Raw genomic sequence first — 57,671 nt, forward strand, 5'->3', positions numbered from 1 at the left:
CCTTGAACTCAATCGTCATGGTGTACTGCAGATCATTCCCCCGTTGCGGAGCATTTGGATCACGTCGTCCACCGCCACCGCCGCCAAAGAACATGTCGAAGATGTCGCCAAATCCGCCGCCGCCAAAATCACCGCCACCACCGAATCCACCCTGATTCGGATCGACATGACCATATTGATCATATTGTGCACGCTTCTGACTATCACTCACTACGTCATAAGCTTCTTTGACTTCTTTAAATTTAGCTTCCGCATCAGCAGCCTTGTTTACGTCAGGGTGATACTGACGGGCAAGCTTACGGTAAGCCTTTTTAATCTCATCGTCGTTAGCTGTTTTACTAACGCCAAGCACCTCATAATAATCACGCTTTTCAGCCACTCTTCCACCCCCATATCATTCACCATATCGCACATCGTGACAAAAGGAAAGCCAAAGCGCGGGAGCCCCGGCTATGACTTTCCCTCTAATTCGAACGTCACCGATGTTTAATTCGCGTAGAACTACGAATTAGTTTTGTTTTTTCTCTTCATCCACAACTTCGTAATCAGCGTCTACGACGTTATCACGTTTAGCGGAACCTTGTTGCTCTTCAGCACCTTGCGCTTCTTGCTCTTGCGCCTGAGCTTGCTCATACAGTTTCACGGACAGTTGTTGAACGATCTCTGTCAGTTCTTCTGTAGCCGCTTTGATATCTTCCAGGTTGTCGGAAGCCAGAACACCTTGCAGTTTTTCTTTAGCAGCATTCGCTTTTTCAACTTCGCCAGCATCTGCTTTTTCGCCAAGATCTTTGATCGTTTTGTCAACAGAGTAGATCAGTTGATCTGCACTGTTTTTCGCTTCAACGAGTTCTCTGCGTTTTTTATCTTCTTCAGCGTGCAACTCAGCATCTTTCATCATTTGCTCAACTTCTTCATCGCTCAAACCGCTGGAAGAAGTGATTGTGATTTTTTGAGTTTTGTTCGTACCTTTATCTGTTGCAGATACGTTAACGATACCGTTGGCATCAATATCGAAGCTAACTTCGATCTGTGGAACGCCACGTGGAGCTGGTGGAATATCACCCAACATGAATCGTCCAAGTGATTTGTTACCCGCCGCCATCTCACGTTCACCTTGCAGAACATGAATCTCAACACTTGGTTGATTGTCTGCATACGTGGAGAATACTTGAGATTTGCTTGTAGGGATCGTTGTGTTACGCTCAATCATTTTAGTGAACACGCCGCCTGCTGTTTCGATACCCAGGGACAATGGAGTTACGTCGAGCAATACAACGTCTTTCACGTCACCTGTCAGTACGCCCGCTTGTACAGCGGCACCCAAGGCTACAACCTCATCCGGGTTAACGCCTTTGTGAGGCTCTTTACCAGTGAGTTTTTTGATCGCTTCTTGTACTGCAGGAATACGTGTGGAACCACCAACCAATACGATCTTGTCGATATCGTTAGCTGTCATACCTGCATCGCTCAATGCACGACGAGTTGGTTCAAGCGTACGCTCAACCAGACCTGCAGAGATTTCTTCGAATTTCGCACGGCTCAGGTTCAACTCCAAATGCTGAGGAACGCCATCAGCTACCGTGATGAACGGCAAGGAGATCGTTGTAGTCAATACGCCGGAAAGTTCTTTTTTCGCTTTTTCCGCTGCATCTTTCAAACGTTGAACCGCCGCTTTATCTTTACTCAAGTCAATGCCTTGATCTTTTTTGAATTCACTTACGAGATAATCAATGATCGCTTGGTCAAAGTCATCGCCACCCAGTTGGTTGTCCCCGCTAGTTGCTTTAACTTCGAAGAAGCCGTCACCCAGTTCAAGAATGGATACGTCGAACGTACCACCACCCAGGTCATATACGAGAATCGTTTGGTCTTCGGATTTCTCCATACCGTATGCCAAAGCTGCTGCTGTAGGCTCGTTGACGATACGCAGAACTTCCAAACCTGCAATTTTACCCGCATCTTTAGTCGCTTGACGCTGACTGTCGTTGAAGTAAGCTGGTACAGTGATAACGGCTTGAGTTACCGTTTGACCCAGATAAGCTTCAGCATCGGATTTCAATTTTTGCAGGATGATTGCAGAGATCTCTTGTGCAGAGTAGTCTTTGCCATCGATTGTTTCCTTGTGGGAAGTACCCATGTGACGTTTGATCGACATGATCGTACGATCCGGATTGGTAATCGCTTGACGTTTTGCTGTTTCACCGACAACGCGCTCTCCATCTTTTTTGAAACCAACTACGGATGGAGTTGTGCGTGCGCCCTCCGGATTTGGAATTACGACAGCCTCGCCGCCTTCCATTACTGCTACGCATGAGTTTGTTGTTCCTAAGTCAATACCAATTACTTTGCTCATCCGAAAATTTCCTCCTCAACAATTTAAAATGAATGGGTCTGATCTGACCCTTATTTAGATGTTCATGTTGCTAATCGTGCTCTATGTGTACAAACCTTTATATTAAACTTCGCCCACATTGTTCAACCAAGGAGCCGACTTATACCTTCCCATGAGGAAATTATGAGCTGACTTTAACCATAGCTGGACGAAGCACTTTATCTTTCAGCATGTAGCCTTTTTGGACTTCCTCAACAACGATACCTTCTTCATACTCGTCGCTCTCCACTTGCATAATCGCTTGGTGGAATTCAGGATTGAACGGTTGTCCTACCGATTCCATAGCCGTCAGACCTTCGTTATTCATCACCGTTTCCAATTGACGGAAAATCATTTGCATGCCCTTGGAGAAAGATTCGACCTCTGCTCCTTCCGGTACAGTAGCCATGGCGCGCTCGAAGTTATCAATAACCGGTACCAGTTCGGTGACCAGCTTCATCGAAGCATATTTAGCCAATTCTTCTTTTTCCTTCTGCGTACGACGACGGAAGTTGTCAAAATCAGCCTGTGCACGGACATAGCGCTGCTGTTGCTCCTCTGCTTCTGCCTTCAGACGTGCAAGCTCATCCTGCTCCTGATCAGCGATCTCTTCAGCTTGTGCTTCTGCAGCGCCAGCTTCATTAATAGGCTCCTGTTCAGCTGCTGTTACCTCTTGTTCTTCTGTAAATGATTGCTCCTCTTTCAAGATGTTCACCTCCTTATACGAATGAAATGGTTCATTCCCGAATCTTATTTGAAACGATGCGTCAGCATCGCCGTCAAGTCACGGGATAGTGTATTTAGAATATGAATGACACGTGCATAATCCATTCGCGTGGGTCCCAGAATACCAATCGAACCCAAAGCCTCACCGTCCAATGAATAGGAGGCTGTAATCAGGCTGCAGTTGGCAAAGGCTTCATGATCATTCTCAGTGCCGATTCGCACTTGAATACCAGATCCACCCGGCACGGGCATCATCAATTTCATGAGTGTTGGTGTCTCTTCCAGCAGGTCAAGAATATCTTTTACCTTTTCGATATCTTTAAATTCAGGTTGAGTCAACATATTGGTGGCACCACTGAGGAACAGACGATTATCATGTTCATTGTCAAAGGCACTGTTCAGCACCTGCATAACTTCCTCGTAACGTGTAATATGCCGCTCCATCTCTTGCCCAAGTTCGGTATAAAGACGGGATTTTAATTTGTAGATGGGTACGCCCACAAGCTTGGTATTTAACAAACGAACCACATTTTCCATCTCGGCAACCGAGATTTCTGGTGGAATCTGGACGGTCTTGTTCTCCACCTGACCTGTATTGGTCACAATGATAGCCACAGCTTCACTCTCGTTCAGCGGAAGCAATTGGAAGTGACGCAGGGACGTATGGAATACTTCAGGCCCAAGCAGGATTGAAGTATAATTGGTCATATGTGACAAAATATTGGATGCATGCTGAATAACTTGTTCCATGACGTTCAGCTTTTCAGCGAAGAACGACTTCAGATCATCCAACTCCTGAGGCTCCACCTGATTCCAGGGAACCAAATGATCGACATAATATCGATAGCCTTTATGGGATGGAATGCGTCCAGCCGATGTATGCGGCTGTTCCAGAAAGCCCATATCTTCAAGATCCGCCATTTCATTACGGATCGTCGCCGGACTGTATCCAACATCTCCCCTTTTGGAAATGCTCCGGGACCCTACGGGCTCAGCTGAACGGATATAGTCATCCACTATAGCGTTCAGAATCATTCGTTGACGCTCTGTTAACATGGTGAGTATTCCCTCCTTCTGACTGTACTGTCCCATGTCGTTAGCACTCCGGTTAGATGAGTGCTAAGCGGTAATACAAAAATACCAAACTGACGTGAACATTGTCAAGTGAGTTTGATGAGTGGGCTCATCTATTTATAGTATAGACCAATGTCGACGAGTCCTAACATACTTTATTGAATATACTTTGAAGTCAAAAAAGACTGCATGTAGGGCAGAGGCTGACTCGGCTCGATCCATGCAGTCCATTCAATTGTTAAGCTGAAACGTTAAGCTCTTTCAATACCGCGATCTCGTCACAACAATCCTGCTTGCTGCAATGAACACAGTCCGTCCATACTTTCTCGGGGAAAATTTCTTTTTCCACCACGGCAAAGCCGTTTTTGAGGAAGAAGGATACTTCATATGTCAACGCCATCACCTTAGGAATCTGTTGTTTCTCCGCCTCTTCTACCAATCGATCCAACAATCGAGAGCCAATACCAAGCCCTTTGTGCCCTTCCGAGATACCGAGTGATCTGACTTCTACCAAATCATTCCCCAGACGACAAAGCGATCCGCAACCCACCACTTCACCATCAACTTCGGCTACAACAAAGTGCTCCAGCTGCCGGTGCAGTATTTCCCGTGATCGCGGAAGCATGATCCCACGCTCTGCATAGCCCTTAATCATTTCATACAGTGGTTCAACATCTTCCGGCACGGCTTTTCTGCATATTACCGACATCCTGCTCTCCTCCTATTACCAAGCTTTCCAGAGGAAAGCTGACTTCGTAGTTGTTAAATTAACACGCTCTGTAAAATCAATATGAATAAATATACAACAGAGCGTATAGAATTTCAAGCTACGAATTCAGCGATATGGACCCGATAAACTCCGCAAAAACGTCATTTCCGAACAGGATACCCTGCTCGCTCAGTCGGAAGCCGTCTGCCGTACGCTCAAGCAACCCTGCGTTCAACATTTTACCCAAAGGTTTCGCAAACACTTCTTCCATGGACTCTCCAAACTGTTCGCTAAACCGTGAGGCTGAAGCCCCCTCCAGCATTCTCAGTCCAACCATCAGATAATCTTCCATAGCCTCCGGGCGAGCAATCTCAAAATGATCCAGACGAGGCAATCCTGCTCGTGAAGCTTCAACATAAGGATTTATACCTTTAATATTCATATGACGTTCGCGGCCTATATATCCATGTGCACCTGCACCCAGACCGTAGTAGTCCTCATTGCGCCAGTACGTAATATTGTGACGACTCTCGAAGCCTGGCTTGGCAAAATTACTGATCTCGTATTGTCCATAGCCTGCTTCTTTCATACGTCTCATTAATAGAAGATACATCTCAAGCTCATCATCTTCATGAGGAAGAGGGAGTTGGTTCTTCTGATACAGTGTATGGAAAAGGGTATTCTCTTCCACTTTCAGGCTGTAGATGGAGTAATGCGGCAGATCCAGTTCCAGCGCTTTGTCGATACTCTCATTCAACATCCCTACAGTTTGGTTCGGCAATCCGAACATCAGGTCAATGGACAGATTAGTCAGTCCCGCTTTTCGAGCGTTCTCCAGACTCCGATATACATCATCCGTATTATGAATACGGCCAATGCCTGTCAGCAGATCATTCTGAAAAGCCTGAACGCCAAAGCTGACACGGTTTACGCCGCCTTCTTTCATTGCAGCGAGCTTCTCCGCATCGGTTGTCCCCGGGTTCGCTTCCATCGAAAATTCAATATCGTCGGCCCAATTGGGGAAATACGTCTTCACTGAACGAAGGAATACGGCCATTTCATCCGGTTTCAGAGCTGTTGGCGTACCACCACCTACAAATATGGTCTTGATCTCACCCGGTGGATTTGCCTTAACTGTATGTTCCATCTCCCGTTCCAGCGCTTCGAGATATTGCATCACGGGCTGATCTTTCAGAACGTAGGAGTTAAAGTCGCAATAAAAACACTTATTCGTGCAAAAGGGAATGTGTAGATACACCGCTTGGGGCGCACCTGTCTTCCGGCTGTGTGCTGCCAATGTCATGGCAAGTCCCCCTCTATTTGAAAAAAGGAAAGCCATCCGGCTTCCCTTTCAGCTTCGTTATTTAATATTCTGTGTTGTACCTGAGAAAAAATATCGTTTATCCTTTCATACACAAATTATTGATGTACCGAAAGGATTCACGTGACGTTTGCAAGCAAACGTCTTAATCATCAATTTTCAGTACCGCCATAAATGCCTCTTGCGGCACCTCAACGTTACCAACCTGCTTCATCCGCTTCTTACCTTCCTTCTGCTTCTCAAGCAGTTTCCGTTTCCGCGAGATGTCACCACCATAACACTTGGCAAGTACGTTTTTACGCATGGCTTTTACCGTTTCACGGGCAACGACCTTGGTACCTACAGATGCTTGAATCGGCACCTCGAACATTTGCCGTGGAATCAGCTCGCGCAGCTTCTCACAGACAATGCGTCCGCGGTTATAGGCACGGTCACGGTGAACGATAAAGGACAGGGCATCAACCTGCTCGCCATTGAGTACAATATCCATTTTCGCCAGATTGGACTGACGGTAACCGGACAGCTCATAATCCAGAGATGCATATCCTTTGGTACCGGATTTCAACTGGTCGAAGAAGTCATATACAATCTCGGACAACGGAATCTCATAGGTAATGGTAACCCGGGTCGTGTCCAGATATTCCATATTCACATATTCACCGCGTTTATTCTGACACAGTTCCATAATGGTACCTACATAATCATTCGGTACGATAATATCTGCCTTAACGTATGGTTCCTCGACGTAATCAATCCGTCCCACCTCAGGATAGTTGGATGGGTTATCGATTTTCATCACTTCACCATTCGTTAAAGTGACGTGGTAGATTACACTTGGTGCCGTTGTAATCAACGGAATGTTGAACTCCCGCTCGATCCGCTCCTGAATAACGTCCATGTGAAGCAGTCCAAGGAATCCACAACGGAATCCAAAACCGAGTGCACTGGATGTTTCCGGTTCAAAGCTCAGAGACGCATCGTTCAACTGCAATTTCTCCAATGCTTCACGCAGATCAACATAGTCGGAGGTTTCGATCGGATAGAGACCACAATACACCATTGGGTTAATTTTACGATAACCCGGCAAAGGCTCTGGTGTTGGATTTTTGGCATCAGTTACGGTATCCCCGACTTGTGTATCGCCAACATGTCGAATACCTGCAACGATAAATCCAACATCACCCACGTTCAGCTCGTCCACGATGGTCATGCGAGGTTTGAACGCACCAACTTCAATGACTTCAAATGATTTACCTGTTGCCATCATTTTGATTTTGGAACCGGATTTGATTTTGCCGTCGACAACACGTACATATACGATTACACCTTTGTACGGGTCATAGTGCGAGTCAAAAATCAGCGCTTTCAAAGGTTGGTCAGGATCACCGGTTGGTGCAGGAACACTTTGCACCACTTGCTCCAAAATTTCTTTGATTCCGATGCCTGATTTGGCCGAAGCCAAAACCGCATTACTTGTGTCCAAACCAATAACATCTTCCACTTCCTGCTTCACCCGTTCAGGATCAGCACTTGGAAGGTCAATTTTGTTGATAACTGGTAGAATTTCAAGGTTGTTATCCAGTGCCAGATACACATTGGCAAGTGTTTGGGCTTCAATTCCCTGAGCCGCATCCACAACCAACAGAGCACCTTCACATGCAGCAAGACTGCGTGATACTTCATATGTGAAGTCTACGTGTCCTGGTGTATCAATCAGATTCAATAAATACTCTTCACCGTCATCCGCTTTGTAAGTCAAAGCTACTGCTTGTAGCTTGATTGTTATTCCACGTTCGCGTTCAAGGTCCATCTTATCCAGAACCTGTTCCTGCATTTCACGCGAAGTGAGCGCACCTGTGTGCTCCAAGATCCGGTCCGCAAGTGTTGATTTGCCGTGATCTATATGTGCAATGATAGAAAAGTTACGAATTTTACGTTGTCTTGCCCGAATGTCAGTCATTCCTTACCCCCAGAAACAGCCTAGTGTCAATCACTTCATTATAACAGTTGAAGCACAGTGCATCAATCCCGTGATGTCTCAACTTTACAATAAAGTGTGATCATACACTCCTAGAGGTTATATTGTACCTTTAATCCATGGTATTTTATTCAGCAACGCCGCTAAAAAGAGAGACCACCCACTTGATTCCACTATGTGAGAGATTTTGCAATAGTCCTGCCGTTTTGTCTGCCAACACATCGACCGGAGCCTTACTCTGATCTGCCCCAAGCACTTGGCTTGGCGACTGAACAGGTACAAATGGGGGTTCTTTGATTTCCTTTTGCATAGGTGCAGCTGGAACAGATTCGGTAACCGGGGAAGTTGGCTCAGTTGTTACCACGGTTGACGTGCCTCCTGATGGATTGCCAATCTGAAAGTTGCCGCCAGCCAGCTGCATTCCAAACAGAACACCCAGCAACATTAATACAGCCATGGATAACAGTCTTTTACCGAATCTGGACATATGCTTAGCCTCCTGTCACTCTCTACTATTTTCATCTTCTTACATATATAGTCCTACCCACCCTGCGACGAGGTTTCCGCACTTGCTTTGTCCACCTTCTGATCTTCCCAATACACTTGGGCAATCATGTCTGCGAGGATCTTTGATGTCCGTTGTAACTCAGCTCCTGTATTGTCAATGCCGCCTATCTCGATCAAAATACTGTTGGGTGAAAGGGTTTGGTTATACTCTCCATTGTTGGCGCCTCCGCCATCCTTACCCCACACACCACGGGATACTCCCGGGTACTTGGCTTCCAGCTTCTTATGAATTTTCGCTGCAAAGGCTTCATTCTGCCGCCAATTTGGATTTTCATGTCCAATAATGAAATACACTTTGGCGTAGCCCAAGTCATTAATTGTCGTTGTTGTTTTGCCATGACGCTGTGAATCGCGGTGAATGTCTATGAGATACGTCAGATCATCATTTTGAGCAAGTGCCGCTTTTACCGTTTGACGAGAATATTTATAGGAATAGTTCCAGTTATAATCCTTTACTTTAGTCGGGTAATCATCCTTGGCGTGCTCTACGCCGATTCCCAGCTTCTCCAGACTGTCTGAGAGATAGGTGCCCACTTGAAACACATTGCCGGTTGATTTGCCTGATGATGGATTATCACTTTTCGTACCTAGCAATGGATTGTATCCTTCCCGTGGATGGGAATGATAGATAAGAATTGATTTTTTGCCTGTTGTCGGGGAGCCTGAATTATCTTTCTCTCCATTCTTCGCTGGGGGATCTGCCTTGCCTTCTCCATCCCCAGGCTCGCTCGAATCAGGCGGATCCGTATTGTCCTGACCTGGTGGAACATGCAGTTCACTACCGGGTTTCCCTCCACCTGCGGAAGCTGTATCCGTAAGACCAGGACCGGGCTGATAATCTTCTGGAGCCTCTGCTTTTTCGTTACCAGATCCAGGACGGAGCAGAACAGGTTGGTTGGAACCCATGCCCGGCATTTCTCTAGCAATCAGGCTCTTGGGATCTTGAGGATTTACATTCGTTAGTAATTGGAAAACAAATGAAGTGAGATTCTCACCGGATATGGCAGAGGTCTGTTCTTTCTGGGTGAGATGGGGCATCTCCATACCGAGCATATCGACGAAAAAGCGGCTTGATACAGCACTCGCAAATCCTTTCATCGAAGAAACGGGTGAATTATTCAAGCGTTTCTCTGCCATGCCCCCAAGACCAAGTACGATAAAAAACAAGGCAGATATGATCATAAGCAACAACAACGTACGGCCCATGGCCAGCACGTGCAGACATCTTTTTTTCCACTTTCCAATATTCCAGGCCAATATCTTGTTCATTCTGCTGTCTCCTTCCCTGCTGGACAACTCTTATACTTCAACTCTATGAGCCCGCCCAATCTGATAGAACAGGAAAATGAAAGATTCCAGAAACAAAAAAAGAAAGTCCGATAGATTCGGACCTTCTTCTCAGTTTTAAGTTTTAATGTGTATAAGCAGCTACGTTATCCGGATTCACTGCATCATGGAGTGCGGCGTTAAGTCCTGTAGCGATAACGTTGGCAATTCCTTCAATAAACTCATCGATTTCCTTCGGAGTAACAATGAGGTCATGACCCAGTGGCTCCAGTACCTCTTTGACCAGACTCAAGCGATCTTGCTCACCAATGTCGTCCAACATGCCCATGATCTGTTTTGTCTGATCGGTTTCCTGGCGGAAGTGCGAGCGCATCATCTCAATCACATTGTTCACAATGGTGGACGCATAACATACGGTAGGCACTCCGATGGCGATGCATGGCACGCCTAATATCTCACGAGTCAGGCCACGCCGTTTGTTTCCAATACCGGAACCAGGATGGATACCAATATCGGCTACTTGAATGGTGGTATTTACACGTTCCAGAGAACGGGAGGCCAGGGCATCAATTGCTATAATAGCATCTGGCTTGGTCCGGTCTACAATCCCCTGTACGATGTCACTGGATTCAATGCCCGTTGTCCCTAACACACCAGGAGCAATTGCGCTGACCTCCCGATATCCTGGCGCAACCTGATCGGGCACCAATTCGAAATACTGACGGGTTACCATCAGATTTTCCACAACAAGTGGACCGAGTGAATCCGGGGTGACATTCAAGTTGCCCAGACCAACAATCAAGACCTTGGATGTTTTGTTGATTCCGGCCTTGATCATAAAATCTTCCATCTCGCGTGTGAACTCGGCAGCAACACGTTCCTGTAAATCCGTATCCCCATTCCGTAGTGAGGGGACTTCCAACGTGACATAATGACCTTTCACCCGACCAATGGCTGTGGCTGCTTCATCATTAAGTACATCAATACGTGTAATTGTAATGCCCTCTTTTTTTTCCACATCTTCCCGCAATCCGGGAATCGTCTGTTTCTGTCCACCTTGCGCCATTTCCTTGGAGTCGATGGCCAAATCGGTACGAACTGTATAGTTTTGCAAATCCAGTGTCATTCTGTCCCTGCCTCCCTTACCGCATTTGAGCATATTGTGTGGGAAAAAGAGTTTCTTTATGCAGCATGTCAAACATCGTAGGAATATCTGTTGCATTTTACATGCTAGCGTGATAGAATATTTTAAGTTGTGAAACGTTTGTATTCATGCAAATGCCTTACAGGAGGTGAATGTAATGCCAAACATCAAATCCGCTGTTAAACGCGTAAAAACGAGCGACAAGCGCCGCGCACTCAACGCTTCCCAGAAGTCTGCACTCCGTACAGCTGTTAAAGCTGCTGATGCTGCTCTGGTAAGTAACGAAGTTGATACTGCAAAAGCTGCGATTCAAGCTGCTTCCAAAAAGCTGGACAAGGCTGTAACTAAAGGTCTGGTTCATAAAAATGCTGCAGCACGCAAAAAGTCTCGCTTGGCGAAAAAACTGAACGCTCTTTCCGCACAAGCGTAAGAAGCGTTACTTATACGATCCAATGGAAAAATCCTGAACAGCATAGGCTTTCAGGATTTTTTAGTATCTGATTCGATAAGTATAAGACACAGACAAAGCGACCTTTATTCCGATGATCTAACCATCATGGAGCAAAGGTCGCTTTGTTTGTTATTTACACTAGTAATCTATTACGGTACCTATTTTTTACGCACCAAGTCTTAATAAGAACAGCTCCAGACCAAGTACTTTATCCACCGCTCCTGTTTTCATCTGGTAATCCAGTTCGCTGAGGTGACTCAAGATCATTCTCAGACGATCCGCCTGAAACTTGCGAGCTTGTTCTCCCGCAATCTTAACGGCATATGGATGCAGGCCAAGCTGACTGGCGATCTGCTGTTGGGAGTAGCTTTGTTGGCCCAACTCTTTAACTTGAATCATAATCCGAAACTGCCGAGCGATCAAAGCCGCAATTTTAATCGGTTCTTCCCGCTGCTTCAGCAACTCATAGAACAGAGCCAATGCCTTCTCCAGTCGCAAATTAGCCAGTTCTTCCACCAGTGAAAATACATTCTGCTCTGTACTGCGGGCAACCAGCGATTCAATATCAGCACGCTTAATAGTCCCACCATTACCCGCAAACAAACATAACTTGTCTACTTCAGCAGACAGGGTCTGAAGACCTGTTCCTGCATAGTTGATTAATGTTTCCGCCGCTCCTGTCTCCAAGGAAACATCCCGCTGCTTCGCCAGTTTCACGATCCAATTCAACAGCTCATCTCCACTTAGTGGAGCAAAAGCAAGAACGACTGCCTGTTTCTTGACAGCCTTCACCAGTTTCTTGCGCTCATCCAGCTTATCCCCTTGGGCCAGGAAAACAATCGTACTGTAATCTGCCGGATTTTCCATATATGTAAGCAGACGATCAACCTGATGTTCAATCTTGGATTCTTTACCTGCAGTGAACAGGCTCGCGTCCCTTACAATAATTAATTTGCGTGGAACGAGAAAAGGTACGGTCTCTGCTTCTTCAATAACGACCTCCACAGCCGTCTCAGACAAATCATATGGAATAATCGCAAAATCACGATGTTCTTCTTCAATAACCTGTTCTTTTAACATATCCGTAAATTGCTGTATCTGGTACTTCTCCGTTCCGTACAGCACATAGATCGGTGCCGTTTCTCCATTACGTATTGCCTTTGTTGCACTTTTTACATCCATTCACGGCGCCTCCTTATCCCTCTTATCCTACCAGAAAAAGCGCAAGACAACAAAGGGACCTTACATCCAGTTGCGGATGAAGGTCCCCTGTCCTACATCTATATAAACGCAGACACCAGCCATTCTAGAAAAAGCCAGCGCGCGGTCATACGACGTCAGTTGTTTGAACTGAGATAGGACTTTTTGTTACTTCCATTATATGCTTGTCATACTGAAAATGTTCTTTCGTTTGAGGAGTGAACTTCCCAATCTTAATTATTTCGCAGAAGCTCCACCTGAAACGGCAGGTACATTAAACGAATTCTTCGCCGTTGTTCCGTCCTTGTCCGTTTCGTAATTAAATAGGGTACCATCCTTAGACCAACTCGCTGACTTCAGTGTGCCCTCTATACTGCGTTGTTCAACCAAATTTAGAACATCCGGTTCGCCCACAGGTTTCGAGTATATGCTGATTTGATCACCAATAAGCATAACTACATAAGAGCCGTCAGGTGATTTCCATTCTTTTGGTGCTGCCGTTGTACTCATCTCCTGATCCGGTCCTGCTGCGAATCCTTGGCTTCCTCCAGAGGCGTCTGTACCTGCAGCGGATGTAGCGGAATCAGGAGCAGAATTACCTTCTACTGGAGCATCTTCATTTACATTCGGTACGATTGTCTGAGAAGTGAAGGAATCTCCATTGTCTGTTTCAGTTACTCCATTCTCTTCCCCATCTGCAGGAGTTCTGGGCGCACTTCCTGAATCTGGATTTTTCTGCTCGGAATCTTGATCCTGAACTTGATTCCTTTGATTATCGGTCGTAGGTGTTTTGGACGAATTGTCTTGTGTTCCTTTATTTGAAGAAGGCGTTGATTCAGTAGCCGGTTGTTGAGGAGTCGGATCTGACCGAACCTCAGGCTCCTGCACCTTTTCTCCACCATTCTCTTCGGGAGTTGTTTCTGTTCCCAGGTTATCCCCTTCCGTTGAGGAAGTATTCGAATTATCCACAAATACATCGTTGCTGCTTGGTGTGGAAGAAGCTGCTGGATCATTATTCTCAATATTCTTGCTCAATGGATTCTCATCCACATTGCCACTCTCTTGAGAAGCTCCAGAGCTCAGCATCATGGAATCGGCATTCTCAATCTGTTCAGGCTGATATCCCCAGATGGCAAATCCCAATACAACTGCCGCAGCCGCTGCCCCCATGGACATACGTCCTGCCATCGAGTTGAGCCATTTTTGCTTCGTTTTCCGCTCACTTGAACGTTGTAAATTCTCAAATGTAGCAGGGACAGGATTCATTTCCTGTATGGTGCTGCTTTGTTCCTTCCGCGCTTCGTCAATGGCATCAAGTTGTGGCATAATTGCATCAACCAGACTGAATCTCGGGCTTACTTGCGGTAATTCTTCCAGTTCTCTGGAAAGAGCTCTGAGTAAACTAAAATTCTCGGCACACTCCGGACACTTCGCCACATGCTGTAGCATCTGCGCGGTTTCCGCCTCGCCCAGATCATGATCCAGATAGCGGTGCATCCATTCCACCACCTCTTCGCATTTCATCCTGTCACACCACCTTTCTGATATTCCTGTAGTAGATTCTGTAATTGCTGCCTGGCTCTAAATAAATAAGATTTCACCGTATTCAATGGAAGATCGAGACAATCCGCAATTTCATTGTAGGATAAGTCCTGCAAATATCTTAGAACAATAACGGTCCGATGATGCTCGGGAAGCTTGTTGATCGCATCCTGAATGTCTTGGGCCACATATGTAGACATGACCTCGTACTCCACATCCTGATTATCCTGAAAAACCATGTCATGTTCGTCAATGGAGACGGATGGTTTGGTTCTTCTGAATTTATCAATACAGATGTTCGTGACGATGCGTTGTACCCAAGTTTTAAATTGGGCTTTTTCTTCGTATGAGTTGATTTTGGTGTAAATTCGGATCAATGCTTCCTGAGCAGCATCCAAAGCGTCCTGTTCATTATTTAGAATGTAATATGCGGTCCGATAGACATGTTGTTCAATCTCCCGCAATAGGGTAATTAGAGCGTCGCGATCGCCCGATTGAGCGGCTCTGATGAGTTCCGGCTCTACCACAAAGGATCCCCCTCTCCCTGCAACCTTACAGACGTGATCATCAATAAAATTGTTGCAAAGTTAAGTATTTTTTTAATTTGCCATAACAAAATAACGGCGTATGTATTTGGGCCGCTGAAATCTTCTCTTAGAATAACAGAAATTGCATAACGAGTCACCAAACGTATCCAAAAGGGATTCCATTACTTACACGACTCAATTCAAATGCAATGGCATACATTATAGCTAAGCACTTTTTGGTTCTGAAAATAAAAAAAAGTCGAAATTTGTCCAAATTTAAGCTGATTTTAATGCAATTTTCATGAAAATGGTGTATTGTAAATTTACATTCATAAAACACGAGGTGATGAGCATGCCAGCTCTAGCGAAAATTCAAGCTTTAAAAGAACAAATGCCCAAAGAATACCAAAGTATTTCCCACTTTGTGGAACATGCACTGGAGTCCATTGATACTCTGGTTGAGGAACATCGGAAGTATGTAGCTGCACAGGCATTATACGGCGATAAAATCGTTGGATCGGAAGAACGCTTGTACAGAGAAACCGTACTTGATGTCAGAGCACAGCTGTTGATGACTCTTGAAAAAACGGTAGAAGATCTGTTGCACAAGGGTGACAAACATTGGAACAAACACTTTAAGGATGGCGTGGAGTAGTTCTTATATTTCTTCTACATTTTGAAAAAATGGCCCGTTTTCCGATATTCTCCTTCGTGGAGTGTAACGGAAAGCGGGCTTTTTTGTGCTGTGCTGGGATGCTGTGCTGTAACTTGCTATCAAATGAAGTGAGGAATTAATAGCGCCTGGACGTCTTCTTTCTCAGCCTGCATATGTTAAAATATAGTAAATCTCAAGTCCACTCGTTGTTGAATATAGTTTTTTTTTAAGATGGAGGTCAATATTTGAAATGACAAAAACTCATAGAATCCATAGGCCGCGCGGAAAAATACTTGCAGCTATATTAACTGCAATTGTAATTTCACTTGTAATGGGGTTATATCACTACGTTCCCTTGGATGAAAGAATAGAGAATGCCCACTATTATTCATTCGGATATACATTTGCGGTTGGATTATTGATTAACCTCGCTATTTTACTTTTCTTAATTATGCCACTTTCCATATTGGTGGATGGATTACTTTTATACAGAAGAAAAGATAATACGTATATGAGATTGCTTGTTGCTATTGCGGCGTATGGTCTATTAGGCTTCATAGGTGGAATTATCTACTCGATATTTACACTTAACTTCATTACTTTTTCTGGTCAGACTATCCACATTATTGTAATCTCTCTTGTTTTTTTTGCCTTACAGTTGGTATTAAATCGGAGCTTTTTTCACTTATCTTCACACCGATAGTACGACTTAATGCATAAGGTTTCCATTTAGTAAACTTAGGCTTCCAATAGTGATGTCACTTCAGTATCATCACAAACCAATGGATAACTCAACGAAACATTAAGAACAGTCTAGAAAACTACAGACTGTTCTTAATGTTTCAACTAACGTTTCTTGTTAGCTTAATATATCAGGCTCAAAGTTTCATTTATTATAGAACATTTTCATTTTCTAATTCATCATTCCAATGATTATCGGTATACCCACGGCTGTTGTTCCATTCTGCTAACATTTTTCTTTGTCTCAATTCTAAATCTCTGTAAGGGGCTGCTACAAACTCGATGTCGTGGAACAAATCATTATAAATAGGTAATTCGCTATTTAATTCCTTGAATTTTTTAAATGCACCTATATCCTTATCATTTGCAGCCCAAACCACTTTTTTAATCAAAGACAACACGATCGTACCTGTGCACATAGGACAAGGCTCACAGGTAGTATATAGGGTAAGTTCATTTTTAGGAATAAATTTCTTGCTCTCAAGATGAAGTATCATATTTCCAGCTTTTCTTATAGCGTCCACTTCGGCGTGTGCTGTAGAATCACAGCTTGAAAAAACTCTGTTCCTACCTCGGCTTACAACTAAACCATCTGCATCAATAATAATTGCACCGATAGGAAAAGTACCCTCATCTCTAGCCTTTTCTGCCTCTTCAAAAGCTAAAAGAAGGTTTTCGTAATGCTTGTCCAAATTATACACATCCCATCTCAGTCATTTCCAACAATAATATATTCCAGAAATATACCGCTACTCCTTCTCCCATAAAGCTACTTTTTTCACGGCTACGCTACCCTGCCCGTTATACAGCTCATGTAAATTCCGTCACTCAACTCCAACCACCTTGTACCGGATATCAATCTTTCCATCCTTCACTTTCATCTGTACCTCACCCATCTGATCGGTCCGATAAATCTCTGACCCGGTAGCTTCCAGCCGTTCCATCACTCCTGGGTTGGGATGCCCATATGTATTGTTAACTCCTGAAGATATCACAGCGGTTTTGGCGTTCCAGTATTGGAGCCAGGCTTCGGTTGACGACGTTTTACTCCCATGATGAGCGACCTTTAACACGTCTATGGAGACAGATGCTGGTGGAGCAATATTTGAATTTTCCGGCAACAGGCCTGTAAGTCCCCTTTGTACAACTCCCTTTGTAACTCCAATATCTGCACCTTTCTGTTTAAACTGGGCAGCCAATGAGCCGTCCTGAATCATATAGAGCAGGTCCTGCTCGGCTGCTGCATCCATGTCCCCGGTGAACAGCATGGAAGTGCCAGCCATGTCCAGCAAAAAGACAACTGAATCATGATTCTGGTGTTCCGACACAGGCATATTACCTGGATCATGTACATCCATATGCGCCAGATCTGGAGCTATAAAACGTAAACTTGTCTCTTTATCAGCCTTATAAGTCATACCCTGCTGAATGGCGTACAGAGGAATTTTTCGTTCCATGGCTGTATTCAGTAACTTATCAAAGTTCTCCTTACCGCTGGTCGTTCCATTAAACATGAAATGTTTAACCGGAATCTGTTCCAGCACAGCCTGTAGCCCTCCGGCATGATCCTGATCGGCATGTGTTACAATGACAGCGTCCAGTTGGTGGATGCCTCTCTTTTTCAATAAAGGAACAACCACCTTGGCTCCGACCTCATACGGATCACGTCTTGTTTTCCACGATTGCTCGGTGTTCCCAAAGTTAACTGTTCCCCCGCCATCCACCAAAATGTGTTTGCCTTCCGGGGTTGTGATCAACGTACTGTCCCCTTGTCCAATATCCAAAAACTGCACAATGCCGGTTCCAGCAGGTTTGGGAGTCTGATATGCCCACCACAAGCCAGCAACAAAGCTGAGCACGAGCAAGCCGCACAACCATTGCTGAGCTTTACTCATTCGTTCATGTGCATAATAACCTGCACCTCGTGCGGTAAATGCACTTGTATACTCCGGCCAGGCAATACTGGCTCCTAATATGGTTAACGAAGTTTCTTTTCCATCTATACGTTTCTTACCTTGATCCTGATCCTGTGCCGCGTTAGACATCGAAGAGCGAATGCCCATATTCCCCATGGAAACTATAGGTTGTCGCCTCACAAGAGGTGCTGTATCCTCCTCAATAAACGCCGTTTCCCTCTGTTCACCATTGCCACGATGCAACAAGTAAAGTAAGGCATACAACACGGCATAATATGCGGCTATCCACAACAGGGAAGGTGTTGCCCAGATCAACACAAAACCTGGCAGGCTGTTCATCCACTCTACGCTTACAAATGTCAGCTGATTCAGTTGAATCGCAATCCATGCGAGAGGTCTCGCCAAGGGAACCCATATGAATGACAATAGCATGGCGACCGTCCCCAGAGGTAATATAATGGCGCTAATCAGAGAAACCAGTAGAAAGTTGGCCACAAATGAGAGCAATGAGAATTGGTTGAAATACAAGATGGTTACTGGAAAAGAAATCAGCTGAGCGGTCACCGTAACCGATGCTGTTGCAGCAAGAGATTTCGGCCAACTGCTGAAGAGTCGGCTAATCAACGGCATGTAGATCATCAAACCTGCGGTTACGAGAAAGGATAACTGGAAGCTCACACTTAGCAAAAAGTACGGGTCCCACCACATCATCAGCAAAGCTGCTGCACAAATCATCTGGAGACCGTCTCTGGCGAGACCACGGCGTGCCATATACAAACCAATCATGGACATAATCCCTGCCCGAATGACTGAAGGTGAACCACCGGATAACAGTACATAAGCTGGCACCAGGATCAGAACAATCGTGAGTGCCGTCTCTCTGGTAAGCTTTAACCAGGATAGAATAAGGAGAAGAGAAGCTACATATACAGCGACATGAGTTCCGGAGATCGCCAGGATATGCGTTAGACCCAGTTGTGAAAACTGACCATAAGTTCCTGGATCAATATCATTAGCCATCCCGATGATCAAGCCCTTCATATAGCCTGCATGGGGCTCAGGAAATAACTGCTCTATCGCCGAACCCAACCTATGCCTCGTCCAATCCGTCCACCGTAGTACGTTAAATTGTCCAATGCCCTCAGGAGGCGTAGCTGTGACCGAGCCGACTCCCTTCACTTTGAACAACCAATGGATATGGAGGGTTCGCAAATAACTGCGATAATCAAACCCGCCAAAGTTCCTCGCTTCGCCCGGAAGGGCAAATGAACCATCAAGTGTGATTAAATCACCCCGCTTCCAGCCCCCTGCTACCTGTTGTTCTTCTTCCTCCAACAGTCTGACTTGTACCATCAATTGTTCATCTATTTTGAATGCAGATGATGTTGCCAGACTTGTATCTGCTGATGAATCCGATAAGCGCATTATTGAAGACATCTGTATCTTAAAGTCAGCCCGATCTCCATCAATACGTACATCCGACACAAGCTCACCCTGAATTTCGGCTACCGAACCGTCAAGCTCTTTAGTAGCGATATGAGTAGTCTCGGACAGGCTACTGTGATTGCGTGCGTCATTCCATTCCCAATGTGTAGCACCTCCAATAAGGGCAACGAGTAAAAAGAAAATGGACCATCCACGTACATCTATGAAACGAAGCAGAAGTGGCAGACACGCCAGCGCTCCAATCATTCCCCAGATTAACGTCCAACCGGTTAACACACATGCCATCCCGCTACCGCATAACCAGCACATCGTAAAAGTCAGCAAAGGTCTGCCTTTCATTCGTCTCCCTCCTTCACGTCACGCGTTGAACGCAGAAAAACCCCCGAAAAGCCAATTCAGGCTTGCCGGAGGTTCTCCCTCGCATATTCGACCATATTCACATTAATTGCTCACAGTCATCATCGTTTCCCGCGGGGGCTGGTAATTCTCCAGCCTGCGGAACGTTATGCCCTTCTGTTCCATCATATTCGTAACCTTACGCGTATCTTTAGGATAAGAGCGATGAAACACGATTTCTGTAATACCACTATTCGCAAGCATATTGGCACATGTCCAGCAAGGTTCGTCGGTCACATACACAGACGAGCCTTCGCGGTCGATTCGATCTGTGAATAAAAGCAAATTTTGCTCAGCATGGATTGTGCGAATGCAGCGTTGCTTTTTCACCATTTCTTCCTGACCATCGGTCACAACCAACTCATATTCTTCCGATATCATGCAACCCGCTTCAGAACAGTCCGGAACACCAGTGGGTGCACCATTATAGGCTGTTCCCAGCAGTTTCTTTCCCTGAACTAGCACGGCACCTACATGACGACGCGAACAGCGGGAACGGGTGGAAACCATATACGCGATGTCCATAAAATACGTATCCCAGTCCTTGCGTACCTCTACTGTACTCATGCTGCTTTCCTCCCGCTCAACACATTTTTTATTCTAATATTACCGGATCTGCACATATGGTGCCATCTTCTCCAGCATCTTCATGCCGATTCCTTTGACCTTTGTCAGATCACTAACTTTTGTGAAAGGACCATGTGCATTCCGATAGTCCACAATGGCCTGAGCTTTCTTCTCTCCGATTCCGGGGAGCTCTGTAAGCTTGGAGAGAGGTGCACTATTCACATCAATCTTGCCATTATCGCTTGCTTCCTCACGAACGATAGATGAATTACTACTTGATGCCGTCTCGGAGGTAACCGAAGGATTGGATTTCATATCTTGCACTACCGGTTCAGTCGAAGCAGCAGTAACCAATGAAATATCGTTCGTCTGAGTTGGAGTTTGGACTACTGGATCAACTTCAACTGCACCAATCAAGCTTTCTTTAGACTCTCCTACCTTTGCATCATTCTCAGTCTCCATCCCATTTGCATCCGTTCCTGAAGATGTCCCTGGTTTGCCCTGAACCGAAGTAGCCGACTGTACAGCAGGAAGTTCCTGCTCTAACGTCGGCTTCTCGGTGCCGAGCTGCAAGGGTTCCCAGCCACTAGGTAGTTGTTCACTTTTGCCCGACCATAATATGAGTATACTTCCAACCACCGCAGCAGCAATAGTCATTCCTTTGTTCCATCTCATTTCTTCCACACCTCTCCCTGAATTCAAAATCATTCATTTCGAACACGGGCGGTGCTTCCGAACCGTTGAACATCCCTGATGAAACAAGTTATGCATTTTTCATGTCATGTGAAACAGGTCCTCACGCATAGAATAGAGGGAATGAACTGCGCCAGTACCGTAAAGCATGAAAGGAGGCCTGAACAATGAAGGTTGGATTTATCGGAACCGGCAGCATGGGCAGCCTGCTGATCTATGCCCTAATTCAATCCGGTGCACTTGAGCCCCGGCAGATCGCGGCCAGCAATCGAACCCCATCCAAAGTACGACAGTTATCCCTCCGTTACCCCGGTCTGCATGAATCCCAGAGCAATCGGGAAACGGTGATCCGAAGTAATATCATCTTCCTGTGCGTGAAGCCGCTTGAATTCAAACATGTCATTGACGACATCCTGCCTGTCGTGAATCCCAATCATATCATTGTCTCGATCACCAGTCCCGTGCAGCTGCGCCATCTGGAATCTTCACTTCCTTGCAAAGTCTCCAAGGTTATTCCCAGCGTCACACACCAGGTTGGCAGCGGCGCGTCCCTGTGTATACACGGCGAACGAATGACTAATGAAGACCGCGCTGTGTTGGAAAGTCTGCTTAGTCATATAGGCAGGCCGTACCAAGTGGACGAAGCCTGTACACGAATCACATCCGACTTCTCCAGTTGCGGACCTGCATTCATATCGTTCTTTTTGGAACAATGGATCGAAAGTGCCGTGAAGCTGACAGGCATCAAAAGAGCAGATGCCTGCGCTCTGGCTGGCGAAATGCTTCTGGGAACAGGCAAGCTGCTTACCGAAGGAGGATACACGCCGCAAGAGCTTCAAGCTCGTGTCGCTGTACCTGGCGGTATTACCGCTCAGGCACTTGCACTGCTGAAGGTTAGTCTCGACGGTGTTTTCGACAGCCTGATCCGCACGACACATGACAAATATGATGAAGATTTGTTAAAGCTGGATGAACTATTTCGAGCCGGTGAGATTAACCGGCAACAATATTAACGAGTTTGCCTGGAACGGCAATGACCTTGCGAATGGTCTTGCCTTCCAGCGCCTGCTTAACAGGTGCCAGCTCCATCGTGAAGTCCTGCATACCCTGTGCATCCAAGTCCTTCGCGATCGTGGCACGAGTTACGATTTTACCGTTTACCTGAACAACGATTTCTACTTCCGCATCCACTGTCATGGACTCGTCATATTCCGGCCAAGCCACGTAAGAGATTCCACCTTCATGACCCAAACGACTCCACAGTTCTTCTGCCATATGCGGTGCCAGTGGTGACAGCAGTTGCACAAAGTTCTCCATCGCTTCACGAGGCAGTGTATCGGCTTTGTATGCATCGTTGATGAAGATCATCAGCTGGCTGATAGATGTGTTGAAGCGCAGATGTTCCAGATCTTCCGTCACTTTTTTGATCGTTTTGTGAGCAGTCCGCTTGAACTCATCCGTTCCACCGTCCACCGTAATCTTGTCATTGATGGCTCCTGTATCTTCGTTAATGAAGAGACGCCATACACGTGACAGGAAGCGGTGCATGCCTTCAACCCCGTTTGCATTCCACGGTTTTGTCGCTTCCAATGGTCCCATGAACATTTCGTACAGACGCAATGTATCCGCACCGAATTCATTCACAATTTCATCCGGGTTGATGACATTACCACGAGATTTACTCATTTTCTCATTGTTCGTGCCTAGGATCATACCTTGGTTCACCAGTTTGTGGAACGGCTCTTTGGTATCCACAACACCCAGATCATACAGTACTTTATGCCAGAAACGAGCATACAGCAAGTGAAGCACCGCGTGCTCCGCTCCGCCAATGTACAGATCAACAGGCAGCCACTGCTGCTGTTTCTCCTTGGAGATCAGTTCCTTGTCATTGTGCGGATCGATAAAGCGCAGGTAATACCAGCAGCTACCCGCCCATTGTGGCATGGTGTTGGTCTCACGACGCGCCTTCATTCCCGTTTCCGGATCTACCGTATTCACCCACTCCGTAACATTCGCCAGTGGTGATTCTCCAGTACCCGAAGGTTTGATCTGATCGATATCAGGCAGCAGCAGTGGAAGTTGATCCTCCGGTACGGTCTTCATCGTTCCGTCTTCCAGATGCAGAATCGGAATTGGCTCACCCCAGTAGCGCTGACGGCTGAACAGCCAATCACGCAGACGATAGGTTACTTTCCCTTGTCCTTTACCGTTCTCTTCCAACCAGGCAATCATCTTGGCAACTGCTTCTTCATTGTTCAGTCCGTTCAGGAAATCGGAATTCACATGTGCGCCATCACCGGAATATGCCTCTTGTGTAACGTCTCCACCTTGAATAACCTCAATGATATCCAGACCGAACTGCTTCGCAAATTCCCAGTCACGCGCATCATGCCCTGGAACAGCCATAACCGCACCTGTACCATAACCCGCAAGAACGTAATCAGCAATCCAGATCGGCAATTTTGCACCATTAACGGGATTGATTGCATAAGCACCAGTGAATACACCTGTTTTGTCCTTGGCCAAATCCGTACGTTCCAGATCACTCTTACGAGAAGCCTGCTCCTGATAAGCCTGAATCGCTTCACGTTGGTCATCCGTTGTAATCGCTTCTACCAATTCATGTTCCGGAGCAAGTACTGCAAAGCTCGCACCGAACAATGTGTCCGCACGGGTAGTGAATACCTTAATAACTTCCTCGCGACCTTCAATGGCAAAAACAACTTCTGCACCTGTCGATTTACCGATCCAGTTACGCTGCATATCCTTGATGCTTTCAGACCAATCCAGCTCTTCCAAGTCTTCCAACAGACGCTCTGCATACTCGGTAATTTTCAGTACCCATTGACGCATCGGTTTACGTACAACCGGATGTCCACCGCGTTCACTCTTGCCATCAATAACCTCTTCATTAGCCAGTACCGTTCCAAGTGCTTCGCACCAGTTTACTGCGACTTCGTCCACATAAGCGAGGCCCTTATTGTACAACTGGATAAATATCCATTGTGTCCATTTATAATACTCAGGGTCCGTTGTGCTGATCTCACGATCCCAGTCATAGGAGAAACCGAGTGATTTGATCTGGCGACGGAAGTTGTCAATATTGCGGAATGTAATATGCCGTGGATGTTCACCTGTATCCAATGCATGCTGCTCAGCAGGCAGACCGAAAGCATCCCAACCCATCGGATGTAATACATTGTAACCGCGCATACGTTTGTAACGGGAAACGATATCCGTTGCCGTATATCCTTCCGGGTGACCTACGTGCAGACCTGAACCGGATGGATAAGGGAACATATCCAGTGCATAAAATTTCGGTTTAGCAGGGTCCTCACCCGTTTTAAACGTTTTATTGGCATCCCAGTATTGCTGCCAACTTTTTTCCATGACTTGTGGCTGATAGCCGTGCTTCGGCTGGTTATTCTCACTCATCTATTGTTCCTCCTTCAGGTTACTCGCTTAGCTTTAATTGCAACAAAAAAACCTCAGCATCCCGTAGCGTTTGCAGCGCTAGGGACGAGAGGTTGAATTCCCGTGGTACCACCCTAGTTAGCGGACGAACGTGCTTCGTCATCCACTCCCTTTGGACCTGTAACGGCGGTTAACCGATGCGGATTTCCATTCCTGAATTCCAGCTTATACTTAGCAGGTTAGACAGGATGGTGTAATCACCGCATTTCTCCAAGGCGAGTTCGCAATTTACTGTCAACCGGCTTGCACCAACCGCCGGCTCTCTGTGATGTACAGAAATCACTACTAATCCTTATCATCGAAATATGTATACAATATCGGGAACATTATATAAAAAAGCAAGCCCAAAGTCAATATTACATGTTATAAACACCATCTTGAAGCTCATGGTTCGTACCCTTCATAACGCGGTTGCTGTTCAGGACAACCGAAATCGCTCAATTCCTTCCTCCAGGTTATGAATAGTCCAATTCACATGTTCCTGATTGTCATATTGCCGATAAGCGCACTCAATGCGCAGCACCAGATCAAAGTATAAGTCATACAGACTTCTTCTTTTTAGCTCACTTTCAGTCGTAATCGCACGCCCATAACCTTTCACAAAACCGGGTGTATAGTTAAAATGACTGAAATAATGCTCCATCAGAGGGTCTGCCCACAGTGAACGTTCAAAATCAATAATTGCTGTGATGCGACCTTTGTCTACTAGAATATTTCCATCCCATAGATCCCAGCTGACAAGAAGAGGTTCTTTTACATCGTCCAACACATCCGATTTCTCTTCAATCAAACGTCTCAATTCAGAGTGATCCATCGAAAATGTAATCCCGGCTTCTTCCCCATCGGCAAGAACGTCTTCCATCAGGTTCATAAATGCTTCTTTCCATGTGGAATAACGCTGTTTTTGCTCTGAGAAATATCCGAACTTCTCGCCCTTGATTTCATTTATTCGACGATTGTAACGCCCCAGTTGTTGTTCAACGGCTTCCTGCTCTTCCGCAGAATACTGATCCTTGACCTGATTATAGGGTGTTCCAGACATGTACTCCATGATAAAATACCGCGCTGAAGCCATGGTTAACGAATCATCATAAACCAGAACTTTGGGTACGGGAACATCCTTCAACTCGCCGATGAGACGCAGTGCCTCGACCTCAGCAATCATCAGATCCTGCTCACAGCGCATCAGATTGGTGGAAGCCGAAGGGGCAATTTTGAGTACCACTTGCTGTTGGTCACTCAATGTAATGAGATATGCATGATTGGCCCAGCCATCCACCATTTCCTTGTAGTCCTGTATACTTGCAGATAGATGCTGCTCGATTATGGCATTTATTTGTTCTGACGAGAGTCTTGTTTTATATGTACTTTCCACTTCCACACCTCACCTCGACTATTGGTTTCCATAGAAAACGCTTTCTATCCGACTATTATCGCCTCCTTTACTTTAGCTCGCAATACTTTTTGTCACGCTCTTGGGTCTTTCCAAGCATTTCTTCGCCCGATCACAGAAACATGTCAATCCATCTTTACGAGAAATAAAAAAACTGCCCCCATACAACATAAGGAACAGTTTTTATCTTTTATACTTACTTCACAGCAACGTAGAACAAGCGCTGTGCGCTGTCTCCTGCCTCTTTCCATTCAAAATCCGCATATACCTTCACATCTCTAAAACCTGCCTTGGATAACTCCAGCTTCATCCAGTCCGGGTTATATGCACGTTGGACATGAACTTCTTCAAACCGCTGATACATATCCTTGCTGCCGTCATCCACACGTGAAAAAATACTGAGATGATGCTCAATCTCACAGCGATCCTGGTCCAAATCACAAGTCCAAATATAAGATACGGAGCGCTCATCAAGCACAAAAGGCTGCTCCTCATCATAACGGATAAGCGTATTGGGATGATGCACATCAAACAAAAACGTTCCATCCGGCTTCAGCATCTCATATGTCCGCTGGAATGTTCGAACGACATCTTCTTGTTCAAGCAGATAATTGACGCAATCGCAGAATGATATCACCGAATCCACAGGTTCCGGAACTCGCCAGTCTCGCATATCCTGCTGCACCCAACGTACGCTGCCTTCCCGATACAAGCGATGACCCTGAGGCGTAGCCTCCATCTTGCTGCGCGCAACCGACAGCATATCTGCTGACAGGTCAATGCCTGTAACTTCGAAACCGGAGTTCACGAGCGGGATTGTAATAGAGCCCGTTCCACAGCCAAGTTCAGCGACACTTTTGGGCATTCCATGCTGTTCCCATGCTGTTCTTGCAAACCTTATCCAGTCCGGATAAGGCATATCTTCCATTAATTCATCGTAGACATAGGCAAATTTCCGGTAAGACATGTCAGGCACCGCACTTTCAATTTCATTTTTCAATCCTGATCTATATAAGTTGAACTAAAGAATATTTACACTGGGCACTCCAATGACAGAACAACCTTCCGATCACTGTTATCCCCAGATTTTTTTGATTCCTTTTATAAAGGATTAAATCCGGGGATAGCGTATTCTTCCGAAGCAGCTTTCTTTCAGAAAGCTTTTAGGCGAACGCTACGCTTCTTCAGGTTCTTTCTGTCCTCTCCGTTTCGTGTAATTTTGGTTCAATTTATATAACAAAAGTAAAGACAGGGGTATCCGGTGTTTACCCAGCCTATCCCTGCCTTCTCCGAGTTTCATATTACGAAATATTCAAACAAAAAAATTAATTGTTTTCATTCTGTTCCTTAGTAGCAGATTCGGACAGATACGTCCAGCTTTCCTTTTGGACCACCAATCCGTCCTTCATCAATTTGCCTAATGCACGCTTGAACGCAGACTTACTGATGCCAAAGCGCTGCTTGATGATATCCGGCGGAGTTGCATCCGAGTAAGGCATGCCGCCCATAGGACGCTCTTTCATAAAGGCGAGAAGCTTGTCTGCATCTTCGTTACGTCCAACTTGTTTGAGCTGAGTCATGGCCAGATTCACACGTCCGTCTTCACGTACCAGTGTCACTCGACACTTCACTTTCTCACCAAGACGCAGCATATGACTACGTTCAGATGAATGAATCATGCCAATTGCCCCAAAGCCAAGTACACCGCCCTCTACAAGTACAAAAGTACCCATCTGCAGTGGCTTGTATACCGTCGCTTCAACCCACTCGTTTAACCATGAAGTTGGCGCATGGAAAGCCAATGGTGAAAGTTCACGTTCCCCGGCCAATTTGGCACGCAGACGTCCTTGCTTGTCATGTTCCATGATGACAAAGACTTCATCCCCCACTTGAGGACGCAGTTCTTCCAGTTCAGGCAGTTCACGAATAGGAAGCAGCAATTGCCGTCCAAGTCCCATTTCCAGGAAACAACCCAGTCTTGGGTGAACATCAGCCACAACCAGTCGTGCCATTTCGCCAAGCATGAGATAAGGCTTCTTCATCGTTACTGCCAGACGATCTTCCGTATCAAAGAATACAAAGACCTCAAGTGTCTCACCAATCTTAATATCCCGTGTTAGCTCGGTGTAGTGAAGCAGTACATCTTCCGATCCTGTCGTCAAAAAGAAACCAAACGGAGACACTTCACGTGAAACCGACAAAGAGACGACTGTTCCAGCAATCAAACTCATACCATTTCCACCACTTTGGCATCAGACCATAAACGTTCAATGTTGTAGTATTCACGCTCGTCGCGGTGGAAGATATGAACAACTACATCGCCCATGTCCATCAGTACCCAACGTGCGGAATCCATACCTTCGATACCTTTGATCGTCGCTCCAGCTGCATGAGCCTGTTTGCGAATCTCAGTGGCAATGGCCTGTACCTGTGTATCGGAATTCCCGTGACAAATAACAAAATAATCGGCCACCAGGGAAACATTAATCAGATCCAACGCTACAATATTGGATGCCTTTTTGTCGTCAGCGGCTGCAACCGCCATATTCATAAGTTCTTTCGATGATACTGTCATGAACCAACCTCCATAATCTATATTTGTGTGTTCAAAAAGATCCTTCGTAATCAAAAGTGGACTTTTTGAACAACTATAATTGAGTAATCAAGTCATTGCGTGACAACACGGTTAACGGATAAATAACACGGCGCTGCGAAATCAGCAAGCTGATCGTCGAATCGAATCCGGCAATTAATCCTTCCTCCAGACTATGTTCAGCCTGTTCGCGAATGTGATCCACTCCAGGGAAATCTCGTCCCGGTTCAATATAATCGGCAAGACATACCACTTTGTCCAACAGGCTCATGCCTACCCGACCCGAGGTATGCCACCGGATGGCATTAATAACTTCGGAATCCTCTACACCGTAATCACGCTCGGCTACAAAAGCACCGACTTCGGAATGCCAGAGCTGTTTGTCATGCTGCAGAAGTTCCTGGTTTAATCCGTTATCACGGATGACCGCTTCCATCTCCGCTACGGGCCAGTACTTCGCCACATCATGCAATATCGCTGCCAGATCCGCTTTCACAGGATCAGCACCGTATTTTTCAGCCAACATCACTGACGATTCCATTACACCCAGTGTATGCTTCCAGCGTTTCTCCGGCATTTGTCCGGATACGGCTTGAATAAGTTCATCACGGCTTAGTGCCATATAAACCGCTCCTTACAATGTATTGGTGCACTTCATCAGGAATCATGAAGCGTACCGAATGTCCTTTGGCAAGCCGTCTGCGTACGGCTGTCGATGAAATATCCACCAAAGGCATCTCGGCCAGTAGGACCCGATCCTGTAGCTCGTCTGGAAGATCATCCAGATGTAACTGGAAGCCTGGTCGACCAACCCCGATAAAGGTTAGGCGTTCTGCAAGTTCTTCAATCTGCTCCCATTTGGAAAGATAGTTCACCATATCCGCCCCGATAATGAAATAGAATTCATGTTCAGGATGGCGACGCCACAGTTCCTTCATCGTATCGATTGTATAAGACACTCCGCCAAGTTCCATCTCGATATCCAGCACCTCATATTGCTCAACACCCCTCACAGCGGCTTCCGTCATATCGAGACGTTGCTGTCCCGAAGCTCCGGCGCCACGTTTGTGAGGTGGAACATGGGAAGGCATGAACCAGATCTCATCCAGTGCATGCGAATCCCTTGCCGCTTCAGCTGCCAGGAGGTGTCCCATGTGGATCGGATCAAACGTACCACCCATGATACCGATCTTCACCCGCGTCACACTCCCTTATCTAGGTAGTTCGATTTGTTTGTTATCGCGCGATTCTTTGTACAGGATGATTGTGTTGCCGATGACTTGTACAAGCTCACTTCCCGTTTCACGGGCAACTTCTTCAGCCATCTCTTTTCTGTCCTCATCATTGTTGTTGAGCACTTGCACTTTCATCAATTCGCGCTTCTCAATCGCATCTTCGATGTGACGGAACAGGTGTTCATTCGTTCCACCTTTACCAATCTGAAATACAGGGGTCAGATGATGTGCCTGTGACCGCAAAAAGCGCTTTTGTTTACCGTTTAACATGAATACTCCATACTCCTTATGTTGAGCAGGCCCTGATCGACAGCAAAAACTGTCCGGACCTGACCATTCAATTATTATTTTTCACTGGTGAAAATGATCACTGAGACACAAGGTGACTCCGATTGCAGTACCATCTTCCGATCGCTGTTATCCCCAGATTTTTCTGATCCCTTTTCACAAAGGGAAAATCCGGTTATAGCTTATGCTTCCGAAGCAGCTTTCTTGCAGAAAGCTTTTAAGCGACCACTCCGTTTCTTGAGATTGGTTCTGCACTCGTCGTCTGCCTGTACTCTTAATATCATTTTCACACTTCAAAACTGTTTAACACCGCTCGTCTCATCGTCTCCACAGGAGCCGGAATGCCGAGCCAATGTTCAAAGGCCACTGCGCCCTGGTATACAAACATACCCAGACCACCGTGCACCGTACATCCACGCATCCGTGACTCCCGAAGGAGACGGGTCTCCAACGGATTGTAGATCAGATCACTTACCGCTGCTCCTTCACGAATCAATGAAGGGTCAACCGGTACGTCATCAACATGCGGATGCATTCCGGCAGACGTTGTGTTAATCACGATATCAGCCGTAGCCAGTACATTCGCAACTTCTTCCATGCCACTGCCCGAGATTTCTCCCAGACCATGGCCCCGTAAATCCGAAGCAAGTGCAATAGCCCTGTCCGCTGTACGGTTCAGAATATGGATATGCTCAGGCTTTTCCAGTGCAAGGGCGTATATGACGCCCCGCGCTGCTCCACCTGCTCCAAGTACCGCAATACGTTTGCCCGCAAGCTCAGGTACAGCCTCTTCCTTCAAAGATCGGACATAGCCAATACCATCCGTATTATACCCTGTCAGTGTTCCACCTTCATTGACGATGGTATTCACCGCACCAATCAGGCGAGCACTTTCATCGATCACATCCAGATACTGCATGACCTGCTCTTTGTGCGGGATCGTGACATTGACACCACGATAGCCCAATGCCACAATACCCCGAACTGCGGCTTCCAGTTGATCCGGATGAACATGCAGTGGCATATACATTCCATTCACTCCTGCAGCCAGTAGAGCTGCATTGTGCATTGCCGGAGACTTGGAGTGAGCAATAGGATCACCCATGACACCAAGCAATACGGGAAGTGAAGTGTTGAACTTTTTCTGCTCAGACATAGGTAAGCCTCCGATCCATCTGATGTACAGGTTTTGAGAATTTGTTAGATCAATGATGGACGGATCTGTACACGAATGCCTTTTGGAGCATGAACAGCAACCAGCGCTCCAATATCACCATTGACCTTAATCCAGCCCAGACCAGAGATGAATACATCCGATTGACTGCCGCGTTTGATGCGGAATTCATGTCGGGTCCATTCAGCCATCTCAGCTGCATTCTCACGGGTTGGCGGAGATAACAATTCTCCCAGGTGATCGCGGTACAGGTCGTCTGCACGCTCCAGCTTCGTCCGGTGAATATCAAGCGCAGTGCTGATAAAACACGTGAACGACTGACGATCACCTTCCACAAAGTCAAATCGAGCCATGCCGCCGAAGAACAGCGTCTGACCGGAATTCAACTGATAGACAGCCGGTTTAAGCGGTTTTTCCGGCATGATGGCAGCGAGATCTTTACGTGAAACAATCTCGCTGAAACGCCATGGATATACGATTCCGGGCGTATCTATAATATATTTCCCATCATCCAGCGGAATGTTCACCATATCCAGCGTTGTTCCCGGATAACGGGATGTGGTCAGTTCCTGCTCCAGATCACTGTAATCACGGATCAGACGGTTAATCAATGTGGATTTACCCACATTGGTACCGCCAACCACGTACACGTCACGATCTTCGCGATACGTTCCCACAAGCTCAAGCAGTCGGTCGAAGCCCTGATTTTGCTTCGCACTGCACAAGACGACATCCACGGTGCGCAGACCTTGTTCTTTGGCTTGCTTCTGCACCCAGTTGCGAACCTTGTTCCAGTTGGTTACTTTTGGAAGCAAGTCCGTTTTGTTCACAGCAAGCAACACCGGATTGTTGCCTACAAAACGTTGCAGACCAGAGATAATACTGCCATCAAAGTCAAACAAATCAACGATATGGATGACAAGTGCATCCTTATCCCCGATTTTGCTAAGCAGCGCCAGGAATTCGTCCTGATCCACTGTAACGGATGATGACTCATTGTAATTTTTGATGCGGAAACAACGCTGGCATATAACCGGTTCACGATCTAGTGCCTTCTCGGGGATGAACCCTGGTAATTCCGAATTTTCTGTTTGCAGATGCACGCCGCATCCGCTGCACCTTACGGCAAGATTGCCGTTATGCGGTTCTGTCATTTCTTCTTTTCCTCCTCAAGCCATAAGCCTTTCCTGCGTAAACTCGTTAGAGCAATCCGTTCCACGCGCCGATTGAAGCGGGTCATAAATCCTTCGTCACCAATGGAGATTGGCAGTACCAGAACGGTGTATAACCCCATCCGGTTCCCTCCATAGACGTCCGTAAGCATCTGATCGCCTACTACAATCGTGTTTTCAGGAGATAACTCCATCATTTTCATTGCTCTACGAAACGGTACATTCGATGGTTTGCGTGCACTATGCACAAACTGGATATCCAGCGGGGTCGCAAACAGGGATACACGATTCAAATTGTTATTGGACACAATCATCAGCTTGAAACCGGCCTCTTTCACACGCGCAAACCATTCAATCAGTTCGGGTGTAGCGTCAGGGGCTTTGGCTCCAACGAGTGTGTTATCCAGATCAGTTATAATTCCACGGTAGCCTTGAGCGTACAGCTCTTCCAGATTAATGTCAAAAACCGTGTCTACACGCAGCTTGGGCATTAACATTTTAAACAAAGAAGTCACCTCAGTTTCATACGACACACTATATCACAAATCCGTCTTTCCTGAAAATGCATACAGCGCCTGATGGCATAGGAAAAAAGGAAAAACGGGACGGGCAACAACTAAGCCCGTTCCGCTTTCAATTCTTTTCTCAGCTTCAAGGCAGTCTGATAGACACCCTTCCAGTCGTCGGCAGTTACGGACGCCGGACTGTAACGAGTCTGTTCAAACTTCGTGAGAAGCTCATACAATGTAGCTTCTGCAGCAGGTTTGGCCTGGCTCCAGCGAGCTACTGATTCACGAAGTGTCTCGTCTCCGCTCCGGGTCAGTCCTTTGCGTTTCACATAATGAATCCAACGCTCGGTCTCCGCCACCACCTTCTGTTCAGGACTGAGCGGTCCACCTGTCCGTAAACGAAGCAGGAAGAATCGCATGGAGAAGCGATTACGCCAGAACATGTATGCTACCCACAATACGATAACGGCTCCTGCAGCCCAGATGACAAAAGTCGGGATGGCAGACGCGTTCTGCTCAGGTGCAGGGGTCTGCTCTTCCTCTTGTACCGGCTCCTCTTCAGGCTGTTCTTCAGGCTCATCTACAGGCTGTACGTCAGGCTGTTCCGTAAGCAGTGGCATATCAAAGCCCGGTGTTGCTTCAACAGGAATCCAGCCATACTCACCGAAGTAGACCTCAGCCCAGGAGTGTGCATCTGCATTGGTAACGGTGTAGGTCGTCTCAATCTCCGCGCCAGGTTGACGCGGAGCCTGCATGTCCGAATTGAGGGACAGTTGCCCAGGCGCATAACCTTTAACCCACCTTGCAGGAATGCCCTCCGAGCGCGCCATCATCACCAGCGCTGTGGAGAAGTAGTCACAGTAGCCTTCCATAATATCAAACAGGAAACCTTCCACAAAGTCACTGCTTACTTTTCGAGATAAATCCGGATTGTTCGTGTATTCAAAATTAGTTTGTAAATAGTTTTGCAGTAATGCCACTTTTTCATACGGCGTATTCGCAGATGCCGTTATCTCGGCTGCCAGATTCGAGACCCGGTCAGGGAAACGGGATGGTAACTGCAAGTACATATCATCAGCAGGGTTACTGTTATACAGATCTTCAAAAGACTTTGTACGAAGCTCATCTTCCACAATCACAGGGGCTTCAGATACGATGGTGTACGTCTTGGGATACTGTGGTTGCTGACGGTCTGTCACTACATGCAGTTCAGCCTGTTCTGGATTCCACAACATCCGTTCCGTTCTGCCCTCGCCATTAATCGAGCTCACTTCCGAGATCGAATAAGCACCAAAGAGAATTGGATAGACATTATCGTTTAGCATCGTTACGTTCTGAATCACTTGTTTGGTATTCACATTTCCGGATTGATCGTTCTCCAGAGGCTGTCCTGCTTGAACATTCTCTGTTGCACCCCGTCCACGGTCATCCCAGCCTGTGCCTGTATACTCTGCACGTGTCTCACCGCGCCAGTAACTACGTTCATTGGTCGTGACAGACATGACAGGGGTATAGTCGAAGTTGAATCCGCCACCCAGCTGATTGTCTTCCCTGCTGTATCCCGATTCGGTAGCTGCCGGAATATCAAGGTTTCCGTTACCAACCTGGCTTGTGGAACTTCCGGTATAGTTCCGCCACGCTGTATACGGGTCCGTCAAGGTGGGCGGAATCTCTGGCATGTTGACGCTGGCTACAATAATCAAAGAAAAAATAATGGCAATATTGGCCAGGACTTTATAAGGATAACGGATGATTCGTTTCCAACCTTGTGGATACTGGAGCTGATAGTTACGGAAATGCTGACATACGAGCCATCCCATCCCTGCAAACATCACCCACGCGATTTCAATCCAGAGTGGAATCTGGGTAAAAGAATCGAGAATCCCCATCGAAATGATGTTAACACCCAGAAAAACAAGAATGCGACGTGTTGTGGTCACGAGTCGAAGCGCAGCTTCAAGCATCACCCATGCACACAGGGAGAACCAGATGTAAGGCGTCATATGCAATATAAATTGCTCGGCTCTGTCTGTTAGAGAGCCATAAGGGATATACACCGTGTAGTCAATTAATGTTTTGTGCAAAATGTAACCAACGACAATCGCCTTGATGATCGCCCGATATATCGTTTTTAAGGGCAGAATGATCTCCAGCACGGTGACCGCTGCAAGTGTCCATAACACCAGAGAAGTCGTCTCCGTATACCACGATTCCTGCGTAAATGAAATCCACTGCATGCCAATCAGGAAAATCCAGAGCAATGACGCTGCATGATACCAAGATCGTTTGCCTGCAACACTTTCATTTCCTTTTGTACTCATACAGAACCTCCCCCCATCACCGTTGGAAGCTCCTGCAAGTGAGAAACCGTGAATGACCTCGTGCCTCTTCCACGCAACATCGCATTCCACTCCGCACTACGGCGGGATTCACTGGTATCCATCAGAATATGACATGGCGTCATGCCCCGCGTATCAGCCCAGCGCAACAGTTCCAATATCTTTTCATCCTTCTGGGGAGAAATCACAACAAAGTAAGCTCCCTGAGGCAATTGACGTGCGATTCTTTCCACTCCAGGCAACAGATGAGTGTCCTGACCGTTGTATTGAATGTCTACCAGATGATGCATCATCTTCTGTCGTTCCAGCTGACTTTCACTGGGGGCCATGTAAGAGGTCTCGTCTGACAATGTCAACAATCCCATTCCCATCCGTTCCCTCGCACCATACTCCAGCAGTGAGGCAGCTGTGGACACGGCAATTTCAAAAGCATCCCCATGTTCATAACTTGATGCCAGCGCATCCAGAACCAGGATGGTTTTGGGCACAGACTCATGTTCAAATTCCTTGGACTTCCAGTTCCCTGTCTTTGCCGTAGCATTCCAGTGAATGCGGGAAAGTCGATCTCCGTATACGTAGTCACGTACACCATTGATCTGAGTGGTCTCTCTCCGTGAACGGGTTAACGCCGTCTGAGGACCAGATAACCGTGATTTGCGGTCGTAGAGCTGCCAATATGGAATAAATACCGTTCTTGGCAGTACGCGAAACTCACCTTTAGCCTTAAACTTTCCTCGATGTTCAATCAGTCCGAATATGTCCTCACTGGCACATTCCGTTTCTGAGAACACGTACTTCCCCCGCTCAAGTGGCGGTGTCTGGAATGACAACTCCCCATTACCTCGCATATTGGGAATCAAACTTTCCTTGAACGACCACGATTCTCCATTATGCCGGTGCAGCATTTCACGCACAACCACATAGGGAAGCGGAAGGAATCCCGGAATGGTCAGACTCAATTGTACTTGAACCTGATCACCTGCATGAAGCAGTTCTTCATGGTCCGGACCAGAAGATAGCCTACGCACTCCCTGAGCACGTCGTACACCGCTAAATCCAGCGATAGCAAGATACACACAGAGCAGGGTCACCATCGAAAGTAACATTAGGGATGTCTTCCCGCCCTGGAACAAAACATAAGCCAGACAGCACATCCACACCATTGCGATGCTCCATACGCGTGGGTGGCGCAGCCCTCTATTGACTGTACTCAAAAGCGGCTTCATGAACTATTGCCCCATGGAGACGGGCACGCGTACTTGCTGCAGCACGGCATTCAGAACTGCTTCGGAACTCATACTGTCCAGTCTCGATTCGGGACGAAGCACAATACGATGAGAGATCACATAAGGGGCCATCGTCTTCACATCATCCGGGAGCACATAATCACGTTCCTGCAAGAAAGCAAAGGCTTTTACCGCCATCATGAAGGATATGGCTGCCCGTGGGCTGGCACCCAGCAATACGGATGGATGGGAGCGGGTTTGACGAACAACATCCAGCAGATAGTCCATGACCGGATCACCGATAAAGACTTCCTTGATCTCCTGCTGGATTGCCGAGATCTGGTCCATATGGGTGACGGATTCGAGACGATCTACAGGCTGGCCGGACTGATGCGTTTTCAGCAGGATTTTCTCGATTTCTTTATCCGGATAACCAAGGCTTATTTTCAACATAAACCGGTCTAATTGTGCTTCCGGCAATGTGTATGTGCCTTCAAAATCAATCGGATTCTGAGTTGCACAGAGCATGAACGGATGTGGCAGATCATACGTATCGCCATCCACGGTTACACTGCGCTCCTCCATGACTTCAAGCAACGCCGACTGAGTTTTCGTGGTGGCCCGGTTAATCTCATCAGCCAGCAGGATGTTGGTCATCACGGGACCTGGACGGAAATAAAAACGTTCATCCTTCGGATGGAACACGGATACGCCCGTAATATCACTGGGTAAAATATCAGGATTACATTGAATGCGTCGGTACTCTCCGCGCATGGATTTCGATAATGCCTTGATTAACTGCGTTTTGCCAGTTCCCGGTACGTCTTCGATCAGAACGTGCCCGCCTGCAAGCAAAGCTGTAAGTAAAAGTTGAATTTCAAAGGATTTCCCCATAATGCAGGATTCCAGATTAGAACGAACTGCGGATATGATTTGGATCGACTCTTTGCGCACAGGCATGTGGTCTAACCTCCTAAAAAAGCATACAGATTTCCTTTTATTGTACATGATCCACGGGCGTGAGTACACTCGAAGGAACTCACAATTTGTTTCCAACCCGTCAGATTCACCGCAGTTCACGCATGAATACGACAAAAAAGGCCCGGATAGAAGTAATCCGAAGCCTTTGGTGAATCAAAATCAGGTTCAAGTGAATTTGTCATATGAAGTTAGCCTTTTGGACGAACCACCAATGCCGCCAAAAAAGAAAAGATGATCGCTGACGATATTCCCGCCGCTGTCAGATCAAAGATCCCGGTGATCACTCCGATCCAACCCTCTTTCTCAAGTTCAGTCAATGCTCCATGTACCAAGGAGTTACCGAAACTTGTTATAGGAACAGAAGCACCTGCACCTGCAAACTTAACCAACGGATCATAAAGACCGAGTGCATCCGCAACCGCACCTGCCACAACAAGTGTACTCATGGTATGTGCCGGTGTAAGTTTGACACCATCCATTAGAAGCTGTCCTACAACACAGATCAAACCGCCAACGATAAATGCCCACAAGAACTGCATTCCATTAACCCTCCTTCTCTATAGCTACGGCATGTGCGATACAAGGAATAGTTTCACCCTGCTGATACGAGAGCGGTGACAAGAGTGCACCCGTAGCCACAACGAGTACCCGTTTGAGATCACCCTTCTGCATCCGATTCAAAATGTGACCGTAGGTTACCGTGGCAGAACATCCGCAGCCACTTCCTCCTGCAACAACATAAGGCTGTTTCTCCCGATCATAGATCATCAATCCGCAATCATTGAACACTGTCTGTTCCATGGGGAGACCTTCTTTTTGCAAAAGCTCTTTGGTAATCGGCAGACCGACAGAAGCCAGATCCCCGGTCACAATAAGATCGTAATAACCAGGCTCCAGTCCTGTATCCCTGAAATGAGAGATCAGGGTGTCGGCGGCTGCCGGTGCCATCGCTGAACCCATGTTGAAGGGATCTTTGATTCCCAAATCCATGATCCTACCAATGGTAGCCTTGGTCACTACTGGACCATCACCCGTACGGGACACCACACCACACCCTGAACCCGTAACGGTATATTGCGCATAAGGCGGCTTCTGAGAGCCATACTCCGTCGGATAACGAAATTGCTTCTCAACCGTGCAGTTGTGACTGACCGTACCTGCAAGGACATAATCGCCAGCTCCCGAGTCCACAATCATGGATGCCAGCGCCAACGTTTCCATAGAAGTTGAACAAGCTCCGAAGACACCAAGGTAAGGCACACCCAATTTTCTCGCTGAAAATGAACTGCTGATAATCTGATTCATCAGATCTCCACCAACAAAAAAGTGTAGCTCTTCCTTGGTGATGTTTGCATTAATCAAAGCGAGTTGGGAAGCCTGTTCGAGCAGTTTGCGTTCTCCCTTCTCCCACGTCTTCTCACCGATCTCAAGGTTGTCATAGATGTAATCAAAATCTGATGACAAGGGACCTTTGCCTTCATCTGGTCCTACTACTGCCGCCTTGCCGATAATTCGCGGACGATTCTCAAATTGCCACGTTTGGCGACCCAATCGCTTCACAGGTGTCCACCTCCAAATCCCAAAAAGGCGTACACGATGCCTACAACAAATGCTGCCACGACACCAAACACAATAACGGAACCAGCAAGTTTGAACATGTTGGCCCCAACCCCAAGTACCAACCCTTCAGCACGATGTTCAAGTGCAGCAGAGCACATGGAATTGGCAAATCCGGTTACCGGCACAGCCGTTCCTGCTCCTGCCCATTGAGCCATTTTATCGTATACCCCAAGACAAGTCAGAATAACGGATATGAGAATCATGACCGCCACCGTAGGATTGGAAGCTTCCTTCGATGTCATGTCGAAACCGGCCATGAAAGCCTCTTGAATGGCCTGTCCTATCAAGCAGACGGTACCTCCAACCAGAAATGCCTTGAGGCAGTTCTTCAGGATTGGACGAGGCGGTTCATGTTTTTTCGCAACTTTTTTGTACTCCTTTTCATCCATGGACAGGGACGACGTTTTTTTTTCGCTTCCAGATGCAGATTGAGCTGGCAAGATGCAAGACCTCCTCTATGTCAAAATGGTTCAAAGCTACGGCTGAATGCCAATGTGTATAATCTTATATTCAGTGTTTGTTAATCATCGGAAGGTTATGTATCCGGCGACAGACAGCATATGTTTCCAACAAGATCATACGGTGGAAACAGGTTGGAGATCCGCCGGATTTGAAGGCTCATAGATACGTTCTATAAATAAAGAAGAACAATCACGAGCAAGATAAAAAGAACGATGAACAGTACTTTTTCCGTGCCCTCTTCCGGAGGCTTCATTGGATAGTTAGCTCCTTCCTGTATGAGACAAGGAAATATTGAGTATATAAACTTCACAAAATGATGACATCCCCTCTGTATATTCATATTCATTGAAGTAGCTCCAGGTCTGCGGCTACCGCGGATAAAATCATGAAACATGCGTAAGACAAGCGCCCATAACATGCCTTAAATACGTGACATAAACATGGACAATCACTTGCGCAAGGTTCATACTGTAATGTGACCAGTGGTTAAATAACAAGTCCTCCGCATAATCAGATGCGTGTTCAAAAAAGTCTGATTTTGAACTACATCTAAAAGGACAACAGGCGGGTAGCCGTTCTACTGTGACCTGAAATACATACCAACAGAGGAGTTGTTGACACATGAATGAAAAAACGATGGATATGTTTCGCACGTTGACGGAGTTTCCCTCCGCATCCGGTTTTGAACGTGAGCTTCGCGGCTGGATGAAAGAGCAGCTTTCCGCTTATACGGATGAGTTCGTCCAGGATCGCCTAGGGAGTCTATTTGGTGTTTTACGGGGAGAGGAATCCGGTCCTAAAGTTATGGTTGCCGGACACTTTGACGAAGTTGGTTTCATGACTACGGGCATTACCGAAACAGGTATGATCAAATTCCGTCCACTGGGTGGATGGTGGAGTCAGGCTGTACTTTCTCAACGATTGGAAATCATTACACCTGACCGTCGGATTACCGGAGTTGTTGGTTCCACACCTACACACTTGCTGGACGAGTCCCAGCGGAACAAACCTGTTGATTTGAATTCCATGTATCTCGATATTGGAGCAGACAACCGTGCCGAAGCAGAATCCTGGGGCATTCATCCAGGGATGCAGATTGTGCCAATCTGTGAATTCACGCCGATGGCAAACCCGAAAAAAATCATGGCCAAAGCGTGGGATAATCGTTACGGCGTAGGTCTTGCACTTGAACTGGTTGAAGCGTTACACAAGGAAAAACTGCCAAACACACTTTATGCTGGTGCAACGGTTCAGGAAGAACTGGGGCTTCGTGGTGCACGTACGGCGGCCAATCTGATTCAGCCTGATATCTTCTTCGCGCTTGACTGTAGCGCGGCGAATGATATGACAGGTGACAAACAGTCATTTGGACATATCGGAGAAGGAGCATTACTTCGTATTTTTGACCCGGGTATGTTCACTCATCGCGGAATGGTGGAATATGTTCAAGATACGGCTTCATCGAATCAGATCAAAATGCAGTATTTCATCTCACCAGGCGGTACTGATGCAGGCCAAGTTCACCTGAGCGGCATTGGTGTGCCCTCAACAGTGATTGGGATCTGTGCACGTTATATCCATACCTCTTCTTCCATCATTCATACGGATGACTACGATGCGGCCAAAGAATTGATTGTAAAACTCGTTAAAGGTCTTGATCGGACAACGATGAATACCATTATTGATAACGCGTAGTTCAGTTACATGGAAAACACTTAAATAATTATGCCTGAAAGAGATGTCCCGTCAGACCGGGATGTCTCTTTTTTTGGTTTAATCAACTAGATTAATAGGTCGAACATTATGGAGAATGCCACATAAGATATACGATAATGGAAGATCAATAACCAAACACCAACCAGTGGGGGACCTGTTATGGCAGTGGGAAGAAACGGAAAATCGAATAAAGGTTCTAACAAAAAACCAAACGCTGCTAATACCCTCCTTAATGGAAACCTCAAGGGAAAAAATCTCGAATTGATTGTAGCAGCGCTATTGGTGAGCGGAAAGTTGAGAGTGGATGCTGTCACGTTGTTTCGTGAGGCTACATTGGTTGTGGAATTGGTTGGTCAATATAAAACACTTCAAAAGGTCACACCCTCCAATTCAGACAAACTGGTACAATTCCTGGATGAAACCGGCGGCGATATGACGCTGAATGATGTTATACAGGCATTTCAACAGAGAATCAATTCCTAATCGCCAAGAAATGAGGTGGACATCATGTCCGAGTTTGACGGAACCGGGTTTGCCGAACTGTTAATTGTGCTTATTCTTGTTGTTTTATTTGTTTATGGCTCTACTGACATCGGAACACTCACTGGCTCACCTACTTCAACCTGATCTTATTGTAAGTCCTAACAGTAAAAATCGCAGCATCTGGAGAAAATGAACACATCAAAATGCCAATCCGATTCACCGGACTGGCATTTTATGTATCATTACAGAAATAATGGCGAGAACGCAAACCACGCCAAAATAAGGGTAAGCACAATGCAGACATTCTCTACAACGGCTCCATGTTTGGTTCCTGTGCTCATCAGATTGGCTCGTATGCGCCACTTGAGCGGTGGTAACGGACGAATGCCACGATTGGTTAATGAATCGGCCAACAGGTGCATGGCATACGCCGTACCTCCTGCTACCCAGATTTCCGGCCCCTGCTGTTGCGAGGTGCTGTAAAGTAAACCAGCCCAGACCGCAGTTCCATACAAGGTATGCGTCAACCCCCTATGCGTTAGTGTGGTGCACAGCATAAGCAGGCTGCCTGCAATCAGATTCCACGGAGCAAATGCGTGGCCGTAGAACACCAGGCCGAGTCCAATGGTGAACATCAACACTTTGCGAAGAGAACGCGAAGGCAGGAATGACACGAGTGCAATGAGAATTGCAAGCAGCAGGTTCCATGGTTTGGCATGAACATAGAAGTACACAAACACAGCTGTCGGCAAAAGAACGGTCTGTAACAGCCTGATGAGACTGTTAGGCAAGGCTCTCGATACCAGCAGCGAATTCGGCTCATCGATGTCAGGCAATAACGAACCAATCAGAGCAACCGTAACTGCGGGTGCAGTCACCGGCATACCAGCCAATTGAAGTACAGATAGCGAAACGCCTGTCCCGATAATCAGGTGGGATCTTCCCATCATGATGCAAAAACGTCCTTTCGAAGAAATAGGGAACATACATAGCCCACTTTTGATAGTACAACGAAACCAAAACAAGAACAATAGTTCGTATTTCTTATTTATATAAAAATAAATATCACTTTCTGTGATGGGGCTCACACTATTAAATTTATGACTCTTCTATCTTTATTAGTGAATTAAATCACATAAATTATCGTCAACACCTTGTATAATTTCAAATATAAACCACTAAAATTGCAGGTAATGTACAGCGTCTATTCAAGGAGGCATACACACATGAACGGAAAAAAAGAGAAACTCGTTATCATTGGTAACGGTATGGCAGGAATCAGTACCGTCGAACAAATTTTGAAATTAACTACGCGATTTGATATTACCGTTTTTGGCACAGAGCCCTATCCTAACTACAACCGCATTATGTTGTCATATGTACTGGAAGGCAGTAAAACACTGGATGACATCGTGCTGAATGATCTCCACTGGTATGAAGATTATGGTATTACACTCCATACTGGAACAACTGTAGCCCGAATTGATTCGGATACACTTGAGGTCATTACGGAGGATGGAACTCGCTTTCCTTATGACAAAATTATCATTGCAACAGGCTCCAACTCCTTCATTCTCCCCGTACCGGGGCATGACAAAGAAGGTGTCGTTGGTTTCCGTGATATCGCCGATTGTAACGTCATGCTCGACGCTGCTAAACAGTACAAACGAGCGGCCGTGATCGGGGGCGGACTGCTGGGTCTTGAAGCGGCCAAAGGTCTGGTACAACTTGGCATGGAGGTTACCGTAGTACATCTGATGGAAGATCTGATGGAGCGTCAGCTTGATCCGCAAGCTTCAGCCATGTTAAAGGCAGAATTGGAGCGTCAGGGTATCCGGTTCAAAATGGGCGCACAGACTTCCGAACTGCTTGGCGGTGAACGGGTTGAAGGCATTCGTTTTGCCGATGATTCCGTACTGAATGTTGACTTCGTGGTCATGGCTGTAGGGATCAAACCGAATACAGCTGTAGCCCGTGAAAGCGGTATGGAAGTGAACCGGGGTATTGTTGTGAATGACTACATGCAGACTTCCCTTGAGAATGTCTATTCGGTTGGGGAATGTACAGAGCACCGAGGGGTATGCTACGGCCTCGTTGCCCCATTGTTCGAGCAAGGCATGATTCTCGCGAAACATATCTGCGGTGTGGAGACCGCTCCGTATGAAGGCTCTGTAGTATCAACGAAATTGAAAATTTCGGGTGTGGACGTCTTTTCAACTGGTGAATTCATCGACAGTCCGGAGCACACCGTCATTTCGCATAAAGACGACTGGAAACGGACCTACAAAAAAATTCTGCTCCGCGATAATAAAATGGTTGGTGCTGTTCTATTCGGTGACATTACGGATTCTGCCGAATTGCAGAAGTTAATCAAACATCAGACTGAAATGACTGAAGAACTGTATAGCTCACTCATGGGTACAGGTTGCGGCGGTCATAAGAAAACAACCTCTGTTGAAACGATGCCCGAAGACGAAATCGTCTGTGGATGTAACGGGGTCACTAAAGGAACGATTGTTGATGTCATTACCAACCAGGGCCTCACTACTGTAGATGAAATCAAAGCCTGTACGGGTGCAACACGCTCTTGCGGTGGATGTAAGCCGGTTGTGGAACAGATTCTGCAATATGTGCTTGGAGACAGCTTCAGCAGTGGAGCCAAACAGGGCATATGCGGATGTACTTCCATGGGACGGGATGAGATTGTAGCCGAGATTCGTGCAAAAGGATTACAAACGACCAAAGAAGTCATGAATGTACTCGGATGGAGTCAGCCTGAAGGTTGTTCCAAATGTCGCCCGGCAATCAACTATTATCTTGGCATGATTGCACCGGACACGCATGAAGACGAGAAGGAATCACGCTTTGTTAACGAACGCATGAACGCCAATATTCAAAAGGATGGAACGTATACGGTCGTACCGCGGATGTATGGCGGGGTGACTACACCAGCGGATCTCAAACGCATTGCTGACGTTTCAGTCAAATATGATGTGAAAGCAGTCAAAGTTACCGGCGGCCAGCGCCTCGACTTGATTGGTGTCAAAAAAGAAGATCTGACCAAAGTTTGGGCTGAACTCGATATGCCTTCAGGTTATGCATACGCCAAATCGCTGCGCACGGTCAAAACATGTGTCGGCTCCCAATTCTGCCGATTCGGTACACAGGATTCCATGGCGATGGGTGCTCGCATTGAACGGAAATTCGAACGTCTGGATCTGCCTGCCAAGTTCAAATACGCTGTCAATGGCTGTCCACGGAACTGTGCAGAGGCATGTACCAAAGATATCGGTATCGTTGGTAACGACGGCGGCTGGGAAATATTCATCGGCGGTAACGGCGGTATTAAAGCAAGACTTGCTGATTCCCTGTGCAAAGTGAAAACAGATGAAGAGTTGATTGAACTGTGCGGAGCTATCATGCAATATTACCGCGAGACAGGTAACTATCTGGAACGGACTTCGGAGTGGGTGGAACGCATGGGTCTGGAGCATATTCGTTCGGTTGTCGTCGATAATCTCGAAGAACGTAAAGCATTGATGGAGCGGATTGAATTCGCACTTGAACATGTCGAAGAACCTTGGCAAAAAGCGATTCGCAATGAGGAAGGCCAAAGCAAAATGTTCCACGGCATCGAAGTATCGGCTCGTCCATAAGCAATCCCGCATGATCAACACGATCAGAACGTTAAATAGATAAAAGGAGTGGTTTAAGATGACGACAAAACAATCAGCCACCTACTTCCCTGCCGGAGTAGTTGAAGAATTCCTGCCGCGAATCGGAAGAGTCGTTGAGATTCAGAACCGTCAGCTTGCTGTCTTTCGTGCATCGGATGGTACGATCTTCGCTGCGGATAATCACAACCCCCACCCCAAAGGTGGTCCACTGGCAGAAGGCATCGTGTCAGGACATTATCTGTACGATCCGCTGTATGATTGGAAAATCGACCTCACTACAGGTGTTGTGCAAGCACCGGACAATGGTCAAGTGCAGATGTATCCGGTGAAGGTAGAGAACGGCCAGGTCTGGATTGAGATATAGCTCCATTGAAACGTTCATAGATTGATGCAAAATAATGGGGGAAACCGTGATGTATACACCAAGTGTTGAGGGAATTATTGAAGCTGCAGTTAAAAAAAGGGATCAGATGAACTCCAACCTTTCACGCTACATGGTTGCCGCCTTAATGGCGGGTGCCTATGTAGGACTTGGCATCGTGCTGATCTTCAGTATCGGTGCTCCGCTCCTTGCAGCACAGTCACCACTGCAAACCATGTTGATGGGCATGTCCTTCGGACTCGCGCTCACGCTGGTTATCTTTGCCGGATCGGAACTATTTACAGGCAACAACATGTTTTTCACCATGAGCACACTCGCGGGCCGGACCACAGTTAAAGATACACTGAAAAACTGGGGACTCGTCTTCCTCGGCAACTTGTTAGGTGCGATCCTGCTCAGCCTGCTTATTGTAGGTAGCGGCCTGTTCAAAATGGCTGCACCTGAACATCTGTTATTCGTCGCTTCTGCCAAAAAGATGGCCGCTCCCGTATCGGAGTTGTTCTTCCGCGGCATTCTCTGTAACTGGCTGGTCTGTCTGGCGATCTGGATGGCTGCTCGCACCAAAGAGGATATCGCCAAAATTGCGCTTATCTGGTGGTGTCTGTACGCCTTTATTGCAAGTGGGTATGAGCACAGTGTGGCCAATATGACTTTGCTTTCCCTGTCCTGGCTGTTGCCAAACCACCCGGATACCATTACACTGGCAGGCTGGTTCCACAACATGATTCCGGTAACGCTTGGTAATATCATCGGCGGCGCCCTCTTTGTCGGAATGGCTTACTGGTATACTTCACCGGTACGTAAAAAATCATAATTCTTCATTCAACTGCCACGATGGATGCCGAACTTACGTTCAGTCACATCGTGGCTTTTAAGGTATATCGATAAGCTGCGTACTCTCTCGTATAGTTCTCTTTTCATGCTCTCGTCCTTCTATAAAAAATTAAAACTGCATTTTACCTTCGTCGCTATCCGCTTTAATCCACAGTTGACATAACTGGTGTATAGTCGATGGATACTCACACTTATACTCAATCAAGCAAAGGATGATCGCTTATATGGGAATCCATACGTACTTCAGGTCTCTGAATGATCTTGAACGTATTATTCGTACACCTGGCAAATTCAAATTCGAAGAACACAGCGTCTCCGCTCATTCCTGGAAAGTGGTACAATACGCCAAAACACTTGCAGATATTGAGGAGCAGCATGGCGTCACCGTGGATTGGAAGAAGTTATACGAAATTACGAGCAGTCATGATTATGGCGAAATCTTCATCGGTGATATCAAAACACCCGTCAAACATTATTCACTGGAGCTGCGTTCGATGCTGCAAAAAGTGGAAGAAGGCATGGTTGAACATTTTATTAATGAAAATATTCCTGAAGAGTTCCAGCCTATTTTCCGCAGACAGCTGCGTGAGGGCAAAGACCAATCGGTCGAAGGACTGATTCTGGAAGTCGCAGACAAGATGGATCAGGTATACGAAGCTTTTGCCGAACTCCAACGTGGAAATACGGAGAAAGAATTTATCGTCATGTACCGTTATGCCTTGGTCAAAATCAAAAATATCGACCTCCACTGTGTGCAATATTTCCTGGAACAGATTCTCCCCGACATGATTGAAGAAGGCATTCGCTCCCCGTTTGATATTCGTAAAATAACCGAAGAAGCTCTGGCTCAGTAATCAGCTCAAGTCAACATGGTTCTCCTTATCCATGGACAGGGCTTTTTTTCGTTCCTGCAATTGCAGTCGGTACTCGCTAGGGTACATGCCAGTTTTGTTTTTGAAGATCCTGCTGAAATAGTGGGAATCACTATACCCTACCGCTCCACCAATCGTCTTGATATCCATATTCTCATGGGTGACAAGCATACGTTTCGCTTCATTGATTCGCAGACCTGTCATATATTTCAGCGGAGTCTCCCCCGTTACTTTCTTAAAACACTTTCCTAGATAGTCCACACTAAAATGCATCTGTCCCGCCATGTCCTGAAGTGTAATCTCATGCATATAATTCTGCTTCAAATACAGCTTAACAGCCTCTGCGATATCCTCCGGCTTCACCTGCTCATCCAGCACGGCACTGACATGGGCAAGCGAATCCACAGCGCTCCCAAGCTTCAATTCCATCGCATCCAGCAGTGAACGAAGTTGTTCTTCGGACAATGGCTTGAGGAGATAATCCTCCACCTTGTAGCTGATCGCCTGCCGGGCATATTCAAACTCATGATATCCACTCAGAATGACTATTTTGACATGCGGATAGGCAAAGTACAGATGTTTGGCGAGTTCCAATCCATTCATCACCGGCATCTGTATATCCGTTATAACCAGATCAGGTACGGAATGTTCAATGAGCTGTAACGCTTCCTGACCATTCCTCGCTTCACCAATCACCTCGAACCGGGTGTCCAGCTCTCTGAATTTGCGCGAGACATTCCGGCGAATCAGGGCTTCATCTTCCACAATAATCGTTCTATATTTGATTGTCATGGTTAGCCATGCTCCTTTCCAATGGAACCACCTATTGTAATCTGGACACCGCCGGAAGGCTTGTTCGTAATCTGCATGTAGGCTGCCGGGCCATACCATAATTTCAATCGGACCCATATATTCTTAAGTCCCATTCCGTTAATTTCGAGTTCCGGCATACGCTCCCACTCCTGTGACTGTTCGATGTACTGCATGATCTTGGCAAGTGCCTCAGGTTCCATGCCAGGCCCGTTGTCTTCCACATGGATCTGCCAGGTCTGCTGTACTGCATCCATATCCCCAGTAATATTCAGTTGCCATGGAGGGGTATCACCCAGTCCATATTTTATGGCATTTTCCAGTAGTGGTTGTACCATCAGCATCGGAACCTGAATATGCTGCATCTCTTCCGGAATATGAAACTCGTAGTGCAGATCATCTTCAAACCGAATCTTCATACACTCCAGGTATCGCTCACAATAATCCAGTTCTTGAGACAGTGGAACCCCGTTTTTACCAGGAGTAGAGATATAACGAAGCATGGACGCGATATGACCACAGAACGCGACAATCTGCTCATTCATCCCTTCCTCCGCCATGATGCTGATATTCGTAATGTTGTTGTAGAGAAAATGCGGGTTCATCTGGGACTGAAGCGCGAGTAATCTTGCCTCTGTCTCTTGGGATTTCATTGCCAGTCTGTCCTGAAAAGATTGCACAAGCTGTTGATTCAACCGAATAAACGTATCATTCAGCTCATCCATCTCCCGGATGGAACCCGGATGCTCCAGCTTGAACAAATGCGCCGAATCCTGACCGGATATCAGATCGTTCTCACCCGTTTTCTGAATAATGCGCTGCAAGCGATGCAAAGGTAAAGTGACCCTTTTGGAAATCAGATACGAGAGAACCAGAATCAGCATCAACGTAGCTAACGTGGCACCAATAAACATCACAGCCATCCGGTTGAGACTCGCAAAAAGGGACTGTTTGGACTGCATGACAACAACGGTCCATCCTGTCTCCTGTGACGTCATATACGTCATCATCTGTTTGGAATCATTCAAAGGGTCAGTGATCTCCTGCATCGTATCCGGTGGAAATGAAAGATTCTGAATCAAGTCCACATCATCGAAGTGGGCTGCCTGTGAATCATCACCATCCGAAGTAAGTGGATACAGCCGTGTATTTTGCTCATCTATCACATAAATGCGAAGATTCTCGTTACTTGCCTGCAAATCATTCAAATGCTGGAACAGGGTTCCGGCATCCTGCAAAATCTCAACGACGCCCTGGCTAACATAATTGCCATCTTTGTATACCCGGGTAAGGGAAATGTACGGTTGATCTGACTTCCCCTGACCTGTTGGCATGGGCAAAGCTCCCCCCTGTAACAATTGGATCACCCGCCAGCCACTCCGCTCCCAGGTTTCCTTGTACCACGGTCGCTGAGTCAGGTCCACCGATAGTTGACCGTTGAATGCCCCCGCTCCCAGCATCTTGCCGTTCACATCATAGATATTGGCCTGCTTGGCGGTATTGGAGCTGCTGATAATCGCCAGAATGACATCAATTAGTGTGGTTGTATCCTTATACAATGCCGGATCACTCGTCAGTGTCTGCTCACTGTCTTCCGCTGGTGCCAAGTAGTGGCTGAAGTGTTCTTTGACCAGATTGGAGTACACAATATTCATGGAAAAGTTGTTCATTTTCACGACTTCCTGATCCAGATTACTGACGATTGATACCGCCAGTTGTCGCTGCTGTTCTTCACTTCGATGACGGATGTCACTCGCAAGAAAAACATACAGGAGTCCTGCCACAATGAGCGAAAAGACAATAAATACCGCAGAGTAATAGGCAAACAGACTTTGCTGAAGCGTTCCAAATCGATACCGCAATCCTCACACACCTCGTCCTATGATGATATCTGTCGCACCATTCGAAAATGTCCACCCAACAGAACGCTTTTGTCTATTGAGCGTATTCGCTGTTCACAGTAAAGTTATCCACATAAGAATACGCTTACATAAAGCGTTTCGGCAAGTAATAATTTTCTTTATATTTCGGGAGGTTCAATGATGAGAAAACGATTTCTTTTTTTGCTCGCAAGTGTGCTCCTGCTCTCCACTCTGCTGCTTGCCGGGTGCAACTCAGGTAAAAGTACGGAAGGTTCGGGTAAGGTTACACTTACGTTTGGAACCAGCCAATCCGGTATTCCGCGTACAGGCATCATGCAGACGATGGCCAAGGAATATGAGCAGGAGACCGGTGTCAAAATTGACTTTCAGGTCGTACCTGACGCACAGTGGCGTGACCTGATCAAGGTGAAGCTGGCCTCTGGCGAAGCACCTGACATTTTCAATGTCGATGTGGACCCACTGAGTATGCCGGCTAACGTAAGACCGGAGGAAAATGCCATTGACCTCACCAATGAGGAATTCACAGGTCGGATGTCCGAAGAGATTTTGCCAACGGTCAGTCACAATGACAAGGTGTACGGGGTTTCTTTTGCGCCAACGAAAATCTGGTATGTGTACTATAACAAACGTATCTTCCAAGAGCTCGGTATAGAGCCTCCTACATCCTATGCCGAATTCAAGGAGATCAGCCAGAAAATTAAGGATAAAGACATTATTCCGTTCTATCAGGCACCCGCCAGCGGGTGGTATCAGGTTCTGCCTTTGTTCGAAACAGGGCCTAACTATGAGCAAACGACAGCGGGAACCTACGAAAAACTAAACAACAATGAGATGAAAGTCGCTGATATGACGCAACTCAAAACGGTCATTGAACAATTGAAGGAATTTGCGGATCTCGGCTATTTCGGCAAAGACTTCTTGTCCAACACGGTAGAAGCGGGAATTGAAGCGTTTGGTCAGGAGAAAGCAGCGATGTTGCTGCGGGTTCCAGGGACTGAAAAGGAAGTCTCCGAAGCGTATCCGGCAATGAAAGACAATATGGGGTTCTTCGTGATGCCGTGGGGAGATAATCAGACGATTGGTGTGAATCCGGGCGGTTCTGCTGCGATGTTCGGTAACAAAAACAGTAAACACCCCGAAGAAGTGCTGAAATTCTTCCGCTGGATTACCGAGCATGATCATCTGCAACGTGTGTTCGATGAAGGTGAAGGTAATCTGACCATTTGCTGGCCGGAAATCGAACCAAAGCTGACACAGGATTACATTGATTATGAGAAAAATCATGAAAAAGGTACGGTCATGCAGGCCGCTGTGAAATATATAGATCCACAATGGATGGATATTGGCAAAGACTTGTCGGGCATGTTCGCCGGAGCCATGACACCGGATCAGATTCTGCAAAACATTGATAAACGCCGTGCTGAACAAGCCAAAGTGCTGAAAGATGAGAAGTGGCAGTAATAGCACAAATTGCAGATAAACATACATGCTGAACAGTGTTACATGTAGCGGGCATTTGCCCGCTCATGTATTTTGTTTTGGCAGGAAGGAAAGGTGTTACCGGTTATGAATGCGAACAAAATCTATCCCTGGTATTTCTCATCTGGAGCGATTGTATTATATCTGCTGTTTATCGTCGCTCCCGCCCTGCTGGGCATCTATTATTCCTTCACCGACTGGAACAGTTATAGTTCGGAGAAAAACTTTATCGGTCTGGAGCATTTCCGTACCATTCTGGCGGGTGATCCGACATATCTTCTTTTTATCAAAAATACCGTTCTCTTCACCCTCGTGACGTCCATCGCCAAGACTGTTCTGGGATTGTTCCTGGCTCTGCTCCTGGTCAGCGGTGTAAAGGCCGCCAATCTGCATCGGATGATCATTTTCTCCCCGCAGGTGCTGTCGTTTCTGATTGTTGGGCTTGTGTTCAAAAGTCTGCTTGACCCCAACAACGGGTTCGTTAACGTGACCCTGCGTTCCATGGGACTGGACGTTCTCGCCCAGAACTGGCTGGGCTCCTTGACCTGGGCAATGCCATCCATCATGGCAGTGGATACGTGGAAAGGCATGGGGTACATTATGGTGCTGTTCATCGCCGGGCTTCTCGCGATTCCCCGCGATTACTACGAGGCAGCATCCATTGATGGCGCAGGCTTCGGGCAGAAGCTGTTCCGAATTACTATTCCAATGCTCATGCCTACCATTACCATCGCCACGGTGCTTAATATTACGTATGGGCTAAGAGTATTCGATGCCGTATACGTGCTGACCAATGGTGGCCCTGGTAACGCGACAGATGTCATTAACACGGCGGTCTATTCCTCTTTTGCCAAAGGATATTGGGGGCTGGGGAGTGCGCTATCTACCATTCTGTTTGTCATCATGGCGATCATCTCCTTCTTCATCATTCGTTTGATGAACCGAAAGGTGGAATACTAACATGCGATTGAGAAAAAGACTCGCTTCCATCGGATTAAATGTACTCGCCTGGCTGCTTAGCCTGGTGGTCTTGATTCCTTTTGTCGTCATTGTACTGAATTCATTCAAGTCGGACGCCGAGGCCAAGGTGCTTAAACTGACGCTGCCAGAGAAGTTTATCTTCGAAAATTACAAAATCGTCTATGAACAGGGACACTTGGGAGGTTCCTTTTTCAACAGTTTGCTTCACTCCGGGGCCTCTTCCCTGCTGCTGGTATTTGTTGTGGCGTTCTCGGCCTTCACGTTATCCCGTAATCATTCAAAGCTCAGCAAGTTTCTGTACTTCTTCCTGATTCTCGGCATTACACTGCCTCTCAACTACATTCCGCTTATGGAAGTCATGAAGTCGATGGGCATGATCAATTCACATCTCGGCATGATTCTGCTGTATACGGCCATGGGCATTCCGATCTCGTTGTTCATTACGTATGCGTTTGTATCCAACATCCCGAAAGAGCTGGATGAAGCCGCGATCATGGACGGATGTAACGGAATCAAGCTGTTCCTGAGAATCATTGTGCCTCTGCTCACGTCCGTGCTTGTAACGGTATTTGTTCTTAATTTCCTAAGTGTCTGGAATGAGTTTACTGCTCCACTCTATATGCTGAATACGGTCGAGATGTGGCCGATGACGCTTGCTGTATATAACTTCTTCGGGCAATTCAGTGCCCAGTGGAATCTGGTCAGCGCCGATATTGTGCTCACGTCATTGCCTGTATTAATTGTGTTCCTAATTGGGCAAAAGTATATAGTAGGGGGACTGACTTCGGGGGCCGTGAAGGGGTAAAAGTTATAGTTGACAATAGATCCTTTTGTAACTATTATAGTTACAACGGTGGTGATCATTCCATGAGACAAATCAGCAGTCGCTTCTCCATTGCGGTTCATACCCTGTCCTTGATCGCTGTTATGCCCAATGAATGCACCGGAGATGTGATCGCACAGAGTGTGAATACCAATCCCGTGATTATTCGGCGGATCATGTCCAAGCTGAAACAGGCCGGTCTGATCGATGTCAGACCTGGTGTGGGCGGTGCTTCCTTGTTGAAAGATCCGGCGGACATTACCCTTCTCGATGTATATCGAGCGCTTGAGGTGGTGGAGGATGGGGAATTGTTTAACTTTCACAAACATCCGAATCCGAAATGTCCGGTCGGCAACATGATTGAACACACCTTGCGTGCGGAACTCATTGAGGCTCAGACAGCCATGGAACAGCGCTTGAATCGTGTAACCATACAGCAGATGATGGATCGGATTCATGTCTCTGAATAAAAAAAGCTCATTGCGAGCTTTTTTTAACCCTTTCGTTGTAATCACACCTGTTATAACATTTTTGATTACATCCATATGCAGGCAAAACACATACCCTAGGAGGAATAGAAGATGAAAATTTTGGTTACTGGCGCAACAGGTCAATTGGGTTCACTGGTTGTAGAGGCATTGTTAAAAAACGATTCTGCCAAGGATTTGGCTGTAAGTGTACGTAATCCGGAGAAAGCGGAAGCACTCCGCGCTCAAGGCGTTGACGTGCGTCAGGGTGATTTCGATCAACCGGAGACGTTGGAGAAAGCTTTTGCCGGTGTAGACCGTCTGTTGCTTATCTCTACTGATGGTGACAATGAAACGCGTATTCGCCAACATCAGACTGCCGTGGACGCTGCCAAGAAAGCAGGCGTTGGATTCATCGCTTATACAAGCGTTGTAAATGCGGAGAAAAACACCCTTTCTCTGGCGGAAGTTCACCGCGCTACAGAAAAAGCGATTCGTGAATCCGGCATTTCGTATTCCTTCCTGCGCAACAACTGGTACCTGGAAAATGAAGCAGGCAGTATGCAAGCCGCTACGCAAGGCGCACCTTGGGTTCATGCCACCAATGACAGCCAAGTCGGCTGGGCTACGCGCAGTGACTATGCCCATGCTGCTGCAGCTGTACTCGCAGGCGAAGGACATGAAAATACCGTGTATGAATTGTCCGGCAAACTACGCACACAAGCTGAACTGGCTGCCATTGTTGGTGAAGTGCTTGGACAGGAAATCAACGTGCAAAACGTGGACGATGCCGCTTACGCTGACATCATGAAAGGTGCAGGTCTACCAGACTTTGTCGTATCCATGCTCGTTGATATGCAAAGTGCTATTCGTGAAGGTGCATTGGCGGTAGAGAGTGATACATTAGAGAAATTGCTTGGCCGTCCGGCTCAGCCTCTTAGCGAAGGTATTAAAGCAATTTTAGGCAAGTAATTTTTGGATAGGAGAAAGGGACACACCAACAAATGTTGGATGCGTCCCTTTTTTGGTGTAGCTAAGGATCAATACAATGATATACCCTTTGAACGAACGGATGACTGCACACTCAACCCATTCACTGCGACTGCTGTAATTCGATGTGGGTGTTTATGAGTTTCACACCAGTTCATCACTCATTCTTCATGCATCATGGCTTAAGAATATAACGCGCGGGAACATGATCGGCCAGCCAGATATTTTCGTTTCCATGATAAAAGAGGATTCCATCTATGGACGCTTGTGCAGCGTCGATTCTCAAAATGACAGGCTGATCATCTCGTCTTCGACCCACTTGATTGGCCGTATCGATATCTGCGGACAGATGTACATATTGCCTTTGCCGCGGCTGTAAGCCATGTTCCATAATCGAATTCACAGCACGTGCGGGTGTCCCATGATAAAGGGTTTCCGGTGGCTCAGCAGCGATCTTGGATATCTTATGTGGCGTCGAATGTCCATACAATGCCCGAATGCGGCCGGAATGGATTTCATGTCTCTTTTTCTCCGAGGCTTGAATCATCTGCTCCAGATCGGCTTGTGTGACTTCCTTCCACTGCGGACTTTCATGTAAAGCCACCAGCAATTGCGAGATTTCCACCCAACCCTCTTCGTCCAGCTCCAACTCATATTCCCATGGTGCATGTCGCAGCGCGTATGAGAGTTCCTTGCTTAATTTCATCAGATCCATTGTGATCATCTCCCACATCTAATCAAACTCGTTTATTACTGCGATTGAACCGCTGTTAAAATCTCCTGTATATTACGTTGTAGTCCTTCATCGTCTTCCTGATTGAACTGGCGGTGTCCATCAATCCCACGTTGGATAATGGTATTCATCACAGGATGAACCTCACGATCGGAAGCCACCCGGATCAGATCATCCGCAAAATCAACAGCCTGCTGCTCACTATAATTAAACGGTTTGATCAACATTCGAATGCTCAAGGCATGGGCCTGTGGCTCTGCCAGCTGATCCCGATGAGTGATGCCATATACCGCGCCAAAACCAAAAGCAGCCATGACCTGACGCTCCAGTTCACTCGTTTGTTCCAAAGGTGTGCCAATCAGCTCACACATTTTGTCCACCATCTGCTCCAGTTCGTTTGCCGCCGCACCCAGAATTACGTCATTAATATCGTCAGCGTTGATAAATTCAGTCATTTTGGTTTTCTCCATTTCTGTACTGTATTTGATCTATTCTCTCAGACTCTATGAGAACATTGTATCGGAGGTAGGGTGTTCCTTTCAAATTCATCATAAAAAACCAAATCTCCTCATTTACAAGTCGACTTGGTTTAATTAGATGTAGAACTATGCTCATTAAACATTCCCATTTATAAAAAGATGTTATGTTATAACTCAAGCCGTTTCATGTTGCTTTTTCGACTCCACTTCATAGACCTGCGTATGTTCATTCTCGGCTAAAGACCATTCCACTGTACCTGGCTTGCGCACTTTCCACACCCAGGCTTGAACTCGCAGCGAGCTTCTGACCCAGGCCAGGGAAGCACAGCGTTTCTCGGAACGAACCGTCAGACCCCAATGAATAACACGAGCGAGCCACGGATTCACATACTCATTATGTGAGCGAACAGATGGCAATTCATCCTGGAACAACCGCTGTTTCACATCCATAGGGGGTTGCCCGCAAGTCCAATAATGGAGCAGAGCCGCCAGGCTATAGATGTCCGACATTGGCCCCTGACTGGATTTCTCCGAATAGAATTCCAGCGGAGAATAACCAGCCGATGTAAATATCACCTGTTTCTCTCCGGATTGCATAGGCCAACGGGTAGCTGAGCCAAAGTCCAGAAGCTTGGGTGTACCATCCTCCATGACCATAATGTTGGAAGGTTTCACATCCCGGTGAAGAATGCCTTGCTTATGTATGTAATCCAATGTATCCACCAGTGGAAGCAGCGTCTCCGTTATGAAGGCAGCATCAAGCGCATGATTGTGTTCATTCAAATATTCGGTCAATGTGATTCCCGTGCAGTATTCCATAACCAGATATCCTGTATCATTCGCTTCAAAATGATCCAAATACGACACAATATGAGGATGATCCAGTTTCGATAACAATTCACCTTCGAGCATAAATGCAGCCAGTAACTCCTGATATTGCCCACCGTATCCTCGTGAAGAGCAGAACACCTTGCGCTTGTCTGCCTGACGTTCAGCCATTCTCTGCGGGAAGAATTCCTTAATGGCTACTTTGGCACCCGTGTTACGATCCCGCCCTGCATATACAATAGCCAACTCACTGCTGGCCAATACCTGTCTTACCTGATATGTATCATTTATAATCACATTGCGCTGCAATGCCATTTTGCAATTGTCTTTTCTCATAACAGACCTCTTTTCAACCTTGTCGATCGGAAGACTTTCCGCGTAAATGCATCATTTGGTTCAACCAGTAAGCAATTCATCGCCAACTAATTATATAAACCAAATGATGCAATTTGAA

Annotated in this window: 55 protein-coding genes and 1 other annotated feature (1 of these 56 only partly in view); of the genes, 15 read left to right on the forward strand and 40 right to left on the reverse strand. The window is 46.6% G+C overall.

The features are described from left to right. The 10 genes from dnaJ to gpr form a co-directional block, all read right to left on the reverse strand. On the reverse strand, positions 1-379 hold the beginning of the coding sequence (gene dnaJ / locus MKX40_RS21810) for a molecular chaperone DnaJ (RefSeq protein ID WP_339236068.1). 746 nt of this gene lie to the left of the window's left edge; 379 of the gene's 1,125 nt are visible here — the first part of the coding sequence; its start codon is at positions 377-379; its stop codon lies beyond the left edge, outside the window. A 129-nt stretch (positions 380-508) separates the two neighbouring features. Next, positions 509-2,353, reverse strand: coding sequence for a molecular chaperone DnaK (gene dnaK, locus MKX40_RS21815; protein ID WP_339236070.1), 1,845 nt, complete (start codon positions 2,351-2,353; stop codon positions 509-511). A gap of 160 nt (positions 2,354-2,513) precedes the next feature. Beyond that, complete coding sequence (gene grpE / locus MKX40_RS21820) at positions 2,514-3,077, reverse strand: nucleotide exchange factor GrpE (protein ID WP_339236072.1); 564 nt, start codon at positions 3,075-3,077, stop codon at positions 2,514-2,516. Between the two features lie 44 nt (positions 3,078-3,121). Beyond that, on the reverse strand, positions 3,122-4,153 hold the full coding sequence (gene hrcA, locus MKX40_RS21825; RefSeq protein ID WP_036615092.1) for a heat-inducible transcriptional repressor HrcA: 1,032 nt from the start codon (positions 4,151-4,153) through the stop codon (positions 3,122-3,124). Between the two features lie 256 nt (positions 4,154-4,409). Next, positions 4,410-4,880: an N-acetyltransferase gene (locus MKX40_RS21830; protein ID WP_017687214.1), complete on the reverse strand. Its 471-nt coding sequence runs from the start codon at positions 4,878-4,880 to the stop codon at positions 4,410-4,412. A gap of 118 nt (positions 4,881-4,998) precedes the next feature. Further along, positions 4,999-6,183, reverse strand: a complete 1,185-nt coding sequence (hemW, locus tag MKX40_RS21835) for a radical SAM family heme chaperone HemW (protein ID WP_339236076.1) — start codon at positions 6,181-6,183, stop codon at positions 4,999-5,001. Between the two features lie 163 nt (positions 6,184-6,346). Beyond that, positions 6,347-8,161 (reverse strand): translation elongation factor 4, encoded by a 1,815-nt coding sequence (lepA, locus tag MKX40_RS21840; protein ID WP_076332291.1) that lies wholly within the window; start codon positions 8,159-8,161, stop codon positions 6,347-6,349. 145 nt (positions 8,162-8,306) lie between these two features. Further along, complete coding sequence (locus MKX40_RS21845; protein WP_339236080.1) at positions 8,307-8,666, reverse strand: hypothetical protein; 360 nt, start codon at positions 8,664-8,666, stop codon at positions 8,307-8,309. Between the two features lie 53 nt (positions 8,667-8,719). Then, positions 8,720-10,015, reverse strand: a complete 1,296-nt coding sequence (locus tag MKX40_RS21850) for a stage II sporulation protein P (RefSeq protein WP_339236082.1) — start codon at positions 10,013-10,015, stop codon at positions 8,720-8,722. A 142-nt stretch (positions 10,016-10,157) separates the two neighbouring features. Then, a complete protein-coding gene (gpr, locus tag MKX40_RS21855) occupies positions 10,158-11,159 on the reverse strand; it encodes a GPR endopeptidase (protein ID WP_253439436.1) in 1,002 nt (333 codons plus the stop codon). Between the two features lie 175 nt (positions 11,160-11,334). On the opposite strand from gpr, the gene rpsT reads away from it, so the two are divergent. Then, complete coding sequence (gene rpsT / locus MKX40_RS21860; protein ID WP_024628504.1) at positions 11,335-11,607, forward strand: 30S ribosomal protein S20; 273 nt, start codon at positions 11,335-11,337, stop codon at positions 11,605-11,607. Positions 11,608-11,793: 186 nt separating this feature from the next. On the opposite strand, the gene holA is transcribed toward rpsT, so the two are convergent. The 3 genes from holA to MKX40_RS21875 all read right to left on the reverse strand — a co-directional run bounded on the left by holA (position 11,794) and on the right by MKX40_RS21875 (position 14,897). Next, positions 11,794-12,810, reverse strand: a complete 1,017-nt coding sequence (holA, locus tag MKX40_RS21865; protein WP_339236086.1) for a DNA polymerase III subunit delta — start codon at positions 12,808-12,810, stop codon at positions 11,794-11,796. Between the two features lie 255 nt (positions 12,811-13,065). Continuing rightward, positions 13,066-14,352 (reverse strand): zf-HC2 domain-containing protein, encoded by a 1,287-nt coding sequence (locus MKX40_RS21870; RefSeq protein ID WP_339236089.1) that lies wholly within the window; start codon positions 14,350-14,352, stop codon positions 13,066-13,068. Next, positions 14,349-14,897: a sigma-70 family RNA polymerase sigma factor gene (locus MKX40_RS21875; protein ID WP_017687205.1), complete on the reverse strand. Its 549-nt coding sequence runs from the start codon at positions 14,895-14,897 to the stop codon at positions 14,349-14,351. The genes MKX40_RS21870 and MKX40_RS21875 overlap by 4 nt, the downstream gene beginning before the upstream one ends. 352 nt (positions 14,898-15,249) lie before the next feature. Here MKX40_RS21875 and MKX40_RS21880 point away from each other — a divergent pair, with 352 nt between their 5' ends. Together MKX40_RS21880 and MKX40_RS21885 are read left to right on the forward strand one after the other, a co-directional pair. Further along, on the forward strand, positions 15,250-15,552 hold the full coding sequence (locus tag MKX40_RS21880) for a hypothetical protein (RefSeq protein WP_062835531.1): 303 nt from the start codon (positions 15,250-15,252) through the stop codon (positions 15,550-15,552). Positions 15,553-15,802: 250 nt separating this feature from the next. Beyond that, the gene (locus MKX40_RS21885) at positions 15,803-16,255 is read left to right on the forward strand and encodes a hypothetical protein (RefSeq protein WP_339236091.1); all 453 of its coding nucleotides are present in this window, start codon (positions 15,803-15,805) and stop codon (positions 16,253-16,255) included. A gap of 190 nt (positions 16,256-16,445) precedes the next feature. On the opposite strand, the gene MKX40_RS21890 is transcribed toward MKX40_RS21885, so the two are convergent. The 4 genes from MKX40_RS21890 to MKX40_RS21905 form a co-directional block, all read right to left on the reverse strand. Then, complete coding sequence (locus tag MKX40_RS21890; RefSeq protein WP_339236093.1) at positions 16,446-16,985, reverse strand: nucleoside deaminase; 540 nt, start codon at positions 16,983-16,985, stop codon at positions 16,446-16,448. Between the two features lie 132 nt (positions 16,986-17,117). Next, a complete protein-coding gene (locus MKX40_RS21895; RefSeq protein ID WP_339236096.1) occupies positions 17,118-19,994 on the reverse strand; it encodes a ComEC/Rec2 family competence protein in 2,877 nt (958 codons plus the stop codon). A 102-nt stretch (positions 19,995-20,096) separates the two neighbouring features. Then, on the reverse strand, positions 20,097-20,618 hold the full coding sequence (locus MKX40_RS21900; RefSeq protein ID WP_339236098.1) for a deaminase: 522 nt from the start codon (positions 20,616-20,618) through the stop codon (positions 20,097-20,099). Between the two features lie 39 nt (positions 20,619-20,657). Further along, a complete protein-coding gene (locus MKX40_RS21905; RefSeq protein WP_339236100.1) occupies positions 20,658-21,293 on the reverse strand; it encodes a helix-hairpin-helix domain-containing protein in 636 nt (211 codons plus the stop codon). A gap of 185 nt (positions 21,294-21,478) precedes the next feature. Here MKX40_RS21905 and comER point away from each other — a divergent pair, with 185 nt between their 5' ends. Then, positions 21,479-22,324: a late competence protein ComER gene (gene comER, locus MKX40_RS21910; RefSeq protein WP_339236103.1), complete on the forward strand. Its 846-nt coding sequence runs from the start codon at positions 21,479-21,481 to the stop codon at positions 22,322-22,324. On the opposite strand, the gene leuS is transcribed toward comER, so the two are convergent. The 17 genes from leuS to spoVAC form a co-directional block, all read right to left on the reverse strand. After that, the gene (gene leuS, locus MKX40_RS21915; RefSeq protein WP_339236105.1) at positions 22,305-24,749 is read right to left on the reverse strand and encodes a leucine--tRNA ligase; all 2,445 of its coding nucleotides are present in this window, start codon (positions 24,747-24,749) and stop codon (positions 22,305-22,307) included. The genes comER and leuS overlap by 20 nt on opposite strands. 77 nt (positions 24,750-24,826) lie before the next feature. Continuing rightward, positions 24,827-25,096: a binding site (T-box leader), on the reverse strand. Positions 25,097-25,206: 110 nt separating this feature from the next. Continuing rightward, positions 25,207-26,163: an aminoglycoside phosphotransferase family protein gene (locus tag MKX40_RS21920; protein WP_339236107.1), complete on the reverse strand. Its 957-nt coding sequence runs from the start codon at positions 26,161-26,163 to the stop codon at positions 25,207-25,209. Between the two features lie 214 nt (positions 26,164-26,377). Then, the gene (locus MKX40_RS21925) at positions 26,378-27,148 is read right to left on the reverse strand and encodes a class I SAM-dependent methyltransferase (RefSeq protein WP_339236110.1); all 771 of its coding nucleotides are present in this window, start codon (positions 27,146-27,148) and stop codon (positions 26,378-26,380) included. A 358-nt stretch (positions 27,149-27,506) separates the two neighbouring features. Continuing rightward, complete coding sequence (locus MKX40_RS21930) at positions 27,507-28,412, reverse strand: S1-like domain-containing RNA-binding protein (RefSeq protein ID WP_339236113.1); 906 nt, start codon at positions 28,410-28,412, stop codon at positions 27,507-27,509. Continuing rightward, a complete protein-coding gene (gene rsfS, locus MKX40_RS21935) occupies positions 28,409-28,756 on the reverse strand; it encodes a ribosome silencing factor (protein ID WP_253439462.1) in 348 nt (115 codons plus the stop codon). The genes MKX40_RS21930 and rsfS overlap by 4 nt, the downstream gene beginning before the upstream one ends. A 73-nt stretch (positions 28,757-28,829) precedes the next feature. Then, entirely contained in the window at positions 28,830-29,396 is a 567-nt protein-coding gene (gene yqeK / locus MKX40_RS21940) for a bis(5'-nucleosyl)-tetraphosphatase (symmetrical) YqeK (RefSeq protein WP_339236117.1), read from the reverse strand. After that, the gene (locus tag MKX40_RS21945; protein ID WP_339236119.1) at positions 29,380-29,970 is read right to left on the reverse strand and encodes a nicotinate-nucleotide adenylyltransferase; all 591 of its coding nucleotides are present in this window, start codon (positions 29,968-29,970) and stop codon (positions 29,380-29,382) included. The genes yqeK and MKX40_RS21945 overlap by 17 nt, the downstream gene beginning before the upstream one ends. Positions 29,971-29,985: 15 nt before the next feature. Beyond that, positions 29,986-30,279 carry a ribosome assembly RNA-binding protein YhbY gene (yhbY, locus tag MKX40_RS21950; protein WP_063567269.1) on the reverse strand — a complete coding sequence of 98 codons (294 nt, stop codon included), beginning with the start codon at positions 30,277-30,279 and terminating at the stop codon, positions 29,986-29,988. Positions 30,280-30,583: 304 nt separating this feature from the next. Then, on the reverse strand, positions 30,584-31,453 hold the full coding sequence (gene aroE / locus MKX40_RS21955; protein WP_339236123.1) for a shikimate dehydrogenase: 870 nt from the start codon (positions 31,451-31,453) through the stop codon (positions 30,584-30,586). A 44-nt stretch (positions 31,454-31,497) separates the two neighbouring features. Then, positions 31,498-32,625: a ribosome biogenesis GTPase YqeH gene (yqeH, locus tag MKX40_RS21960; protein WP_249912122.1), complete on the reverse strand. Its 1,128-nt coding sequence runs from the start codon at positions 32,623-32,625 to the stop codon at positions 31,498-31,500. After that, complete coding sequence (locus MKX40_RS21965) at positions 32,622-33,149, reverse strand: YqeG family HAD IIIA-type phosphatase (protein WP_036615148.1); 528 nt, start codon at positions 33,147-33,149, stop codon at positions 32,622-32,624. Before MKX40_RS21965 ends, yqeH begins: the two co-directional genes overlap by 4 nt. A gap of 110 nt (positions 33,150-33,259) precedes the next feature. Continuing rightward, a complete protein-coding gene (locus MKX40_RS21970) occupies positions 33,260-35,473 on the reverse strand; it encodes a transglutaminase domain-containing protein (protein WP_339236128.1) in 2,214 nt (737 codons plus the stop codon). Beyond that, positions 35,470-36,717, reverse strand: a complete 1,248-nt coding sequence (locus tag MKX40_RS21975) for a DUF58 domain-containing protein (RefSeq protein ID WP_339236130.1) — start codon at positions 36,715-36,717, stop codon at positions 35,470-35,472. Before MKX40_RS21975 ends, MKX40_RS21970 begins: the two co-directional genes overlap by 4 nt. A 3-nt stretch (positions 36,718-36,720) precedes the next feature. Continuing rightward, complete coding sequence (locus MKX40_RS21980; RefSeq protein WP_339236132.1) at positions 36,721-37,677, reverse strand: MoxR family ATPase; 957 nt, start codon at positions 37,675-37,677, stop codon at positions 36,721-36,723. A gap of 209 nt (positions 37,678-37,886) precedes the next feature. Further along, positions 37,887-38,237 (reverse strand): stage V sporulation protein AE, encoded by a 351-nt coding sequence (gene spoVAE / locus MKX40_RS21985; RefSeq protein ID WP_091028336.1) that lies wholly within the window; start codon positions 38,235-38,237, stop codon positions 37,887-37,889. Between the two features lie 4 nt (positions 38,238-38,241). Then, positions 38,242-39,258, reverse strand: coding sequence for a stage V sporulation protein AD (gene spoVAD, locus MKX40_RS21990; protein WP_339236134.1), 1,017 nt, complete (start codon positions 39,256-39,258; stop codon positions 38,242-38,244). Continuing rightward, the gene (spoVAC, locus tag MKX40_RS21995; protein WP_145324195.1) at positions 39,255-39,707 is read right to left on the reverse strand and encodes a stage V sporulation protein AC; all 453 of its coding nucleotides are present in this window, start codon (positions 39,705-39,707) and stop codon (positions 39,255-39,257) included. Before spoVAC ends, spoVAD begins: the two co-directional genes overlap by 4 nt. Positions 39,708-40,401: 694 nt before the next feature. Between spoVAC and MKX40_RS22000 the strand changes: the two genes are divergently transcribed. Together MKX40_RS22000 and MKX40_RS22005 are read left to right on the forward strand one after the other, a co-directional pair. Then, positions 40,402-41,475, forward strand: a complete 1,074-nt coding sequence (locus tag MKX40_RS22000) for a M42 family metallopeptidase (RefSeq protein WP_339236137.1) — start codon at positions 40,402-40,404, stop codon at positions 41,473-41,475. A gap of 180 nt (positions 41,476-41,655) precedes the next feature. Beyond that, entirely contained in the window at positions 41,656-41,979 is a 324-nt protein-coding gene (locus MKX40_RS22005) for a hypothetical protein (protein WP_339236139.1), read from the forward strand. Positions 41,980-42,221: 242 nt separating this feature from the next. On the opposite strand, the gene MKX40_RS22010 is transcribed toward MKX40_RS22005, so the two are convergent. Then, positions 42,222-42,929 carry a metal-dependent hydrolase gene (locus tag MKX40_RS22010; RefSeq protein WP_339236141.1) on the reverse strand — a complete coding sequence of 236 codons (708 nt, stop codon included), beginning with the start codon at positions 42,927-42,929 and terminating at the stop codon, positions 42,222-42,224. A 276-nt stretch (positions 42,930-43,205) separates the two neighbouring features. Here MKX40_RS22010 and nirB point away from each other — a divergent pair, with 276 nt between their 5' ends. The 4 genes from nirB (at position 43,206) to MKX40_RS22030 (ending at position 47,726) form a co-directional block, all read left to right on the forward strand. After that, positions 43,206-45,635: a nitrite reductase large subunit NirB gene (nirB, locus tag MKX40_RS22015; protein WP_339236143.1), complete on the forward strand. Its 2,430-nt coding sequence runs from the start codon at positions 43,206-43,208 to the stop codon at positions 45,633-45,635. A gap of 58 nt (positions 45,636-45,693) precedes the next feature. After that, complete coding sequence (gene nirD, locus MKX40_RS22020; protein ID WP_339236145.1) at positions 45,694-46,020, forward strand: nitrite reductase small subunit NirD; 327 nt, start codon at positions 45,694-45,696, stop codon at positions 46,018-46,020. 49 nt (positions 46,021-46,069) lie between these two features. Next, positions 46,070-46,852 (forward strand): formate/nitrite transporter family protein, encoded by a 783-nt coding sequence (locus MKX40_RS22025; protein ID WP_339236147.1) that lies wholly within the window; start codon positions 46,070-46,072, stop codon positions 46,850-46,852. A 244-nt stretch (positions 46,853-47,096) separates the two neighbouring features. Continuing rightward, positions 47,097-47,726: an HD family hydrolase gene (locus tag MKX40_RS22030; RefSeq protein WP_210108944.1), complete on the forward strand. Its 630-nt coding sequence runs from the start codon at positions 47,097-47,099 to the stop codon at positions 47,724-47,726. On the opposite strand, the gene MKX40_RS22035 is transcribed toward MKX40_RS22030, so the two are convergent. Next, positions 47,727-48,536, reverse strand: a complete 810-nt coding sequence (locus tag MKX40_RS22035) for a response regulator (protein ID WP_339236152.1) — start codon at positions 48,534-48,536, stop codon at positions 47,727-47,729. A 2-nt stretch (positions 48,537-48,538) separates the two neighbouring features. Continuing rightward, the gene (locus MKX40_RS22040; protein WP_339236155.1) at positions 48,539-50,416 is read right to left on the reverse strand and encodes a histidine kinase; all 1,878 of its coding nucleotides are present in this window, start codon (positions 50,414-50,416) and stop codon (positions 48,539-48,541) included. Positions 50,417-50,596: 180 nt separating this feature from the next. Here MKX40_RS22040 and MKX40_RS22045 point away from each other — a divergent pair, with 180 nt between their 5' ends. The 5 genes from MKX40_RS22045 to MKX40_RS22065 all read left to right on the forward strand — a co-directional run bounded on the left by MKX40_RS22045 (position 50,597) and on the right by MKX40_RS22065 (position 55,159). After that, the gene (locus MKX40_RS22045) at positions 50,597-51,898 is read left to right on the forward strand and encodes an ABC transporter substrate-binding protein (RefSeq protein WP_339236160.1); all 1,302 of its coding nucleotides are present in this window, start codon (positions 50,597-50,599) and stop codon (positions 51,896-51,898) included. Positions 51,899-52,003: 105 nt separating this feature from the next. Further along, positions 52,004-52,876, forward strand: coding sequence for a sugar ABC transporter permease (locus MKX40_RS22050; RefSeq protein ID WP_017687164.1), 873 nt, complete (start codon positions 52,004-52,006; stop codon positions 52,874-52,876). A gap of 1 nt (position 52,877) precedes the next feature. Further along, on the forward strand, positions 52,878-53,702 hold the full coding sequence (locus MKX40_RS22055) for a carbohydrate ABC transporter permease (RefSeq protein ID WP_339236162.1): 825 nt from the start codon (positions 52,878-52,880) through the stop codon (positions 53,700-53,702). A 62-nt stretch (positions 53,703-53,764) separates the two neighbouring features. Next, on the forward strand, positions 53,765-54,190 hold the full coding sequence (locus MKX40_RS22060; protein ID WP_339236164.1) for an Rrf2 family transcriptional regulator: 426 nt from the start codon (positions 53,765-53,767) through the stop codon (positions 54,188-54,190). A 111-nt stretch (positions 54,191-54,301) separates the two neighbouring features. Beyond that, on the forward strand, positions 54,302-55,159 hold the full coding sequence (locus tag MKX40_RS22065) for an SDR family oxidoreductase (protein ID WP_339236166.1): 858 nt from the start codon (positions 54,302-54,304) through the stop codon (positions 55,157-55,159). A gap of 193 nt (positions 55,160-55,352) precedes the next feature. On the opposite strand, the gene MKX40_RS22070 is transcribed toward MKX40_RS22065, so the two are convergent. The 3 genes from MKX40_RS22070 to MKX40_RS22080 form a co-directional block, all read right to left on the reverse strand. Further along, the gene (locus tag MKX40_RS22070; RefSeq protein ID WP_339236169.1) at positions 55,353-55,892 is read right to left on the reverse strand and encodes an RNA 2'-phosphotransferase; all 540 of its coding nucleotides are present in this window, start codon (positions 55,890-55,892) and stop codon (positions 55,353-55,355) included. A 35-nt stretch (positions 55,893-55,927) separates the two neighbouring features. Next, the gene (gene imm48 / locus MKX40_RS22075; protein WP_339236171.1) at positions 55,928-56,365 is read right to left on the reverse strand and encodes an Imm48 family immunity protein; all 438 of its coding nucleotides are present in this window, start codon (positions 56,363-56,365) and stop codon (positions 55,928-55,930) included. 198 nt (positions 56,366-56,563) lie between these two features. Continuing rightward, entirely contained in the window at positions 56,564-57,553 is a 990-nt protein-coding gene (locus MKX40_RS22080; RefSeq protein WP_339236173.1) for a serine/threonine-protein kinase, read from the reverse strand. Between the last annotated feature and the right edge of the window lie 118 nt (positions 57,554-57,671).

This window comes from Paenibacillus sp. FSL R5-0517, from assembly GCF_037974355.1.
Classification (GTDB): Bacteria; Bacillota; Bacilli; order Paenibacillales; family Paenibacillaceae; genus Paenibacillus.

Coding starts and splice junctions, on each gene's coding strand:
- MKX40_RS22045 (WP_339236160.1), top strand. CDS start 50,597: ATGAGAAAACGATTTCTTTTTTTGCTCGCAAGTGTGCTCCTGCTCTCC.
- imm48 (WP_339236171.1), bottom strand. CDS start 56,365: ATGACTGAATTTATCAACGCTGACGATATTAATGACGTAATTCTGGGT.
- MKX40_RS21925 (WP_339236110.1), bottom strand. CDS start 27,148: ATGTCTTACCGGAAATTTGCCTATGTCTACGATGAATTAATGGAAGAT.
- nirD (WP_339236145.1), top strand. CDS start 45,694: ATGACGACAAAACAATCAGCCACCTACTTCCCTGCCGGAGTAGTTGAA.
- MKX40_RS21880 (WP_062835531.1), top strand. CDS start 15,250: ATGCCAGCTCTAGCGAAAATTCAAGCTTTAAAAGAACAAATGCCCAAA.
- MKX40_RS21905 (WP_339236100.1), bottom strand. CDS start 21,293: ATGAGATGGAACAAAGGAATGACTATTGCTGCTGCGGTGGTTGGAAGT.
- aroE (WP_339236123.1), bottom strand. CDS start 31,453: ATGTCTGAGCAGAAAAAGTTCAACACTTCACTTCCCGTATTGCTTGGT.
- MKX40_RS22010 (WP_339236141.1), bottom strand. CDS start 42,929: ATGATGGGAAGATCCCACCTGATTATCGGGACAGGCGTTTCGCTATCT.
- MKX40_RS22055 (WP_339236162.1), top strand. CDS start 52,878: ATGCGATTGAGAAAAAGACTCGCTTCCATCGGATTAAATGTACTCGCC.
- MKX40_RS22060 (WP_339236164.1), top strand. CDS start 53,765: ATGAGACAAATCAGCAGTCGCTTCTCCATTGCGGTTCATACCCTGTCC.
- hrcA (WP_036615092.1), bottom strand. CDS start 4,153: ATGTTAACAGAGCGTCAACGAATGATTCTGAACGCTATAGTGGATGAC.
- MKX40_RS22005 (WP_339236139.1), top strand. CDS start 41,656: ATGGCAGTGGGAAGAAACGGAAAATCGAATAAAGGTTCTAACAAAAAA.
- gpr (WP_253439436.1), bottom strand. CDS start 11,159: ATGACACTGGATTTGCAAAACTATACAGTTCGTACCGATTTGGCCATC.
- comER (WP_339236103.1), top strand. CDS start 21,479: ATGAAGGTTGGATTTATCGGAACCGGCAGCATGGGCAGCCTGCTGATC.
- dnaK (WP_339236070.1), bottom strand. CDS start 2,353: ATGAGCAAAGTAATTGGTATTGACTTAGGAACAACAAACTCATGCGTA.
- MKX40_RS22070 (WP_339236169.1), bottom strand. CDS start 55,892: ATGGATCTGATGAAATTAAGCAAGGAACTCTCATACGCGCTGCGACAT.
- MKX40_RS21845 (WP_339236080.1), bottom strand. CDS start 8,666: ATGTCCAGATTCGGTAAAAGACTGTTATCCATGGCTGTATTAATGTTG.
- rsfS (WP_253439462.1), bottom strand. CDS start 28,756: ATGACAGTATCATCGAAAGAACTTATGAATATGGCGGTTGCAGCCGCT.
- MKX40_RS21900 (WP_339236098.1), bottom strand. CDS start 20,618: ATGAGTACAGTAGAGGTACGCAAGGACTGGGATACGTATTTTATGGAC.
- MKX40_RS22025 (WP_339236147.1), top strand. CDS start 46,070: ATGTATACACCAAGTGTTGAGGGAATTATTGAAGCTGCAGTTAAAAAA.
- MKX40_RS21970 (WP_339236128.1), bottom strand. CDS start 35,473: ATGAGTACAAAAGGAAATGAAAGTGTTGCAGGCAAACGATCTTGGTAT.
- MKX40_RS21870 (WP_339236089.1), bottom strand. CDS start 14,352: ATGAAATGCGAAGAGGTGGTGGAATGGATGCACCGCTATCTGGATCAT.
- hemW (WP_339236076.1), bottom strand. CDS start 6,183: ATGACATTGGCAGCACACAGCCGGAAGACAGGTGCGCCCCAAGCGGTG.
- MKX40_RS22030 (WP_210108944.1), top strand. CDS start 47,097: ATGGGAATCCATACGTACTTCAGGTCTCTGAATGATCTTGAACGTATT.
- leuS (WP_339236105.1), bottom strand. CDS start 24,749: ATGAGTGAGAATAACCAGCCGAAGCACGGCTATCAGCCACAAGTCATG.
- spoVAC (WP_145324195.1), bottom strand. CDS start 39,707: ATGGATGAAAAGGAGTACAAAAAAGTTGCGAAAAAACATGAACCGCCT.
- MKX40_RS22000 (WP_339236137.1), top strand. CDS start 40,402: ATGAATGAAAAAACGATGGATATGTTTCGCACGTTGACGGAGTTTCCC.
- MKX40_RS21850 (WP_339236082.1), bottom strand. CDS start 10,015: ATGAACAAGATATTGGCCTGGAATATTGGAAAGTGGAAAAAAAGATGT.
- lepA (WP_076332291.1), bottom strand. CDS start 8,161: ATGACTGACATTCGGGCAAGACAACGTAAAATTCGTAACTTTTCTATC.
- MKX40_RS21975 (WP_339236130.1), bottom strand. CDS start 36,717: ATGAAGCCGCTTTTGAGTACAGTCAATAGAGGGCTGCGCCACCCACGC.
- yqeK (WP_339236117.1), bottom strand. CDS start 29,396: ATGGCACTAAGCCGTGATGAACTTATTCAAGCCGTATCCGGACAAATG.
- MKX40_RS21895 (WP_339236096.1), bottom strand. CDS start 19,994: ATGAAAGGCAGACCTTTGCTGACTTTTACGATGTGCTGGTTATGCGGT.
- MKX40_RS21830 (WP_017687214.1), bottom strand. CDS start 4,880: ATGTCGGTAATATGCAGAAAAGCCGTGCCGGAAGATGTTGAACCACTG.
- rpsT (WP_024628504.1), top strand. CDS start 11,335: ATGCCAAACATCAAATCCGCTGTTAAACGCGTAAAAACGAGCGACAAG.
- nirB (WP_339236143.1), top strand. CDS start 43,206: ATGAACGGAAAAAAAGAGAAACTCGTTATCATTGGTAACGGTATGGCA.
- holA (WP_339236086.1), bottom strand. CDS start 12,810: ATGGATGTAAAAAGTGCAACAAAGGCAATACGTAATGGAGAAACGGCA.
- MKX40_RS21885 (WP_339236091.1), top strand. CDS start 15,803: ATGACAAAAACTCATAGAATCCATAGGCCGCGCGGAAAAATACTTGCA.
- yhbY (WP_063567269.1), bottom strand. CDS start 30,279: ATGTTAAACGGTAAACAAAAGCGCTTTTTGCGGTCACAGGCACATCAT.
- spoVAE (WP_091028336.1), bottom strand. CDS start 38,237: ATGCAGTTCTTGTGGGCATTTATCGTTGGCGGTTTGATCTGTGTTGTA.
- yqeH (WP_249912122.1), bottom strand. CDS start 32,625: ATGACAGAACCGCATAACGGCAATCTTGCCGTAAGGTGCAGCGGATGC.
- MKX40_RS22065 (WP_339236166.1), top strand. CDS start 54,302: ATGAAAATTTTGGTTACTGGCGCAACAGGTCAATTGGGTTCACTGGTT.
- MKX40_RS22035 (WP_339236152.1), bottom strand. CDS start 48,536: ATGACAATCAAATATAGAACGATTATTGTGGAAGATGAAGCCCTGATT.
- MKX40_RS21980 (WP_339236132.1), bottom strand. CDS start 37,677: ATGCCTGTGCGCAAAGAGTCGATCCAAATCATATCCGCAGTTCGTTCT.
- MKX40_RS21930 (WP_339236113.1), bottom strand. CDS start 28,412: ATGAGTTTGATTGCTGGAACAGTCGTCTCTTTGTCGGTTTCACGTGAA.
- MKX40_RS22080 (WP_339236173.1), bottom strand. CDS start 57,553: ATGAGAAAAGACAATTGCAAAATGGCATTGCAGCGCAATGTGATTATA.
- MKX40_RS22050 (WP_017687164.1), top strand. CDS start 52,004: ATGAATGCGAACAAAATCTATCCCTGGTATTTCTCATCTGGAGCGATT.